At 62.7% G+C, this 44,731-nt stretch carries 40 protein-coding genes; 25 read left to right on the forward strand and 15 right to left on the reverse strand.

The features are described from left to right. Positions 1-307 precede the first annotated feature (307 nt). From RCI06_RS00465 to RCI06_RS00485, 5 genes are all read left to right on the forward strand, one after another. Positions 308-841 carry a DUF6323 family protein gene (locus RCI06_RS00465; protein ID WP_302822545.1) on the forward strand — a complete coding sequence of 178 codons (534 nt, stop codon included), beginning with the start codon at positions 308-310 and terminating at the stop codon, positions 839-841. After that, positions 820-2,160: a DUF6179 domain-containing protein gene (locus RCI06_RS00470; protein WP_302822543.1), complete on the forward strand. Its 1,341-nt coding sequence runs from the start codon at positions 820-822 to the stop codon at positions 2,158-2,160. The genes RCI06_RS00465 and RCI06_RS00470 overlap by 22 nt, the downstream gene beginning before the upstream one ends. 156 nt (positions 2,161-2,316) lie before the next feature. Continuing rightward, positions 2,317-2,496 (forward strand): hypothetical protein, encoded by a 180-nt coding sequence (locus RCI06_RS00475; RefSeq protein WP_101550481.1) that lies wholly within the window; start codon positions 2,317-2,319, stop codon positions 2,494-2,496. A gap of 207 nt (positions 2,497-2,703) precedes the next feature. Continuing rightward, a complete protein-coding gene (locus RCI06_RS00480; protein WP_256151951.1) occupies positions 2,704-3,894 on the forward strand; it encodes a coenzyme F420-0:L-glutamate ligase in 1,191 nt (396 codons plus the stop codon). 269 nt (positions 3,895-4,163) lie between these two features. Next, on the forward strand, positions 4,164-5,321 hold the full coding sequence (locus RCI06_RS00485; protein ID WP_302822540.1) for a ribose-phosphate pyrophosphokinase: 1,158 nt from the start codon (positions 4,164-4,166) through the stop codon (positions 5,319-5,321). 65 nt (positions 5,322-5,386) lie between these two features. Here the strand turns inward: RCI06_RS00485 and RCI06_RS00490 are convergent, their stop codons facing one another. Next, positions 5,387-6,493 (reverse strand): DUF362 domain-containing protein, encoded by a 1,107-nt coding sequence (locus tag RCI06_RS00490; RefSeq protein WP_101550475.1) that lies wholly within the window; start codon positions 6,491-6,493, stop codon positions 5,387-5,389. A gap of 226 nt (positions 6,494-6,719) precedes the next feature. Between RCI06_RS00490 and RCI06_RS00495 the strand changes: the two genes are divergently transcribed. Then, positions 6,720-8,030, forward strand: coding sequence for a cation:proton antiporter (locus RCI06_RS00495; RefSeq protein ID WP_306573584.1), 1,311 nt, complete (start codon positions 6,720-6,722; stop codon positions 8,028-8,030). 104 nt (positions 8,031-8,134) lie between these two features. Beyond that, positions 8,135-8,308: a hypothetical protein gene (locus RCI06_RS00500; RefSeq protein WP_172439204.1), complete on the forward strand. Its 174-nt coding sequence runs from the start codon at positions 8,135-8,137 to the stop codon at positions 8,306-8,308. A 56-nt stretch (positions 8,309-8,364) separates the two neighbouring features. Here RCI06_RS00500 and RCI06_RS00505 read toward each other — a convergent pair whose 3' ends face one another. The 6 genes from RCI06_RS00505 to RCI06_RS00530 all read right to left on the reverse strand — a co-directional run bounded on the left by RCI06_RS00505 (position 8,365) and on the right by RCI06_RS00530 (position 15,422). Next, positions 8,365-8,544: a hypothetical protein gene (locus RCI06_RS00505; RefSeq protein WP_101550471.1), complete on the reverse strand. Its 180-nt coding sequence runs from the start codon at positions 8,542-8,544 to the stop codon at positions 8,365-8,367. A gap of 98 nt (positions 8,545-8,642) precedes the next feature. Then, positions 8,643-9,581: a class II fructose-1,6-bisphosphate aldolase gene (gene fba / locus RCI06_RS00510; RefSeq protein ID WP_101550469.1), complete on the reverse strand. Its 939-nt coding sequence runs from the start codon at positions 9,579-9,581 to the stop codon at positions 8,643-8,645. A gap of 115 nt (positions 9,582-9,696) precedes the next feature. Continuing rightward, positions 9,697-10,980: an ABC transporter permease gene (locus RCI06_RS00515; RefSeq protein ID WP_306573585.1), complete on the reverse strand. Its 1,284-nt coding sequence runs from the start codon at positions 10,978-10,980 to the stop codon at positions 9,697-9,699. Then, positions 10,967-11,716 (reverse strand): ABC transporter ATP-binding protein, encoded by a 750-nt coding sequence (locus RCI06_RS00520; RefSeq protein WP_276870264.1) that lies wholly within the window; start codon positions 11,714-11,716, stop codon positions 10,967-10,969. Before RCI06_RS00520 ends, RCI06_RS00515 begins: the two co-directional genes overlap by 14 nt. A 2-nt stretch (positions 11,717-11,718) precedes the next feature. Beyond that, entirely contained in the window at positions 11,719-13,401 is a 1,683-nt protein-coding gene (locus RCI06_RS00525; RefSeq protein ID WP_276870267.1) for an efflux RND transporter periplasmic adaptor subunit, read from the reverse strand. Positions 13,402-13,802: 401 nt separating this feature from the next. Next, complete coding sequence (locus RCI06_RS00530) at positions 13,803-15,422, reverse strand: hypothetical protein (protein ID WP_276870269.1); 1,620 nt, start codon at positions 15,420-15,422, stop codon at positions 13,803-13,805. A gap of 515 nt (positions 15,423-15,937) precedes the next feature. On the opposite strand from RCI06_RS00530, the gene RCI06_RS00535 reads away from it, so the two are divergent. The 9 genes from RCI06_RS00535 (at position 15,938) to RCI06_RS00575 (ending at position 24,642) form a co-directional block, all read left to right on the forward strand. Next, positions 15,938-16,246: a hypothetical protein gene (locus RCI06_RS00535; RefSeq protein ID WP_172439202.1), complete on the forward strand. Its 309-nt coding sequence runs from the start codon at positions 15,938-15,940 to the stop codon at positions 16,244-16,246. 40 nt (positions 16,247-16,286) lie between these two features. Further along, the gene (locus RCI06_RS00540; RefSeq protein WP_277138515.1) at positions 16,287-18,299 is read left to right on the forward strand and encodes a V-type ATP synthase subunit I; all 2,013 of its coding nucleotides are present in this window, start codon (positions 16,287-16,289) and stop codon (positions 18,297-18,299) included. A gap of 1 nt (position 18,300) precedes the next feature. Continuing rightward, positions 18,301-18,783 (forward strand): V-type ATP synthase subunit K, encoded by a 483-nt coding sequence (locus RCI06_RS00545; RefSeq protein WP_101550457.1) that lies wholly within the window; start codon positions 18,301-18,303, stop codon positions 18,781-18,783. Between the two features lie 46 nt (positions 18,784-18,829). Continuing rightward, positions 18,830-19,414 carry a V-type ATP synthase subunit E gene (locus RCI06_RS00550; protein WP_276870273.1) on the forward strand — a complete coding sequence of 195 codons (585 nt, stop codon included), beginning with the start codon at positions 18,830-18,832 and terminating at the stop codon, positions 19,412-19,414. Between the two features lie 22 nt (positions 19,415-19,436). Then, positions 19,437-20,408: a V-type ATPase subunit gene (locus RCI06_RS00555; RefSeq protein ID WP_101550453.1), complete on the forward strand. Its 972-nt coding sequence runs from the start codon at positions 19,437-19,439 to the stop codon at positions 20,406-20,408. Then, positions 20,401-20,721 carry a V-type ATP synthase subunit F gene (locus RCI06_RS00560; protein ID WP_101550451.1) on the forward strand — a complete coding sequence of 107 codons (321 nt, stop codon included), beginning with the start codon at positions 20,401-20,403 and terminating at the stop codon, positions 20,719-20,721. The genes RCI06_RS00555 and RCI06_RS00560 overlap by 8 nt, the downstream gene beginning before the upstream one ends. A gap of 79 nt (positions 20,722-20,800) precedes the next feature. Continuing rightward, entirely contained in the window at positions 20,801-22,576 is a 1,776-nt protein-coding gene (locus RCI06_RS00565) for a V-type ATP synthase subunit A (protein ID WP_306573586.1), read from the forward strand. After that, on the forward strand, positions 22,576-23,955 hold the full coding sequence (locus RCI06_RS00570; RefSeq protein ID WP_101550447.1) for a V-type ATP synthase subunit B: 1,380 nt from the start codon (positions 22,576-22,578) through the stop codon (positions 23,953-23,955). Before RCI06_RS00565 ends, RCI06_RS00570 begins: the two co-directional genes overlap by 1 nt. Before the next feature lie 6 nt (positions 23,956-23,961). After that, complete coding sequence (locus RCI06_RS00575; RefSeq protein WP_101550445.1) at positions 23,962-24,642, forward strand: V-type ATP synthase subunit D; 681 nt, start codon at positions 23,962-23,964, stop codon at positions 24,640-24,642. 108 nt (positions 24,643-24,750) lie between these two features. Here RCI06_RS00575 and RCI06_RS00580 read toward each other — a convergent pair whose 3' ends face one another. Next, positions 24,751-25,083: a hypothetical protein gene (locus RCI06_RS00580; protein ID WP_306573587.1), complete on the reverse strand. Its 333-nt coding sequence runs from the start codon at positions 25,081-25,083 to the stop codon at positions 24,751-24,753. A gap of 184 nt (positions 25,084-25,267) precedes the next feature. Here RCI06_RS00580 and htpG point away from each other — a divergent pair, with 184 nt between their 5' ends. The 3 genes from htpG to RCI06_RS00595 all read left to right on the forward strand — a co-directional run bounded on the left by htpG (position 25,268) and on the right by RCI06_RS00595 (position 29,633). After that, on the forward strand, positions 25,268-27,172 hold the full coding sequence (htpG, locus tag RCI06_RS00585; protein ID WP_306573588.1) for a molecular chaperone HtpG: 1,905 nt from the start codon (positions 25,268-25,270) through the stop codon (positions 27,170-27,172). A 133-nt stretch (positions 27,173-27,305) separates the two neighbouring features. Beyond that, complete coding sequence (locus tag RCI06_RS00590; protein WP_101550439.1) at positions 27,306-28,646, forward strand: MATE family efflux transporter; 1,341 nt, start codon at positions 27,306-27,308, stop codon at positions 28,644-28,646. A gap of 42 nt (positions 28,647-28,688) precedes the next feature. Continuing rightward, on the forward strand, positions 28,689-29,633 hold the full coding sequence (locus tag RCI06_RS00595) for an L-lactate dehydrogenase (RefSeq protein WP_302822535.1): 945 nt from the start codon (positions 28,689-28,691) through the stop codon (positions 29,631-29,633). 35 nt (positions 29,634-29,668) lie between these two features. On the opposite strand, the gene feoB is transcribed toward RCI06_RS00595, so the two are convergent. Together feoB and RCI06_RS00605 are read right to left on the reverse strand one after the other, a co-directional pair. Beyond that, complete coding sequence (gene feoB / locus RCI06_RS00600; RefSeq protein WP_302822534.1) at positions 29,669-31,813, reverse strand: ferrous iron transport protein B; 2,145 nt, start codon at positions 31,811-31,813, stop codon at positions 29,669-29,671. A gap of 25 nt (positions 31,814-31,838) precedes the next feature. Next, positions 31,839-32,078: a FeoA family protein gene (locus tag RCI06_RS00605; protein WP_101550434.1), complete on the reverse strand. Its 240-nt coding sequence runs from the start codon at positions 32,076-32,078 to the stop codon at positions 31,839-31,841. A 177-nt stretch (positions 32,079-32,255) separates the two neighbouring features. Here RCI06_RS00605 and RCI06_RS00610 point away from each other — a divergent pair, with 177 nt between their 5' ends. Continuing rightward, entirely contained in the window at positions 32,256-33,434 is a 1,179-nt protein-coding gene (locus tag RCI06_RS00610; RefSeq protein ID WP_306573590.1) for a PstS family phosphate ABC transporter substrate-binding protein, read from the forward strand. Positions 33,435-33,477: 43 nt separating this feature from the next. Here RCI06_RS00610 and RCI06_RS00615 read toward each other — a convergent pair whose 3' ends face one another. From RCI06_RS00615 to RCI06_RS00625, 3 genes are all read right to left on the reverse strand, one after another. Then, complete coding sequence (locus RCI06_RS00615; protein WP_306573591.1) at positions 33,478-34,290, reverse strand: TIGR03915 family putative DNA repair protein; 813 nt, start codon at positions 34,288-34,290, stop codon at positions 33,478-33,480. Continuing rightward, complete coding sequence (locus RCI06_RS00620) at positions 34,269-35,579, reverse strand: putative DNA modification/repair radical SAM protein (RefSeq protein WP_306573593.1); 1,311 nt, start codon at positions 35,577-35,579, stop codon at positions 34,269-34,271. The genes RCI06_RS00615 and RCI06_RS00620 overlap by 22 nt, the downstream gene beginning before the upstream one ends. Positions 35,580-35,654: 75 nt before the next feature. Continuing rightward, positions 35,655-36,155, reverse strand: a complete 501-nt coding sequence (locus tag RCI06_RS00625) for an N-acetyltransferase (RefSeq protein WP_306573595.1) — start codon at positions 36,153-36,155, stop codon at positions 35,655-35,657. 142 nt (positions 36,156-36,297) lie between these two features. On the opposite strand from RCI06_RS00625, the gene RCI06_RS00630 reads away from it, so the two are divergent. From RCI06_RS00630 to RCI06_RS00640, 3 genes are all read left to right on the forward strand, one after another. Then, entirely contained in the window at positions 36,298-37,563 is a 1,266-nt protein-coding gene (locus tag RCI06_RS00630) for a Sapep family Mn(2+)-dependent dipeptidase (RefSeq protein ID WP_306573597.1), read from the forward strand. A 97-nt stretch (positions 37,564-37,660) separates the two neighbouring features. Continuing rightward, positions 37,661-39,595, forward strand: a complete 1,935-nt coding sequence (locus RCI06_RS00635; RefSeq protein WP_276870297.1) for an OPT family oligopeptide transporter — start codon at positions 37,661-37,663, stop codon at positions 39,593-39,595. Next, positions 39,582-39,935 (forward strand): PqqD family protein, encoded by a 354-nt coding sequence (locus RCI06_RS00640; protein ID WP_306573599.1) that lies wholly within the window; start codon positions 39,582-39,584, stop codon positions 39,933-39,935. Before RCI06_RS00635 ends, RCI06_RS00640 begins: the two co-directional genes overlap by 14 nt. A 78-nt stretch (positions 39,936-40,013) precedes the next feature. Here the strand turns inward: RCI06_RS00640 and RCI06_RS00645 are convergent, their stop codons facing one another. Both RCI06_RS00645 and RCI06_RS00650 read right to left on the reverse strand, forming a co-directional pair. Continuing rightward, positions 40,014-40,469: a threonine/serine exporter family protein gene (locus RCI06_RS00645; protein WP_101550418.1), complete on the reverse strand. Its 456-nt coding sequence runs from the start codon at positions 40,467-40,469 to the stop codon at positions 40,014-40,016. A gap of 12 nt (positions 40,470-40,481) precedes the next feature. Next, positions 40,482-41,237, reverse strand: coding sequence for a threonine/serine exporter family protein (locus tag RCI06_RS00650; RefSeq protein ID WP_172439201.1), 756 nt, complete (start codon positions 41,235-41,237; stop codon positions 40,482-40,484). A gap of 350 nt (positions 41,238-41,587) precedes the next feature. Here RCI06_RS00650 and RCI06_RS00655 point away from each other — a divergent pair, with 350 nt between their 5' ends. Both RCI06_RS00655 and RCI06_RS00660 read left to right on the forward strand, forming a co-directional pair. Next, positions 41,588-41,851, forward strand: a complete 264-nt coding sequence (locus RCI06_RS00655; protein ID WP_306573602.1) for a hypothetical protein — start codon at positions 41,588-41,590, stop codon at positions 41,849-41,851. Further along, positions 41,844-44,582, forward strand: a complete 2,739-nt coding sequence (locus RCI06_RS00660; RefSeq protein ID WP_306573604.1) for an InlB B-repeat-containing protein — start codon at positions 41,844-41,846, stop codon at positions 44,580-44,582. The genes RCI06_RS00655 and RCI06_RS00660 overlap by 8 nt, the downstream gene beginning before the upstream one ends. Positions 44,583-44,731 lie beyond the last annotated feature (149 nt).

The raw sequence follows: 44,731 nt of genomic DNA on the forward strand, positions 1-44,731 counted from the left end.
GGTTTTCTAATTTATCCTCACAAACTACACCCCCCCCCCCCGGACCAACCACTAATGATCCCCCCCCCAACCACGACGCGCCGCCTCGGGGGGAGGCGCCGCTTCTTCAGTTTGCGGCCCTTCCGCCCGGCAGATATCCGGCCCAAAAGGCGATAAAAACAGCCGGACGGCTGCTTGACATCCCGCCCGGCTTGTGTTATGATAATTTTTGTTGGATTTTTCTGAAAAATTATAAATTTTTCCTTCTACACTATAGCACATTTCCCGGGTTTTGTCAAGTACCAATCTGTAAAAGGAGCTGAATGGCATGAGCGGACTTCTCTCCCTACTCAGCCGGCAGGACGACGCGCTGATCCGCCGCGACGCCGACGAACTGCTTCGACTCAACGACCTCACCCGCCCCTACGGCCTGTCGCTGACCCACGAAGATGCCGTCGCGCTGCTCAAGGTACGGACCGACGCGCTTAAAAACAGCCGCCGCATCGAGGTGGGCCCCGGCGTGCTCGAAAAGCTCGCCGAAGCGTTCTGCGATTCCGCCTACGTCGACGGGCAGAACTATGCCGACACCCTCTGCGCGCTGACCGAGCTCTTCTACTACCTCAAAAACGACACGCTCGATTCCCTGCCCGACGACGAGCTGATCGCCGTGATGAAGCAGTGCTTTGACGGCGACTGCGAGGGTTCGCTCGAACTGCTCGCGGGACGCGACATGGAAACGATGGCGCGCAACGTACGCGCCTACGGCAGCGTCGAGGCGCCCCTTGAAACGGACAAGCCCGTCGGGGAGGCCGGCGATTACGCGGTGGAGGAGGACGAACAGTGGAGAACCGTTCGCTTTTAAGCGGAACCCCGCTCGACGGGATCGATTACGGCGTCTACACCGCCTCGCTCATGCGGCGGGCGGCGGACGCGGGCCTGCTGGACGAACGCGCGCTGGCTGCGATGCAGGAGGGGCTGCTGGGGCTCCTCCGGTCGCAGATCGAGGAGATTACGCGCGGCGAGAGCAGCTCCGTCCCCGCGGAGACCGCCGACCAGCTGATGGACGATATCGGCTACTGCATCGACGTGGCGCTCAAACACGCTCCGACCCCGCAGGAGAGCCTCGCGCTGCTCCGGGAACACTCGATGGACGCGCTCTACCGGATGGGGACCGGGCTTCTGGACCGGGAGGAGCGCGCCTGCGAAGGCCTGCTCTCCCGGGTGCGCGCGACCCGCACCCCCACCGTCAACGAGGGCTACCGGATTTTGCTCGACGTCACCTTCCCCCGGTACCTGCGGGACTGGAAGGTTCGCAGGCACCCGGGCGACTTCGTCGTGCTCACCGAGTACCCGCTCGCGCGGGAGGTCTCCGAGAGCGGGATCTTCGGCGTGCGCGAGCGGCTCGAGTCGCTCGCGCTGGAGAACCGCTTCTGCGGCCGGTTCGCGCCGGTGCTGGACGGCCTGCTGCGCGGCTGGGCGCGCCAAAACCGCACCTCCCCCGCCGAGGCCTATGTGAACCTCTTTACGATCACGCTCCAAAACCTGCTGCTCGCCCGCCTGCTCGGCCGGGAGGACGCGGCGCTCGGCGCCGGGGAACGCGCCGGGCTGGAGGAGCGGCTGCGCCCCCTCGCCCCCGAACAGCGCGCGGCGCTGCTGCTGCGGACCGCGGAAGGCCTGATCGATTCCTGCGCCTTTGAAAACGCCCGCCTCAACGATTATATCCGCGAGGGGGCCGCGCGCTTCGCCGGGGAAGTCAACCGCGCGGGCGGCGCGCTCACCCCCTTCGCTGTCGTCGCGGAGGAGGACGCGCCGCTCCTCTTCATCGACGGGGAACGCCTCGACAACGACGCGTTCAGCGCCGTCGCCGACGAGGTGCTCCTCTGCGACGATGCCGCGCGCAAGGCGCGGATCATCCGGGAGGAGCTGCGCAGCCTCGACGACCTCTGCGACCTGCTCGGCGCGGGGTGCGTCTTCGACGACGAATACGCGGAAATTTTTTCCTTTTTTGACGAGGCGACCGCCGCCCTGCTGCTCGGCCGGATCCGGGCGGTGTGGGAGGAGGGGGCGCTGCGCCCGCTCGACGAAATCGAATGGCAGGAGGCGTTCGCCGATTGGTTCAACCGGCTCGGCGCTGATTGCCGGGAACGCATCCGCGCCCTGTCCAAAACGCTCGCCGGTTGAACCGGCGGGCGTTTTTGTCTTTTTTGCGACAATCGGACTTCCGAATTTTACATAATACGCTGAAATTTCCCTGATATTACTTGTTCTGGAATCCAAAGCGTGCTATACTGACACTCCTGCTCTGCGCACAAAATGGAGGAAAGGAAGTGTCAGGCGATGCATTACGTCATCCGGATCCAACGGCAGGGCGACAGCCGCTATCTCTTCAACACGCGGATTCTTCTGAACGATATCGCGCTTGCCAAGCCCTTCTCCACCACCAATATGGCCAGGCGTTACTTCAGAAAGTCGGATTTTTGCGGCGAAGAATTCAGCGTGGTGCAGGTGGAGCCCTGACGGGCCGCTGAAAAGGACGGTTGATTCCGTCCTTTTTGTTTTTTTGGCGGGAGGCGCAAATTTTTTTCCGCTTTTTTGCAGAATCATTGTATCTTACGGCGAATTCCTGTATAATGGGGATTAAGGTACGGCCTTCCCGCAGGGAGGGCCGCCGCGCCGTTCCGGCGTGCAAACCGGCGGATCAGCCGCCATCGGAGGGATTCACTCATGTCAAGAATGATCGGTACCACTGTCCGGGGCGTGCGCGCCCCGATTATCCGGCCGGGGGACGACCTCGCGCAGATCGTCACCGATTCCGTGCTCGAAGCCGCCGCAAGCGAGGGCTTTTCCTTCCACGACCGCGACGTCGTGGGCGTGACCGAGGCGGTCGTCGCCAAGGCGCAGGGCAACTACGCCTCCACCGACGACATCGCGGAGGACGTCCGCTCCAAATTCGGCGACCACCCCATCGGCGTGATCTTCCCCATCCTCAGCCGCAACCGGTTCGCCATCTGCCTGCGCGGCATCGCACGCGGCGCGAAAAAGATCGTGCTGATGTTCAGCTATCCGAGCGACGAGGTGGGCAACACCCTCGTTTCGGAGGAAAAGCTCGAAGCCGCCGGGGTCAACCCGTGGGCCGACGTGCTCGATGAGAAGCGCTACCGCGCGCTCTTCGGGGAGAATAAGCACCTGTTCACCGGCGTGGACTACGTCGAATACTACGCCTCCCTCATCCGCGAGGAGGGGGCCGACGTGGAAATCCTCTTTGCAAACCGTCCCACCGCCGTCCTCGACCATACGAAGCACGTCCTCTGCTGCGACATCCACACCCGCGAGCGCACCAAGCGCCTTCTGCGCGCGGCGGGCGCCGAGACGGTCTACGGCCTCGACGACATTCTCTCCGCCCCCGTCAACGGAAGCGGCTTCAACGCCGATTACGGCCTGCTCGGCAGCAACAAGTCGACCGAGAGCCGCGTCAAGCTCTTCCCGCGTGACTGCGCCGCCTTCGCGCACGACCTGCAGCGCAAGCTGAGCGAGGCGACCGGCAGGCAGATCGAGGCGCTCGTCTACGGCGACGGCGCCTTCCGCGACCCGGTGGGCAAGATCTGGGAGCTCGCGGACCCGGTCGTCAGCCCCGGATTCACCGAGGGGCTCAGCGGCCTGCCCAACGAGGTCAAGCTCAAATACCTCGCGGACAACCAGTTCCGCGACCTCTCGGGCAGCGAGCTCAAGCAGGCCGTCTCCGAGTACATCCGCAACAAAAAGGCCGACCTCAAGGGCACGATGGAGACGCAGGGCACCACCCCCCGCCGCCTGACCGACCTGATCGGCAGCCTGTGCGACCTGACGAGCGGCAGCGGAGACAAGGGCACGCCCATCGTCCTCATCCAGGGATATTTCGACAATTTCGCCGACTAGAAAAAACCGGCCGGGACCGCGCGTGCGGTCCCGGCCTTTTTCTTCCTTTAAAGCGGCGCATGACGGCAACGGACAAATCTCTCCCGAGCAGAGATCGAAATTTGTAGATATTACCCATTTTTTAGATTCGGGGATGAAAAGCGTATACAATCCTGAAACGATCATGTATAATCAAATTGTATTTTTTCGACCCGATTTTGCATAATCCGGGCCGCAGATAAGGATCGGCGGTCCCTTTGGGGACCGCGGAACGAAAAGGAGCGTTATGAATGGCAGGGCAGATTGATGCGGAAGACATCTTCCGGTCGGGTGACCGGGTGGCGGAACTTGGGCTGATCAGCCTGACCGGCGCGCGCGAGCTGACCGAGAAGATCGACGCGCACCTCGTGAAATGGGCGGAGGGCAGCCCCCTTTACAAGGAAAGCTACATCGTCGAAAGCGAATGTCCCCGTTTTTCCTCCGGCGACGGCAAGGGCCTTATCAAGTCGACCATCCGCGGGGACGACCTCTTCTTCATCGTGGACGTCGGCAACTACAGCTGCAGCTATAACATCTTCGGACACCAGAACTCCATGTCCCCCGACGACCATTTTCAGGACCTGAAGCGGCTGATCCAGGCCGCCAGCGGCAAGGCGCACCGCATCACGGTCATCATGCCGATGCTCTACGGCAGCCGCCAGCACCGCCGCAACTACCGGGAGTCGCTCGACTGCGCCGTGGCGCTCCAGGAGCTCCAGAACATGGGCGTCTCCAACATCGTCACCTTCGACGCGCACGACCCGCGCGTGCAGAACGCGGTCCCCCTCATGGGCTTCGACAACGTCTCCCCCTCCTACCAGGTCCTCAAATGCCTGCTGCGCAGCATCCCGGACATCCGGCTCGACCGTGAGCACCTGATGGTCGTCAGCCCCGATGAGGGCGCGATGAGCCGCAACATGTACTACGCCTCCGTGCTCGGCATCGACCTGGGCATGTTCTACAAGCGCCGCGACTACGCCCGCGTCGTCAACGGCCGCAACCCCATCGTGGCGCACGAGTATCTCGGCAACTCCCTCGAGGGCAAGGACGTCTTCATTGCGGACGACATCATCTCGTCGGGCGAGTCGATGCTCGAGGTCGCGCGCGAGCTGAAAAAGCGCAACGCTTCCCGCATCTTCGCCTACGCCACCTACGCGATCTTTACCAACGGCCTCGACGAGTTCGACCGGGCCTACGAGGAGGGGCTCCTCTCCGGCGTGTTCGGCACCAACCTCACCTACCGTTCCCCCGAGCTGCTCTCGCGCGAGTGGTTCCACGAGGTCGACGTCTCCAAGTATATCGCCTACTTCATCGCCGCGATCAACCACGACATGTCGGTCAGCGCAATCATCGACCCGCACGAGAAAATCCGCCAGCTGCTTCTCAAGCGCGGCTACCGCGCCCAGTGACGGCGGCCTCCCCGGCTTCACGAAACAATAAAAGCCTCCCGCAGTATGCGGGAGGCTTTTTCCTGTTATTCGATCTCGACCAGCTCGTATTCCGCGCTTCCCATCCCCATTTTGACGGCCTGCTCGATGCCGACCCGCCAGTTGGTGTCGGGGTGCAGCGCATGGAAGTGGTCCTTTTCTTCCGCGCCCCGCCTGGCAAGCAGGCTGTCGGGAAGGACCGGCTGCCCGTTGACCGCGTCGGCGCAGGCGGTGTCGAGCGCCACCGGGTCGAAGGAGGCGAAGATGCCCACATCGGGCACGATCGGCACGTCGTTTTCAGGGTGGCAGTCGCAGAAGGGGGACACGTCGAGCACCAGGCTGACGTGGAAGCCCGGACGGTCCTTGACGACCGCCCAAGCGTACTCGGACATCTTCCTGTTGAGGATGTCGAACGCCTCGTCCTGCGCGGCCTGCACCGCGTCGGCCGGGCAGACGCCGATGCAGCGCCCGCAGCCGACGCACTTGTCGTGGTCGATCTGCGCCTTTTTTCCGGGGAAGGAGATCGCGCCGTGCGCGCAGTTCTTAAAGCACATGCCGCAGCTGACGCAGAGGCTCCGGTCGACGAACGGCTTGCCCGCCGAGTGCATTTCCATCTTGCCCGCGCGGGAACCGCAGCCCATGCCGAGGTTTTTGATCGCGCCGCCGATTCCGGTGCACTCGTGCGCCTTGAAGTGGGTGAGGCTGATGACGATGTCCGCGTCCATCACCGCGCGGCCGATCTTCGCCTCCTTCACATATTCCCCGTCGATCGGGACGATCTGCTCGTCGGTGCCCTTGAGCCCGTCCCCGATCAAAATCTGGCAACCGGTCGAAAAGGGGGTGTAGCCGTTTTCATAGGCCGCCTCGATGTGGTCGAGCGCGTTCTTGCGCCGCCCGACATATAGGGTGTTGCAGTCGGTCAAAAACGGCTTGCCGCCGTTTTCCCTGACGATGTCCGCGATCACCTTGGAGAAGTTCGGGCGCAGGAACGCGAGGTTGCCCGGCTCCCCGAAGTGGATCTTGATCGCCGTGTATTTGTTCTTGAAATCGATCGAATCGATCCCCGCGGCCTTGACGAGCCTGCGGAGCTTTTGCAGCAGGTTCTCCTCAAGCGTGGTGTGCAGATTGGTATAATAGACCTTTGAGGGTTTCATTCAGCCTTTTCTTCCCTTCCATATTTTTCTTATCACACTATAACATATCCGGCGCGCGATGAAAAGAGGGCTTCCGCAATTCATCGACAAATTAGCCAAATTCATCCGCGATGTTATACATTTCTTGACCAGATTTCATGTTGCAAATTGCCTCCGCAAGGACTATACTGGGTGATGTTTTTTAAAAATCGCCCGGGAGGGCTCTTGTGGAAGGGAGGGGATTCCCGTGGAATCCTACAATTTTTTATTCAGCGTGGCAATCATCCTGCTGAGCACCAAGCTGCTCGGCATCCTGACCAAGCGGATCGCCATGCCGCAGGTGGTCGGCGCCCTGCTCGCGGGGCTGGTGCTCGGCCCCGCCATGCTCGGCGTCCTGCATGAAACCGCCTTCCTGGACCAGTGCGCCGAGATCGGCGTCATCGTCCTGATGTTCACCGCCGGGCTTGAAACCGACATCGCCGAGCTCAAGCGGTCGGGGCGCGCCTCCTTCGTCATCGCGCTGTGCGGCGTGCTCGTCCCGCTCGCCGGCGGATTCCTGCTTTCCTGGTTCTTCAACCGCGGCGGCGAAAATTTTTTGCAGAACCTCTTCATCGGCGTCATCCTGACGGCGACCTCCGTGAGCATCACCGTGGAAACGCTCAAGGAGATGGGCAAGCTCTCCACCCGTTCCGGCAACGCGATCCTCGGCGCGGCTCTCATCGACGACATCCTCGGCATCATCGCGCTGACCCTTATCACGAGCGTCTCCGACCCGAGCGTCAACATCGTGGCCGTGCTCGTCAAGATCGTCGCGTTCTTCGCGCTGAGCCTCGCCGTCGGCGTCCTGCTGCACAAGCTGATCGAAAAATGGATGACCGGGCACGACGACAAGCGCCGCTACGCGGTGATCTCCTTCGCCTTCTGCCTGCTCTACGCCTTTGCGGCCGAACGGTTTTTCGGCGTGGCGGACATCACCGGCGCCTACATCGCCGGGCTCATCATCTCCAACACCACCAAGGTCACCTATGTCGCCACCCGCTTTGAGACGGTATCCTACATGCTGCTCTCCCCCATCTTCTTCGCAAGCATCGGCACCAAGGTGGTCCTGCCGCAGATGAGCACGGCGATCGTTTTCTTCTCCGTCCTGCTCGTGCTCTGGTCGATCGTCTCCAAGGTGGTCGGCTGCGGGCTCGGCGCGAAGCTCTGCCGCTATTCCAATGAGGAGTGCAGGCGCATCGGCGTGGGCATGATCTCCCGCGGAGAGGTCGCGCTCATCGTCGCGAACAAGGGGATCTCCTCCGGACTGATGAAGCAGGACTTCTTCGGCCCGGTCGTGATCATGGTGGTCGTGACGACCATCGTCACGCCGGTCCTGCTCAAGCTGGTCTACCGCGAAAAGGAGAAAACCTACAGCGATCTCGCCACCAGCCCGCTCGTCGAGCAGTACGAGGAGATCAAGGACTTCGATCTCGCGGTGCAGCGGATGATCGACATCAACGACAACCTCCGCGAAAAGGGCAAGCGGCGCGAAGAGCGCGAAACCGCCTCAAAAAAATAACAGCTGACAAAAAAGGCCGGGCATGCGCCCGGCCTTTTTCCTATCCAGAAATTGCTCACATGGAATCGCAAATTCCGCGCAAGCTATCTGCGGAGGTGATTTTCATGCAGGATTATCCGAACTTCTTTTCGTTCGGGTTCGGCGCGGACGTGACGATGGCCGGCTATTTCGACGCGCTCCCGCTGGAGGTGAAGCTCGCGATCAACGAGCATGCCGGCGAGATCCACTCGATCGAGGACATGCGCCGGTTCGCCCAGCGGATGATGGCCGAAGGGTAGCGCCGGCTTTCCATAGATCAAAGCGGCGGGGCGGGCGCCCCGCCGCTTCCTTTCCCTCAGCGGGGCAGCGGGCGGCCGTATGGATCGGTGCGGAAATACTCCTGCTCCTCAAAGATGCTCCGCGGCCCCCTCTGAAAGGCGTGCACGCCGGGGGTATTGATATTGGTCGGCCAGTTGCGCCCGTGGTGCCGCATCGGGGTCTGGACCGGGCGCGGACCGTAATAGTACGAAGCCATGCGCTCACCTCCTGCCCCATCCTATGCGCGCCGGGCGCGCCCTGACGCAAAAAAGCCCGGCGGACGCCGTCCGCCGGGCTTTTCCGGGTGAAAACCGCTTACGCCTTTCCGGCGCAGCCGAGCACTTCGGTGATCTTGTGGGAGACCATCTCCTTGACCGCGGTGCGCGCCGGGGTCAGGTACTGGCGCGGGTCGAAGTGGCTGGGGTTCTCCGCCATGTACTTGCGGATGGCGGCGGTCATCGCCACGCGCACGTCCGAATCGATGTTGATCTTGCAGACCGCCATCGTGGCCGCCTGGCGCAGCATCTCCTCGGGGATGCCGATCGCGTCGGGCATCGCGCCGCCGAACTGGTTGATGACCTTTACGAGGTCCTGCGGAACGGAGGAAGCGCCGTGCAGGACGATCGGGAAGCCGGGCAGGCGGCGGCTGACCTCTTCGAGGATGTCGAAGCGCAGCTGCGGCTTCTGGCCGGGTTTAAACTTGAAAGCGCCGTGGCTGGTGCCGATGGCGATGGCCAGCGAGTCGACGCCCGTCTTGCTGACGAACTCCTCGACCTCGGCGGGGTTGGTGAACTGCGCGTCGTCCGCCGCGACGTTGACGGCGTCCTCGATGCCGGCGAGCTTGCCCAGCTCGGCCTCGACCACGACGCCGCGCGCGTGGGCGTATTCGACGACCTTGCGGGTCTCGGCGATGTTGTCCTCGAAGGCGCGGGAGCTGCCGTCGATCATGACCGAGGTGAACCCGCCGTCGATGCAGGATTTGCAGATCTCAAAATCCGCGCCGTGATCGAGGTGCAGCGCGATGGGGATTTCGGGGCAGTCGACCACGGCGGCCTCGACCAGCTTGACCAGGTAGGCGTGCTTGGCGTATTTGCGCGCACCCGCTGAAACCTGAAGGATGACCGGCGCTTTCAGCTCGGAAGCGGCCTCGGTGATCCCCTGGACGATCTCCATGTTGTTGACGTTGAACGCGCCGACCGCGTATCCGCCCTCATAGGCTTTCTTGAACATTTCGGTGGTAGTGACCAACGGCATAAAAAAACAGCTCCTTCCAAAATATCGGGTTGCCTGAACATCTCTATTATACCATGTTGTCCGACCGGCGCAATTCCAAAAAGGACGGGCTTTTGCCCGTCCTTTTTGGTAAGTTTTATTCGTAGCGCAGCGCCTCGATCGGGTCGAGCTTCGCCGCCTTGTTCGCGGGATAATATCCGAAGAAGACGCCGATCGCCATCGAGAAGGTGACGGCCACCAGCACGACGACCGGCGAGGGCCAGCTCGGCGCGCCGAGCACCACCGAACCGAGCCGTCCGAGCGTGGTTCCGAGCAAAACGCCGATGACGCCGCCGATCAGGCAGATGATCATCGATTCGACGATGAACTGCACGCGGATGGCGCTGTTCTTGGCGCCGAGCGCCTTGCGGGTGCCGATCTCGCGGGTCCGCTCGGTCACCGACACGAGCATGATGTTCATGACGCCGATGCCGCCCACCAGCAGGGAGATTGCCGCGATGACCGAAACCGCCATCTTCATCGTGCCCAGGGTGGCCGTCATCTGGCCGATCATGCTGTCCATGTTCTGGGACTCGATTTTCACATATTTGTTGTCCCGGTAGAAGGAGCGGTTGATATACTCCGTGGAACGGTCCGCGAAGTCCTGCACGTCCACGCCCGCTTTCGCCTTGACCTGCACGACATAGTAGCCGTCGACGTTCTTGGCCTCCGCGCCGCCGTCCTTGGCGATCTGCTTGGCCACCCCCACGGGGATAAACATCTGCCGGCTGGTGTCCCCCGCCATGCTCGCCATCATGCCGGAGATCTGGTAGTCATAGACCCCCACGACGTTGAAGGTATAGAGCCCCGCGGTGAGCCGCACTTTAATTTCCTGCCCAAGCGCCTGCTGCGGGGAGACGCCGGGCATCAGCTTCTCAAGCATGCCCTTGGAGACCACCGCCACGTACTTTTCCCCGCTGACCTCCCGGTCGTTGAGGTCGTGCCCGGCGATCGGGGTGATGTTCTGGATGCCCAGGGCATCGGCGTTGACGCCGTAAACCCATGCGTCGGTCTGGCGGCGGCCCACCTGCGCCCGGCCGTTGCCCGCGTTGACGGTGACGGCCCAGTTTTCGATCTCGTCGGCAAACCGTTCTGTGTAGAGGCTGAGGATGTCGTCATTCAAATAGTCTTCCGCTTCATAGCTGCGGTTATAATTTAAAGCCCCGTTTTCATCCGGTTTGTCGGACAGGAAGAGCTGAAAGGAATTCGCGCCCATGTCGTTGAAGACGGCGGTGACCGAATTGGTCATCGCGTCGCCGACGGTAACGATCGTGATGACCGAACCGATGCCGATGATGATGCCGAGCATTGTGAGTAGCGCGCGCATCTTGTTGGCGCGCAGGCCCGCGACCGCCAGGGAAATGTTTTCAAACAGCTGCACGCGGCATCCCCCCTTTCTCGGTACGGATGATCCGCCCGTCGCTGATCGTAACGATCCGTTCGGTTTCGGCGGCAAGCTCGGGGTTGTGGGTGATCAGCACGATCGTTTTCCCCTCCTCCCGGTGCAGGCGGTGAAAGAGGTCCATGACCATATGGCCCGTCTGGGTGTCGAGCGCGCCGGTCGGCTCGTCCGCGAGGATGATCGCCGGATCGTTGGCCATCGCGCGCGCGATGGCCACGCGCTGTTTCTGTCCGCCCGACAGCTCGCTGGGCTGGTGCTTCATCCGGTCCGCCATGCCGACGATGTCGAGCAGTTCCTTCGCGCGGCGGCTGCGGGCCGAAGCGCCCATGCCCGAATAGAGCATCGGAAGCTCGACGTTGCGCAGCGCCGAGGTGCGCGGGATGAGGTTGAAGGTCTGGAAGACGAACCCGATCTTGCAGTTGCGGATCTCCGAAAGCATGTTGTCGGGCACGTCGCGCATCGGCACCCCGTCGAGGGTGTAGCTTCCTTCGGTCGGCCGGTCGAGCGCGCCGATGATGTTCATCAGCGTCGACTTGCCGGAACCGGAAGCGCCGACGATCGAAACGAATTCCCCGCGGCCGACCTGCAGGTCGATGCCCTTGAGGATTTCCAGCTCATTGGGCTGGCCGATGTAAAAGCGCTTGTAGATCCCCTGCATGTCAATGATCAGGCTGCCGTCCGGCATGGGGCTCCAGGCAAGTTTTTCGTCGCTCATGCTCAGCCCTCCATCACGGCGCCCGCGGGAGCCGCGCCGCCCATGCCGGCCGCCAGCGTGACGGGCATGCCGGGAATGACCGTGCTCGCATCGGAGAGCACCTGGTCGCCGTCCGCAAGGCCGTCGGAAGAAATTTCGAGGTAGAAGTCGGTCTCCATGCCGGTGGTCACGGGAACGGCGGTCGCGATCATCGCGCCCTCCTCGTTCGGTTTGGCGACATAGACCACGCTCTGGCCCTGCGCATCGGTGCCCACCGCCTCAAACGGGACAGCCCAGACGTTCTCCTTCTTCTGCGTGACGATGTTGAGGCGGACGTTCATGCCGACGCGCAGCCCGGTGGAAGCCGGATCGTTGATCGAGACCTCCGTCTCAAACTCAACGCCGCCGTCCGTCCTGGTGGAGCCGTCCGACGCCTTGACCGCCGTCGGGTAGATGCGCCCGACCGTCCCCTCGAAGACCTCCTCGCCGGTCGCGTCCGACTTGATCTCGGTGGGCATCCCCTCCTGGACCGTCGCGACGTCGTACTCCTTGAGTGCGGTCTTGATGACCAGGTCGTCGGTGTTCTCGACCACGAAGAGCAGCCCCGCCGCCGGGACCCCCTCCTTGGCGTAGACCGCCGTCACCGTGCCGGAGATCGGAGCGGTAACCGTCGACTCGCTGAGATCCTTTTGCAGCTTTTTGAGCGAGATCTGCTGGGAGGTGAGGTCGCCGTCGATCTCCTGCCCCTTGATGCTGGTTTCGAGGTTGTCGAGATTGCGGTTGACGCTGTTTTCAATCGCGTTTTTGTTGGCGAGCGCGTTCTCATAAGCGATACGCGCGGAGCGGTACTCCTTGCTGTAGCTGCTCAAAGAACCGCCGTACTCGGTATCGTTCTTATTCCATTCCGAGAGCAGGTCCTCGTACTCTTTTTCTTTGGTGTCAAGGATGTCATGCAATTTCTTGATTTCTTCTTCCGTCTTTCCGCTGTCAGGACGGACTGCAATGTTATATTCCTTTTCAGCGTCCTGATAAGCGTCCCGTGCGCGGTTGAGCTTCTTTTCGAGGTTGTTCATCACCTCGTCTGCATAATCGAGGTCATCCTTGTGCTCGTTGAGGTCGCGGCGCGCATCGTTCAGGTTCTGCTGCGCACTGCGCAGGGCGTTCTCCGCCGCGATCAGCTCCGCGTCCACGTTGTTGGAGATGTCGCTCTTGGCATCCTCGAGCTTCTTCTGCGCGTTTTCCATCGCGTACTGGTTCTGGCGGGAAATCTTGCTGATGACCGCCTGCTGTTCCGCGATCGACAGCTCGAGATCGGAGGTGTCGAGCTGGGCGAGCAGGTCGCCCGCCTCCACGTGGTCCCCGACCTTTACCGCAACGGTGTTCACCGTGCTGTTGAGGGTCGTATGTACATAGGAAGCCTCCGCGCTTTCCACTGTGCCGGTCAGGCTGATGCTGTTGACCAGCTCGGTCTTCTGCAAGGCGGTGGACATGACCGGAGCCATCACCGGCGCGCTCGCGAACAGAAACTTCCATCCGATCGCGCCGACCACCACGACCGCCACCACTGCGATGGCAATCCGCTTCTTATGGGATTTGCGCTTGGTGAAGCGTGCGATGTCCTGATTCACCCCGGCGGTCGAATTCGGCGCCTCCTGTTCCGCGCCCGCCGCGGCAGATTCCGGATTTTTCTTTTTTATCCCAAGCATTCCTCATAACTCCTTCGTTCAAGAATCTTTTTCCGCCGGACGCCCGCCCGGCTACCATGAAACTCCGTTGATACAAACGACATTCCCCGCCGTTTGGATTCAGACATGTGAAATTATTTCCGCCTATTGTATTAACATAACGGTACAATAATACAGTATTGCTAAAAAAATGTCAACATCTATTTCACACAAAAAGAGCATACCGGACGGTTCTTACTGATTTTGCAACAGTTTTCTTACAATTCTCTTACTTTTTCACACAAAAAGCGGAGCGGCCCGCGCAGATGCGCGGACCGCTCCATGCTATAGGGGGTGAGGGTGTGAAGATGTCATTCTAAATTCCGGACCCCGGACTCTGTCTTCAATATAGCACAAACTTGCGGAAAGTCAACTGTTTTCGCCTATCTTCCCCTCCTGCGCCGCGCTCCCCAGATGGCGAGCGTCAGCACGCAGGAGAGCAGGGCCGCCGCCGCCACCGCGGCCGCCGCGAATAACGCCAGCCCGAAGGGGTTCTCCTCGCCGCCGGTCGGCTCCTGCGGCTTGGCGGGTTCCTCCTCGGAGGATGCGGGCGGGTCGTCCTCCTCCGCCGCGACCTCCACGTCCGGAAGCGGCTCCTCCTCAGGGGGCTCGGGCACGCTCACGGCAGATCCCGCCGGGGCGGAAGACGCGGCCGGAGGCGCGTAGACGGGCGCGGCCGGGACGTAAGCCGCCGGCGGCCGGGCCACGGGGGGCGCCGCCGGAACGGCGGGAGCCGCCTCACCGGAGGCGGGCGGATCGTCGAAGCGGTCCCCCCGCTCATAGAGGGAAAGCAGGTTGTTCATCGTGTAGTAGTCGCGCGAAACGGGGATGGAGACGACCTCCTCCCCCCGGATCGTAACGCTGTCCCCGCGCGAGGGGCTCAGCACCAGCATGACACGGCGGCCTTTCAGTTCCCGCAGCAGGTCGGCGGGGATCTCGGTGCGGGCGCCGATGTTGACGCGCAGGCGGTCGCCCTCCTTCGCGTCGTGGACCGCGTCGATCACCGACTCCCAAAAGGAGGTGACGACGTAATCCCGGCCGGTGTTCCGGGATCGATAGCGGTAGCGGTCGTCGTCATCATCGTCATCGTCGTCCCGGCCGGAGGAGCGCTCCCGGTAGAGGCGGAACCGGCCGAGGGTGCTGGTCGCAAAGGCGAGATAATCGCGCGAAACGCTCGCGGAGATCTCCCCGTCCGTGCTTTTCAGGTAATAATCGCGGGAACCGCTGATATTGCCGGGAAGCGCGACGTATACGACGATCGGCGCGGGCAGCGAGGCGGAGCCGCCGTCCACCTCCAGTTCAAACTGGAGCACCGAGCTGCCCGACGGCTTCTGCTGGTAGAGCTTCACCGTGCGGTTCCCCCCGGTGGCGGCCGCCACGCCGTAGGCGTGGGAACCGCGCGGGATGCGGTTGCTTGAAACGCCGTCGTCGCGCACGTCGACCGTCGTCTCATGGATGTACCCGAAGCGCTTGCAGTACTCCGCGTCGAGCTTTTCGAGCGTCGACCGGGAGAGCCTGTCCTGCTCGCGGCGGCTGAGCGCGCGCATCGCCTCGGCGATGCGGCGGACCTCGTCGTCCGACCGATCGGCGATGCCGCGGACCGCGTCGGTAATCGCGGACGCGGTGTCGTAGGCGGGGTCGGGTGATTCCTTCGGCATAACGGTGACGGCGACCGCCTGCCGCGCTTCTGAATAAACCTTCCCGTTTTGCTCGGCAGGCTCCGGCGTAAAGATGACCGTATAAGATCCGGAATCCGCTTGCGTAAGAGATTGATCATAGGAGACTTCGGGCGCCCAGGCAAAACGACCCCGCACGGTATCATTCCCGTCCCTCGCAGTGAACGCGATATCCGCGAGCTTGTTCCCCTCCTCCAGCGTCTTTTCCGTCGGAGAAACGGCCGGTTCAACCGCATCCTCCGCGAACGCGGGCGGCCCCGCGCACACGAACAGCAGGGCCAGCACGGCGGCCAGCCACCGGTACCCTATGCGTCGGCCTCTGATCATCCCGTCTCCCCCGATCTGTCCATACAGATTGCGAAAACCGTCTCGTTTTCCGACAATCCGGTAAATCTGTCTAATTACGGCCCCGGCGCGGCATGCTATGATTGACGCGGGCCGCCTTCTACCGCCATTTTACTACGGATTCCCTTCCCGTTCAACCCCAAACGGTTTTTTCTTCCATTGTGTTTCCGCAAAATAATAAATTATTATTTTTCACAAAATTACTTCCGATAACACCTTGATTCTGTTGCCTTTATATAGTACAATATTAGTATGTTTTTTCCTTTTTTATTGTAATAATGTGGCCAACGGGCTGGGAAATGCCCGATCGCGTGCCAGCGGCCCAATTTGTGGAAAGATAATAAAAAATTATCGTATTTTTTCTCCAGCAGGCCGCGCTTTGTTGATTCTTCCTAAAAAAGGCGGTATACTATACAGGATATCCCAACGACGTTTACCCGGCCATGGGGCCTTCCATACACGGATCAAGTAAAATCAGATAAGTGGGTGGTGATACTATGGAACAGGAGACCATTCGGGCTGTCCGCGAAGCGGAGCTTGCAGCCGAACAGATCGAACAGGAGGCGGCACGCCAACGGGAGGAGATTCTCTCGCGCGCGAAAGCCGATGCCGCCGAAGCGGTCGGCCAGGCGGTCGCCGGGGCGAAAGCCGCGGCGGACGCGGCGCTTGCCGAAGCAAAGCAACAGGGCGAAGCCATGCAGAGCGAGGCGCTCGAATCCGTCAAGAAGGAAATCGCTTCGCTGCGCGCCAGCGCGGATGCAAAGGGGGCCGAGGTCCGTCGCCTGATTCTCTCCGAGCTGATCTGATCCCCCTGCCCAATTTCATGAAAAAGGAGGCATCCGTTTCATGGCGGTGCTGCAGATGCAGCGCATCAGCATATGCGCGCTGAAAAAAGACCGCAAATCCATTCTTGAAACCCTGCAGCGGCGCGGCGTCGTCGAAATCTCCGACCTGGCCCTGCAGGACAGCGTCTTTGAAAAAGCCGACACCTCCGCCGTCCGGTCTCAGTTCGAGAAGGACCTTTCCGCCGTCAATCAGGCTCTGGAGGTGCTCGACGCCTATTCCCCCGTCAAGTCCTCCCTGCTTTCCTCGCTCGAGGGGCGCGGGCCGCTGACCGCCGATGAGTACGCCGCGTTCGGCGAACGCGCCGACGACGTGCTCGCACAGGCGCTGCGCCTGAACGCGCTCTCGAAAAAGATCGCGGAGAACCGCGCGGAGATCCTCAAGCTCGAGACCCAGCTCGACGCGCTCGTCCCCTGGCTCGGGCTCGACGTCCCGCTTCGGTTCACCGGGACGCGCTCCACGGCGGCGTTTATCGGCTCCTTCCCCGAGGACCTCTCCCTCGACGAGGTTTATTCCCGGATCGCCGGACAGGCCCCCGACGCGACGGTCAACGTCGATCTCGTCAGCCATTCGCAGGACCAGACCTGCGTCTTCATCGTCGCCCCGCGCGCCGAGGCGGCCGCGGTCGACGAGGCGCTGCGCGCCATCGGCTTTACCCGGCCCGCCTCCCCGCCCGCCGAGAGCCCCGCCGAGCGCAAAAAGCTGCTCGAAGCGGAGATCGCGCGGGCAAACGAGGCGATCGAAGCCGCCCGGACGGAGATTGTCTCGCGCGGCGGCGACCGCCCGGACCTCAAGCTGCTGGCCGATTACCTGCGGCTGCGGGCGGAAAAATACGACGTTATCGGGCGGCTCATGCAGTCGCGGCGGGCGTTCATCCTCTCCGGCTACGTCACCGCGCGGAACGCCCGGCCGCTTTCCGAGGAGCTCTCCTCCAAATTCGACGTGGCCGTCGAGCTCACCGCTCCCGGCCCCGACGAGGACGTGCCGGTCGTGCTCAAGAACAACCCTTTCTCCACCCCGGTCGAATCGGTCGTCGAGAGCTACAGCCTCCCCGGCAGGCACGAGATCGACCCGACGACCATCATGTCCTTCTTCTATTACATCCTCTTCGGCATGATGCTTTCCGACGCGGGCTACGGCCTCGTCATGACGATCGCCTGCGCGGTCGTGATCCTCAAGTACAAGAACATGGAGCCCGGCATCGGCAAGATGGTCAAGATGTTCTTCTGGTGCGGGCTGTCCACCACCTTCTGGGGATTCATGTTCGGCAGCTTCTTCGGGGACGCGGTCGCGGTCATCTCGTCGACCTTCTTCCACAGCGACCTGGCGCTGCGGCCCATCTGGTTCGAGCCGGTCAGCGAGCCCATCCGCCTGCTGACCTTCTCCTTCCTCATCGGCATCATCCACCTCTTCGTCGGGCTGGGGCTCAAGTTCTACCAGTACGCGCGGGAGGGGAAATATTACGACGCGGTCTGCGACGTCGTGTTCTGGTACCTGCTGGTCGGCGGCGGCATCGTCTATCTGCTGACCATGCCGATGATCACCGAGATGCTCGGCATCCCCTTCCAGCTTCCGCCGATCGCCGCGACGGTTGCGGCGTGGTGCGCGCTCGCAGGGCTCGTCGGGATCATCCTGACGGGCGGGCGGGACTCCAAAAACCCGTTCGCGCGGCTGGCGCAGGGGCTTTACAGCGCCTATAACGTCACCGGCTACCTCAGCGACATCCTCTCCTACTCCCGCCTGCTGGCGCTCGGTCTCGCGACCGGCGTCATCGCGCAGGTCTTCAACAAGATGGGCAGCATGGCGGGCGGCGGCATCGTCGGCGCGATCATGTTCATCGTCGTATTCCTGATCGGGCACACGCTGAACATCGGCATCAACCTGCTGGGCGCCTACGTCCATACCAACCGCCTGCAGTTTGTCGAGTTCTTCGGCAAGTTCTATGAGGGGGGCGGCCGTGCGTTCACGCCGTTCGCCGCCCATACGAAATATTACAAATTTAAGGAGGAAATCTGAAATGAGTTCTTTGGGAATTGCTTTTGCGTTGCTTGGTGCGGCCCTCGCCGCTTTGATGGCTGGGATCGGTTCCGCGATCGGCGTCGGCATGGCCGGCGAGGCCGCGGCTGGCGCGGTCACCGAAGACCCCAACCGCTTTGGTAAAGTCCTGATCCTTCAGCTTCTCCCCGGTACGCAGGGCATCTACGGCCTGCTGATCGCCTTCATCACCCTCACCCAGATCGGCATCCTCGGCGGCGACCCCAACATCTCCCTCGTCAAGGGCCTGCTCTATTTCGCCGCCTGCATGCCGATGGCGTTCGTCGGCCTCTGGTCCGCGATCCGTCAGGCGCGCGCCTCCGTCGCCTCGATCAGCATGATCTGCAAACGCCCCGAGACGTTCGGTAAGTCCATGATCTTCCCGGCGATGGTCGAGACCTACGCGATCCTCGCCCTGCTCGTTTCGATCCTCTCGATCTTCGGCGTCGGCGGCCTGAGCCTGTAATCCCCGGCGGAATGTTCCGCACTTTCAAAGTAAGGAGAATTCTGCTATGACCGGACTAGAAAAAATTGTACAGCAGATTCGGGACGAGGCGCAGCAGGCCGCGGACGCGGTCACCGCACAGGCGAAGGAGGAGGCCGGGCAGCTCGCCGCGAAGGCGGCGGAGGACGCGCGGACGCAGTCCGGCGCGATCCTGGCCAAATCGAAAACCGACGTGCAGAACCATCTGGCCGCCGCGAGATCCGCCGCCGAACTGGCGCAGCGCCGCGCGGTGCTCGCCGCCAAGCAGGAGATCATCGGCGAAGCGATCGAAAGCGCCCGCCAGTCGATCTACAAGCTCCCCGATTCCGATTATTTCGCGCTGATCCTCAAGATGATCAGCAAGTTTTCCCTCCCGCAGGAGGGCGAGCTGCTCTTCTCCCCCGCCGACCTCGGGCGGCTGCCCGCCAGCTTCGAGACCTCGCTCGCGAAATCCGCGAACGGGAAGCTCACCGTCTCGCGGGAGACCCGCGACATCGACGGCGGCTTCGTGCTCAGCTACGGCGGCATCGAGGAGAACTGCTCGATCGAGGCGCTCTTTTACGCGGCGCGCGAGCGTTTGCAGGACCGGGTCCAGGAGCTGCTCTTCTCTTAATTCGCGCAAAGGAGGTTAGGCAATGTCCGATTCGTTATATACCTATGCCGTTGCGCGTATCCGCTCCAAGGAGCTCTCCCTCCTCAACTCACAGGCGATCGAACAGCTGCTCGCGGCCAAAAGCTACGACGAGTGCATGCGCCTGCTGGCCGACCGCGGCTGGGGGGACGGCGAGCCCGGAATCGGCGCTGAGCGCATGCTCGCGGCCGAGCGGGAGAAGACCTGGAGCCTGATCGGGGAGCTGGTGGAGGACATGTCGGTCTTCGACGTCTTCCTCTACGCCAACGACTACCACAATCTCAAGGCCGCGGTCAAGCTGGTCTGCACCGGCGAAGAGGACTTCGGCATCTTCATTTCACATGGGACGGTCGACTATCGCGCGATCCTCGACGCCGTGCGCCAGAAGGAATTCGGCCTGCTGCCCGAGGCGATGCGCGCCCCGGCCGAGGAGGCGTATACCGCCCTCTCCCAGACCCGGGACGGCCAGCTCTGCGACATCGTCATCGACCGCGCCGCGCTCGAAGCGATCGAGCGCGCCGGGCGGGAGAGCGACAGTGAGCTGATCGCCAAATATGCCGAGCTCACCGTCGCGGCGGCGGACATCAAGACCGCCGTGCGCTGCCAGAAGACGGGCAAGTCCCTCGAATTCATCCGCCGCGCGCTGGCGCCCTGCCGGTCGCTCGACGTCTACCAGCTCGCGCGCGCGGCCGCCGACAGCCTCGAGGCGGTCAGCGACTACCTCTCCACGACCGACTACGCGGCCGCCGTCTCGGCGCTCGAGCAGTCGCCCTCCGCGTTCGAGCGGTGGTGCGACAACGTGATCATCGAGTCGATCCGCCCGCAGCAGTTCCAGGCGTTCGGCATCGGACCGCTCGCCGCCTATATCCTCGGGCGGGAAAACGAGATCAAGTGCGTGCGGATCATCCTCTCCGGCAAGCTCAACGATTTGCCGGAGGCGTCGATCCGGGAAAGGATCAGGGAGATGTATGTATAGGACAGCAGTCATGGGGGACCGGGACAGCATCTACGGTTTCGCGGCGCTCGGCCTGGACACCTTCCCGGTCACCGACCCGGTCGAGGCCGCAAAGCAGCTGCGCAGGCTCGCGGAGGGCGATTACGCGGTGGTCTACGTCACCGAGGCGCTCGCAGCCCAGCTCGAAACGGAGATCGACCGCTACCGCGCCCAGCGCCTCCCCGCCATCATCCCCATCCCCGGCGTCTCGGGGAACACCGGCATGGGCATCCGGAACGTGAAAAAATCGGTGGAGCAGGCAGTTGGCTCCGACATCATCTTCGGCGGCAACTGACCGCCGGCAAAATAGGGCTTTCGCGGACCCCGCCGCTGCGGGGCCTCCGAAACCGGAATAGAGCAGGTGAAAGCAAGCTATGAGCAAAGGTACGATCAAAAAGGTGGCCGGCCCGCTGGTCATCGCCGAGGGGATGCGCGACGCCAACATGTTCGACGTGGTGCGCGTTTCCGGGCAGCGCCTCATCGGCGAGATCATCGAGATCCACGGCGACGAGGCGTCGATCCAGGTCTATGAGGAGACCTCCGGCCTCGGCCCCGGCGAGCCGGTGGAATCGACCGGCGTGCCGATGAGCGTCGAGCTCGGCCCCGGCCTCATCTCGAATATCTACGACGGCATCCAGCGCCCGCTGGAGGAGATCCGCGCGAAGATCGGCAACTCGCTCGCGCGCGGCGTCGAAGTCCCCTCCCTCGACCGGGAGAAGAAATGGCACTTCACCCCCGTCGTCCGCCAGGGCGACGCGATCGTCGCGGGCGACGTGATCGGCACCGTGCAGGAGACGGAGATCGTCCTGCACAGGATCATGGTCCCCGTGGGGGTCGTCGGCACGATCAAATCGATAGAAGAGGGCGACTACAACATCACCGAGACGGTCGCCGTCATCGAGACGGCCAACGGGACCGAGCAGCCCCTGACGCTGATGCAGCGCTGGCCGGTCCGCCGCGGCCGCCCCTATAAGGAAAAACTCTCCCCCGACATGCCGCTGGTCACCGGCCAGCGCGTCATCGATGCCCTCTTCCCCATCGCCAAGGGCGGCGTGGCCGCCGTCCCCGGTCCGTTCGGCTCGGGCAAGACGGTCATCCAGCACCAGCTGGCGAAATGGGCAGAGGCGGACATCGTCGTCTACATCGGCTGCGGCGAGCGCGGCAACGAGATGACCGACGTGCTCAACGAGTTCCCCGAGCTGAAGGACCCGAAAACGGGCCGCAGCCTGATGGAGCGCACCGTGCTGATCGCGAACACGTCGGATATGCCCGTCGCGGCGCGCGAGGCGTCAATCTACACCGGCATCACGATCGCCGAATATTTCCGCGACATGGGCTACTCGGTCGCGCTGATGGCCGACTCGACCTCCCGCTGGGCGGAAGCCCTGCGCGAGATGTCCGGCCGACTCGAGGAGATGCCCGGCGAGGAGGGCTACCCCGCCTACCTCGGCAGCCGCCTCGCGCAGTTCTATGAGCGCGCCGGCCGCGTCATCACGCTCGGTTCCGAGGGCCGCGAGGGCTCCCTTTCGGCAATCGGCGCCGTTTCCCCTCCGGGCGGCGACATCTCCGAGCCGGTCTCGCAGGCGACGCTGCGCATCGTCAAGGTCTTCTGGAGCCTCGACGCCCAGTTGGCCTACCAGCGCCACTTCCCCGCCATCAACTGGCTGACAAGCTATTCCCTTTACACTGATACCACCGAGAAATGGTTCAACGAGAACGTCGCGGCCGAGTGGTCCTCCCTGCGCCAGCGGATGATGCTGCTGTTGCAGGAGGAATCGGAGCTGCAGGAGATCGTCCAGCTCGTCGGCATGGACGCGCTGTCCGCGCCCGACCGCATCAAGCTGGAGGCCGCGCGGTCGATCCGTGAGGACTTCCTGCACCAGAACTCCTTCCACGACGTCGACACCTACACCCCGCTGCCCAAGCAATTCACGATGATGAAGCTCGTGCTCGACTATTACGACGCGGCGGTCGAGGGCCTCTCCAAGGGCATCCCGGTCGATTCCCTCGTCAACCTGCCGGTGCGCGAGCAGATCGGCCGCTTCAAGTACATCCTGCCCGACCAGATCGGACCGGAGTACGAGTCGATCCAGCGGGAGCTCGCCAGTGAGATCGCCGAGCTCGCGGCCAAACAGAAGGAGGAGTTCTAATGCCGAAGGAATATCGTACCATACAGGAGGTCGCAGGCCCCCTGATGCTGGTCCGCGGCGTGGAGGGCGTCACCTTCAACGAGCTGGGCGAGATCGAGCTTGCCAGCGGCGAAAAGCGCCGCTGCAAGGTGCTGGAGATCAACGGCAGCGACGCGCTGGTCCAGCTCTTCGAGTCCTCGACCGGCATCAACCTCTCCAACTCCCGCGTCCGCTTCCTCGGGCGCAGCATGGAGCTGGGCGTCTCGGAGGATATGCTCTCCCGCGTCTTCGACGGCCTCGGCCGTCCGATCGACGGCGGTCCGGAGATCCTGCCCGAGAAGCGCATGGACATCAACGGCCTGCCGATGAACCCGGCGGCCCGCAGCTACCCGCAGGAGTTTATCCAGACGGGCATCTCCGCGATCGACGGGCTCAACACCCTCGTCCGCGGCCAGAAGCTGCCCATCTTCTCGGCGTCCGGCCTGCCCCACGCCCAACTGGCCGCCCAGATCGCGCGCCAGGCGAAGGTGCGCGGCACCGACGAGCAGTTCGCGGTCGTCTTCGCCGCGATGGGCATCACCTTCGAGGAGTCCAACTTCTTCATCGAGTCCTTCCGCGAGACGGGCGCGCTCGACCGCGCCGTGCTCTTCATCAACCTCGCGAACGACCCCGCCGTCGAGCGCATCGCGACCCCGCGCATGGCGCTGACCGCGGCCGAGTACCTCGCGTTCGAGAAGAACATGCACGTGCTGGTCATCCTCACCGACATCACCAACTACGCCGACGCACTGCGCGAGGTTTCGGCCGCCCGCAAGGAGGTCCCCGGACGCCGCGGCTATCCCGGCTACATGTACACCGACCTCGCCTCCCTCTACGAGCGCGCCGGACGCCAGAAGGGCAAGACCGGCTCGATCACGATGATCCCCATCCTGACGATGCCCGAGGACGACAAGACCCACCCGATCCCCGACCTCACCGGCTACATCACCGAGGGACAGATCATCCTGTCGCGCGAGCTCTACCGCAAGGGCGTCACCCCGCCGATCGACGTGCTGCCCTCCCTCTCCCGACTGAAGGACAAGGGCATCGGCGTCGGCAAGACCCGCGCCGACCACGCGAACACGATGAACCAGCTCTTCGCCGCTTATTCCCGCGGCAAGGACGCGAAGGAGCTGATGGTCATCCTCGGCGAGGCCGCGCTGACCGACATCGACAAGCTCTACGCCAAGTTCGCGGAGGCGTTCGAGCAGGAGTACGTCTCGCAGGGCTACGACGCCAACCGCGACATCGAGGAGACCCTCGACATCGGCTGGAAGCTGCTGCGCATCCTGCCGCGCAGCGAGCTGAAACGTATCGACGACAAGTTCCTCGATCAGTATTACGGCCAGCAGGAGGGGTGATGCACCGTGGCAAAAACACAGGTGAACCCGACCCGCATGGAGCTGACCAGACTCAAGAAAAAACTGGTCACCGCCACGCGCGGCCACAAGCTCCTCAAGGATAAGCGCGACGAGCTGATGCGTCAGTTCCTCGAGCTGGTGCGGGAAAACAAGGCCCTGCGCGAAACCGTGGAGGCGGGCATCGCCGCCGCCAACAAGAATTTCGTGCTGGCGCGCGCGGGCATGGACGACGAGGTGCTCAACGTGGCGATGATGGCCCCGATGCAGGAGGTTTACCTCGAGGCGTCGGAGCGCAACGTCATGAGCGTCGAGATTCCCGTCTTCGAGTACAAGACCCGCTCGGGCGACGAAAACAACATCTATTCCTACGGCTTCGCCTTCACCTCCTCCGACCTCGACGGCGCGATCAAGTCCCTCTCGGACATCCTGCCCGACCTGCTGCGGCTGGCCGAGGTGGAGAAGTCCTGCCAGCTGATGGCGGCCGAGATCGAGAAGACCCGCCGCCGCGTCAACGCGCTCGAACACGTCGTGATCCCCGAACTGCGGGAAAACATCAAGTACATCACGATGAAGCTCGACGAGAACGAACGCAGCACCCAGATCCGCCTGATGAAGGTCAAGGACATGATGCTCGAGGAAGCGCACCACTACAAGGAGCACACGGGCCAGGCCTATACCCAATCCTAAACCACAAAAAGGACCGCCGTAAGGCGGTCCTTTTTTATCCTCATTCGATCAGCCGGGCTCCCGGGCGGCGGACGGTCAGCGCTGCCGCGGCCAATGCCGGCCGGCGTTTCACACGGCTTCCCCGTCAAACGGGCAGGCGCAGGGAACCGGCGTTTCCCGCACCGGCATCTGCGCGATGTCGACCGGCTCCGCCGTGTCGTAGACGGGCGTCAGCTCCGCGTCAAAGCCGTGGGAGGGCAGCTGCCCGGCGGCGGGAGCGCGCAGTTCGAGAACCCGGCCGTCGCCCGTCACGCGGATCGGGCGGTCGTCGGGCAGCAGGCGCATCTCGACCGTCTCAGCCAGCGGCTCGGGCGGCCGGGCGGTCAGCGCCGGGGAAGCGGCAAGCAGTGTCAGCGCCGCCGCGATGCAGGCAAACTTCAGCAGATGATTGATCCGGCCCATGCCGGTCCCCCCTTTTTGTCCTTCTATAAGATGAGTGGCGGAAAGAGCGCGTTTTACTGCCGAAAATGTTCACAATTTAGACTTGATTTTTCCTGCGACTTATATTATAGTATAGTTAGCACTCAAATAGATTGAGTGCTAACTTTTCGTTTTTAATGAAATTCTGATAGAAAGGTCTGGTTTCATGCGCACCAAGCAGTTCAAGGCCGAGAGCAAACGGCTGCTCGAATTGATGATCAACTCGATCTACACCCACCGGGAGATCTTTTTACGCGAACTGATCTCCAACGCCTCCGACGCGATCGACAAGCTCTACTACCACTCCCTTTCGGAGAATCTCACCGGGCTTTCGAGGGACGACTTCTCGATCGAGTTGGCCCTCGACAAGGACGCCCGCACCCTTACGATCACGGACAACGGCTGCGGCATGACGAAGGACGAGCTCGAAAGCAACCTCGGCACGATCGCCAAGTCGGGCTCCCTCGCCTTCAAGCAGGAGGAGGACGGCGAGCACAAGGAGGACATTGACATCATCGGCCAGTTCGGCGTCGGGTTCTATTCGGCGTTCATGGTCGCCTCCCGCGTCACCGTCTACAGCCGTCCCTATGGCTCGGACGAGGCGTGGAAATGGGAGAGCCGCGGCGTCGAGGGCTACACGATCGAGCCCTGCGAAATGGACGGCCACGGCACAAAGATCGTGCTGACCCTCAAGGAGAACGAGGGGGAGGAGAACTACGACGAATTTCTCGACCCGCACCGCGTCTCCGCGCTTGTGAAACGGTACTCCGATTACATCCGCTACCCCATCCGCATGGACATGCCCGCCCGCCGTCTCAAGGAGGGCTGCCCCGAGGACAAGCCCGAATACGAGGACTACACCGAGCACGAGACCCTCAACAGCATGGTGCCCATCTGGAAGAAGAACAAGTCGGAGCTGAAGGATGAGGACTACAACAATTTCTATAAGGAGAAATACTTCGACTTCGAGGACCCGGCGCTCGTCATCCACAGCTCCACCGAGGGCGCGGCGACCTACAACGCCCTGCTCTTCATCCCCGCCCGCGCCCCCTTCAACTACTACTCCCGCGACTACGAGAAGGGGCTCCAGCTCTACGCCTCGGGCGTGCTCATCATGGACAGGTGCGCCGACCTGCTGCCCGACTGCTTCAGCTTTGTAAAGGGCCTCGTCGACTCGCAGGACCTCTCCCTCAACATCTCCCGTGAGATGCTCCAGCACGACCGCCAGCTCAAGGTGATCGCCGGGCGGCTCGAAAAGAAGATCCATTCCGAGCTGCTCTCGATGCTCAAAAACGACCGGGAAAAATACGAGAAATTCTGGAAGAACTTCGGCCTCCAGCTCAAGTTCGGCGTCTACAACGATTACGGCGCCAAGAAGGACCTCTTGCAGGATTTGCTGCTCTTCCATTCGTCGAGCGAAGAAAAGCTCGTCACCCTGTCGGAGTACGTCGGCCGCATGAAGGAGTCGCAGAAATACATCTACTACGCCTGCGGCGAAACGGTGGAAAAGATCGGCCTGCTGCCCCAGACCGAGCTGCTCCGCGATCAGGGCTACGAAATCCTCTACCTCACCGACGACGTCGACGAGTTCGCGCTCCGGATGCTTTTCAAGTACGAGGACAAGGAATTCAAGTCGGTCGCCGACAAGGACCTCGGTTTGGAGACCGAGGAGGAAAAGGAAGAGATCAAAAAGCAGAACGAGGAGAACAAGGACCTGCTCGGTTTTCTGCGGGACGCCCTTGACGGGAAGGTCAAGGAGGTGCGCCTCTCCAGCCGGCTCAAATCCCACCCCGTCTGCCTCTCGAGCGACGGCATGGTTTCGCTCGAGATGGAGAAGGTGCTCAGCGCGATGCCCGGCGAGCAGAAGCCCAAGGCGGAGCGGGTGCTGGAAGTCAACGCCTCCCACCCCGTCTTCGCGGCAATGCGGAAGCTCTACGCGGACGAGGGCGGCCGCGACCGGCTGAAACAGTACGCCTCCCTGCTCTATTCGCAGGCGCTGCTCATCGAGGGGATGTCGATCGACGACCCCGTCGCCTTCTCCAACGCCATCTGTGACCTCATGTCAAAATAACGAACCACGGGCTTACAGCGGACAGCATTTTTGTGCTGTCCGCTTTATTTGTGCGATGTGCTGAAAATCCATTGACTTTTTTCGTGCAGGTACTATAATGACTCCGTTATTATGATGTGAACAGGGGACGCTTATGGATCAAAATGTCAATTCGCGCGGGTACCTCTTCCAACTTACCTGGCCGATCTTCGTCGAACTGGTCCTCCAGATGCTCGTCAGCAACGTCGACCAGATGATGGTGGCCCGCACCTCCCCCACCGCCGTCGCAGCGATCGGCAACGCCAACGTCATCACCAATCTGCTCCTCATCTCCTTTTCGGTCATCTGCATGGCGGCGACCATCCTGATCACCCAGTACATCGGCGCGGGCAGCACCGAGCGGGTCGCCCAGACCTACACTGTTTCGCTCGTGGTCAACGTCACGCTCTCGCTTGTCATCTTCGTCGCCCTCACCTTTTTTTCCACGCAGATCTACGGGCTGATGGGGGTCCCGGCGGAACTGATGCCCGAGGCGGGCGCCTACCTGCGCATCATCGGCGTCGGCATGCCCCTGCAGGCCATCCACCTGACCTTCGTCGCCTTCTTCCGCGCGCACGGCCTCACCAAGCAGACGATGTTCATCTCGATCGTCATCAACCTTTTGAACATCGCCGGCAACTTTGTCCTCATCGGCGGTATGGGGCCGATCCCCATGCTCGGCGTCGCGGGCGCCGCCATCTCGAGCGACCTGTCCCGCCTGGTCGGCGTCGTCATCGTCATCTGGCTCTTTAAGCGCACGATCCGCACCCCCGTCGACTTCCGGAACCTGCGGCCCTTCCCCGTCGACCATCTGAAGCGCCTGCTCAAGATCGGCATCCCCTCGGGCGGCGAGTCAATCTCCTACAACCTGACCCAGATCGTCATCCAGACGATGTGCAACTCCCTGCCCATCTACGTCATCACGGCGCGCGCCTACTCCAACATGTTTGCGATGCTCTCCTACATCTACGGGTCCGCGATCGCGCAGGCCACCCAGATCATCGTCGGCTACCTGATGGGCGCGCGGAAAGTCGAGGAGACCGACCGCCGCGTCAACGCGACGCTGCGCGCCGCGATGCTCGTCTCCTTTGTAATCTCGCTGCTGCTCTTCCTGCTCTGCGAGCCGCTCTTCGGGCTCTTTACGAGCGACCCGCAGGTGCTCTCCATGTGCCGCACGATCATGGGCATCGAAATCCTGCTCGAGCTCGGCCGCGCGGCCAACATCGTCCTATTCCGCGCCCTTCAGACGGCGGGCGACATCCGCTTCCCCATCTGCCTCAACGTCACCACCGTCTGGACGGTCGCGGTCGGCGGCGGCTACCTGCTCGGCGTCGTCCTCGGGCTCGGGCTGCCCGGCATCTGGATCGCCATGACCTGCGACGAGTGCTTCCGCGGGCTCGTCTCCTTCCTGCGCTGGCGCAGCGGAAACTGGCGCTCCAAGCATCTGCTCGACTGATTGGGGCATACTAGGGAGAAATGATTCTCTCGAGGTGATCCCATGAAACAGCATATCAGCAAGGTCGCCATCATCGGGGCGGGACTCGTCGGCTCCTCCACCGCGTTCAGCCTTTTGACGCAGGGGCTCTGCGACGAAATCCTGCTCGTCGACCGCGACGCCGAACGCGCCCACGGGGAGATGATGGACCTGCGGGACGGCATCGACTACCTTGGCCGCAACATCCGGGTGACGGCCGGCGGGTACGCCGGCTGCGGCGACGCGGACATCGTCGTCATCACCGCCGGGCCGCCGCCCCGCGAGGGCCAGACCCGGCTCGACACCCTCGGCCTCTCGAAGGAGATCGTCCGCTCGATCGTCGGGCCGGTCATGGAGGCGGGCTTCTCAGGCATCTTCCTCATCGTCTCCAACCCGGTGGACCTCATCGCGCAGGACGTCTGGAAGCTCTCCGGCCTCCCCAAAAGCCAGGTGATCGGCACCGGCACCGCGCTCGACTCCGCCCGCCTCAAGGCGCTCCTCGGCGGGCTGGTCGGCGTCGACCCGCGCAGCGTCCACGCCTTCGCGCTCGGCGAGCACGGCGACAGCCAGATGGTCCCCTGGTCGCGCGTCACCGTGGGCGGCAAGACCTTTGCCGAGGTCCTGCGGGACAATCCCGACCGCTTCGAGGGGGTCGACCTCGACCGGCTCGTCCACGACACCGTCCAGGCGGGCTGGGAAATCCTCAAGCGCAAGGGTACGACCTACTACGGCATCGCCGCCACCGCCGCGGGCATCATCAAGTGCATCCTGCACGACGAAAACCGCATCATCCCCGTCTCCACCCTGCTCGAGGGGGAGTATGGGGAATACGGCGTCTTCTGCGGGGTGCCCGCGGTCATCGGGCGCGGCGGGGTCCAGGAAATCGTCCGCCTCCCCCTCACCGGCGCCGAGGAAGAAAAATTTCATGCCTCCTGCGAGGTCCTGCGCGGCTTCGTCAAGGACCTGTGAAAAAGCGTCCCGCTTGAATGCGGGACGCTTTTTTGTCATGCCAGCCCGAACAGCCGGGCCGCGCCCGCGACGAGGAAGCAGACGATCATGCCGATCACCGTCGGCACGAGGAAGGAGACCGCCGTCCACTTCCAGCTCTGCGTCTCCCTGCGGATGGTCAGGCAGGTCGTCGAGCAGGGCCAGTGCATCAGCGAAAAGAGCATTGTGCACACTGCCGTCAGCCAGGTCCAGCCGTTGTCGACGAGCAGCGTCTTGAGCTGTGCGAGATTGTCGAAATCGAGGATGCTCCCCGTCGCGAGATAGGCCATGATGATGATCGGCACGACGATCTCGTTGGCCGGGAACCCGAGGATGAACGCCATGAGGATCACACCGTCCAGCCCGAGCAGCCGCGCGAAGGGATCGAGGAAGCCCGCGCAGTGGGCCAGCAGGCTCATATCCCCGACGGTGACGTTGGCCATCACCCAGATGACGAGCCCCGCCGGCGCCGCGACGGCGATCGCGCGCCCGAGCACGAAGAGGGTCCGGTCGAAGATCGAGCGGACGATCACCTTGCCGATCTGCGGACGGCGGTAGGGCGGCAGCTCGAGGGTAAAGGAGGACGGCACCCCCTTGAGGATCGTGCGGGAGAGGAGCGCCGACACCGCAAAGGTCATCAGCACGCCGAGCACAATGACCGCGGTGAGGATCAGGGTCGAGACGACGGAGGAAAACGCGCCCATCGCGCCCCCGACGAAAAACATCGTGATGATTGCGATAAGGGTCGGGAACCGCCCGTTGCAGGGAACAAAATTATTCGTGATAATCGCGATCAGGCGTTCCCGCGGCGAATCGATGATGCGGCAGCCGGTGATCCCCGCCGCGTTGCATCCGAAACCCATGCACATGGTCAGGGCCTGCTTGCCGCACGCGTGGCAGCGTTTGAAGCCGCGGTCGAGGTTGAAGGCGATGCGCGGCAGGTAGCCGGAGTCCTCCAGGAGAGTAAAGAGCGGGAAGAAGATCGCCATCGGGGGCAGCATGACGGAAACGACCCATGCAAGCACCCTGTAAACCCCTTCGACCAGCAGGCTGTTCACCCAGAGGGGCGCGCCCATCCAGACGAAGAATTCCGTCAGGCGGTCCTGCACCCAGAAGAGGGCGTCCGCCAGCAGCTGGGAGGGATAGTTCGCGCCGGTGATCGTCAGCCAGAAGACGACGGCGAGCATCAGGAGCATCACCGGGATGCCGGTGGCACGGCTGGTGAGGATACGGTCAAGTCGGCGGTCGCGGTCGTTGTAGCCCTCCCTGCGGAATGTCACGACGTCCGAACAGGTCTCCTCGGCGTGGAGGACAATGGAGGAAACGATGATGTCCCGCAGCTTTTCAATGGAGAACCCCTGCCCCGCCAGCAGAGCGCGCGCCCGCTGAAGCGCGGACGCGACGCCGTCGTTGGCGAGGAGGTTGCATCTCTGATAGCTTCCCAGCGCTTCGATCAGCTGGGTATCGTCCGCGAGCAGCTTGAGGGAGATCCAGCGGGCGGGGATCCCGCCCGTGCAGAGCGGTTCCACAGCGGGCGCGAGCAGCGCGAGCGCGTCCTCCACCGCCTGCGGATACCGCAAGCGGACCGGCTCGTAGCGGTCGCTCTCCACCACACGTCCCACGGCGTCCATCAGCTCGTCGAGTCCCTCCCGGCTGCGCGCGCTCGCGCCCACAACCGGTACGCCGAGGTTCTCCGAGAGCTTTCCAAAGTCGATTTCGATGTGTTTTTTCCGCGCCTCGTCCATCAGGTTCACGCAGACGACGACGCGGTCGGTGATCTCCAGCGTCTGGAGGACGAGGTTCATGTTGCGTTCGAGGCAGGTCGCGTCACACACGACCACCACCGCGTCGGGGTCCCCGAAGCAGATGAAGTCCCGCGCGACCTCCTCCTCCACCGAATGCGCCATCAGCGAATAAGTACCCGGGATGTCCACCATGATGTACTCGCGGCCTTTGTGGGTATAGCGCCCCTGCGCGTTCGTGACCGTTTTGCCCGGCCAGTTGCCGGTATGCTGGTTGAGCCCGGTCAGCTCGTTAAAAACCGTGCTTTTTCCGACATTCGGGTTGCCCGCCAGCGCGATGACCCGTTCGCCCGCGCCCCTTTCGATGACAAAGCCGCTGTCGACCGCACGTTTTCCCGTGGAACCGGATGTTAAGCCCACTGAAATCTCCCCCTATGTCGTCGTTTTAGTTACAGCGCACCAGTATGTTTTGGGAATCCTCCGAGCGCAGCGCGATGACCGCCCCGCGAATGTAATAGGCGACCGGGTCCCCGGCGGGGCTCTTTTGCAGGCACTCGACGTCGGTCCCCTCAATCAGTCCGATGTCCTGCAGCCTCCGCCGCATATTTCCGGTGGTAAACAGGTCGATGACCCGTGCGACGCGCCCTTCCGGCACGCGGTTTAAAGGGATCATATCTTGGTTCATGGTTTCTTCTCCAAATCTATCTGAATTTCGGGGGCTTTGTGGATTGCCCCCTATTAGCCTATTCTCCTCGATGTGGGAGCGTTCCTGATTTTTCACCCGCGTCTCCCGGCTTGCCGCCCGTCCGTTTTTCTGGTAATATGGAGTCGTTCCAAGAAACCTGTGAATGGGGGCCCTCCTGTGAACGATTCCGGTCGAAAACCATCCGCCGTCTTGCAGACGGCGGCCATCCTGCTGCTCGTGTTCGCGGCCCCGATCGCCGCGCTCTATCTTTTCCTGCTGACCCTGGCCACCGGTTATTCCGTCCTCTTCGCCCTGCTGCCGATCGCCGCGGCCGTATTCTGCATCCTGCTGATTCTGCTGCGTCCGGGCAGGGCCCGGCGGAATGTGGGGATCGTTTTCGCGGGGGTCGTCCTGCTTTCCGCCGTCTGCCTGGGCGTCCAATTCGCACACAACGCCTACGACCGCTACCTGACGGTCGAAGACGGCGCGCCCTTCGACACGGCCGATTACCTGCCCTTCGCGCAGGATTCCAAGGTCGCGCGGCTGGACGGCCCGGCAAGCCTGCGGCTCGGCGAGCCGCTCCCGGTGGTGGACGGCGCGACCGCCCTGTTCCCGGTCTATTCCGCCTTTGTGGGCGCGGTCTATCCGCCCGACATTCTCCCGCTCGGCTCGGCGGACGGCCCCTTCCAGTTCCACAACACGATCGGCGGCTACGCTCTGCTCGCCAAAGGCGAGGTGGACGTGATGTTCGGCGCGTACCCGTCGGAGGAACAGATCGGGGAGGCCCGCGCGGAAGGCCGGGAACTGCGCTTCACGCCGATCGGCCGGGAGGGGTTCGTCTTTTTCGTCAACCGCAATAACCCCGTCGAAAGCCTCACCTCGGAGGAGATCAGGGGCATCTATTCCGGCGGGATCACCAACTGGAAGGAGGTCGGCGGACGCGACGAGCCGATCCTCGCTTTCCAGCGCAACCAGGGCAGCGGAAGCCAGAGCGCGCTCGTCCGCTTCATGGGGGACGCGCCCCTGATGACGCCGCCCACCGAGCAGGTCGAGGACCTCATGTCCGGGATCATCGAGCGGACCTCCGACTACCGCAACCACAAGAACGCGATCGGCTTCTCCTTCCGCTACTATGCCGACCAGCTGGTCGGCAACAAGGGCATCAAGCTGCTCGCGGTGGACGGCGTCGCGCCCACGGTGGAGAACATCCGGGCGGGCCGCTACCCGCTGACGAGCGAATTCTACGCCGCCACCACCCAGAGCACCGAGCAGATCGACGCGCTGCTCGAATGGATCCTCTCCCCCGAGGGGCAGGAGCTGATTGAACGGACCGGCTATGCCGGAATCAACCCATAGAGAAGAGGCCCCGCCGGGAACCCGGCGGGGCCTCTTCCATCACCTATTCAAGCCGCAGCGGTGGTCCGGACGGGCCGTCCAGCGGGGCGCGCTCGTCGGCGCGCAGGACGCCCGTCTCGCGGTCCATCTCGAGCATGTTCTTCCAGAACCGCTTGTACATGTGGGTCATCCGGCACTTGGGGTTGTAGCGCCCCTCGATGCCGATGCGGTCGTAATACCGCCGCCAGAGGGCGCGGAAGTTCCGCTCCTGTGCGTCCGCGACGGGCAGCGCCAGCTCGCTCACCGGGCGCACCACCCACTCGTAGGGGCGGTAGAAGAGAGCGAATCCGTGCGTCTTGTCGAAGATCATGAACTGCTCCTCGGGGAAGCGGCCGATGAAGTGGGGCGCGAGGCTCTCGAGGATGAGCGCCTTCGGCTCGATGACCGAGACGAGCGCGCCCCCGTAGTCGGCGAACCGCAAAAACTCCTTCATAAGGTGCGCCTCATTGCGCTGGAACCGAACGAGCTTGAAAAACTCCCCCACGTCGGGGTCCGCGAGATTGCCCATGATACGCGGGCCGTGGGCGTAGAGGGCGCGGATAAACCGGTAGGCGCGGTATTCCCGGCCCTCCAGGCAGGAGCACCAGCCGTCGCGCACCCAGGCGGCGGCCTCCGGGTCGAGCTTCAGAAGCGAACGCCACACCCGCGCCGCGTGGGCCTCGTCGGAGACGACCGGGCGCGACGGGTAGAGGGTGGGTGTGCCCTCCGGCAGGATGTCGAAAGGGACCTCCCGGCGGGTGTAGCTCTCGTAGACGCAGCAGAGCGTCCCTTCCAGGCTCTCCTCACAGAGGTAGACTAGATCTGTCCGGTCAGGCACTGCACCACGTCCTCCCTGCTTGGATTGCGGTCAAAGAGCGAAAGCTGCTCGGGCGCCTCCTCCGGCAGCCGCGCCCGCTCGTAGTCCCGCTCGGAGATGAGCGCGCGCAGCACCGCGTCGGGGGTGACGACGAGACCCTCCGCCATCTTCCCCGAGCAGAGCAGGAAATACTGCGCCCTTTTCAGCACCACGCCGATGCGCTTGAGCCCTTCGAAGGTGAGCGTGCTTGTCCGCCGCGCGGCCACGATCCGCTGGGCGCTCTTGACGCCGACGCCCGGCACCCGCAGCAGCATCTCATAGGGGGCGCGGTTCACCTCGACGGGGAACTGGTCCATGTGGTTGATCGCCCAGTTGCACTTGGGGTCGACGAGCGGGTTGAAGCTCTGGTGCCCCTCGTCGAGCAGCTCGGAGGCGTCGAAGCCGTAGAAGCGCAGCAGCCAGTCCGCCTGGTAAAGCCGGTGCTCCCGCAAAAGCGGCGGCCGGGTGTCGAGGGAGGGCAGCAGCGCGTCCTCCTGCACCGGCATGTACGCCGAGAAAAACACCCGCTTGAGCCCGTATTTCCTGTAGAGCCCCTGGGTCAGCCGCAGGATCTGGAAGTCGCTGTCGGGCGTCGCGCCGATGATCATCTGGGTGCTCTGGCCCGCGGGCGCGAATTTGGGCGCGTGGCGGTAGCGCACGAGGTCGGAGGAGTTCTCCGCGATGCCCGTCTGGATGAGCCCCATCGGGCGCAGAATGTCGGCCTTCGACTTGTCGGGCGCGAGCCGCCCCAGGCTCTGCTGGCTCGGCAGCTCGATGTTGACGCTCATACGGTCGGCCAGCAGCCCGAGCCGCGCGATCAGCCGGTCGTCCGCACCGGGGATTGCCTTGGCGTGGATGTAGCCGCCGAAGCGGTATTCGCCCCGCAGGATCTCCAGCGCCTGGATCATCCGCTCGCAGGTGTAATCGGGGTTTTTGAGGATGCCCGACGAGAGGAAGAGCCCCTCGATATAGTTGCGGCGGTAGAACTGGATCGTCAGTTCGGCCAGCTCGCGCGGAGTGAACGCCGTGCGGCGCACGTCGTTCGAGCGGCGGTTGACGCAGTATTTGCAGTCGTAGACGCAGGAGTTGGTCATCAGCACCTTTAAAAGTGAGATGCACCGGCCGTCGGAGGCGAAGCTGTGGCAGATGCCCGCCTTTACGCAGCTTCCGATGCCGCCCTTCTCCCCCTTGCGGTCGACGCCCGACGAGGTGCAGGCCGCGTCGTACTTGGCGGCGTCTGAAAGAATTTCCAGTTTTTCCATCAGGTCCATGTGGGTGATCCTCCATCGAACATACGTTCTCTTCCTATTTTACCCCACGCTGGTCCAAAAGTCAACACGCCAAATTTACCCGTTTTCTCCCGAAGCCCCGTTAAACTCATACGCGATCCGCGGGCTGCCGTCCTCCACATGGATGACGCCGCGCCGCGCGAAGCCGTGCTTTTCGATCAGATGCCGCATCGTGCCGTTCCTTTCATGGGTGTCGATCCGCAGGCACTCCATCCGCCCCCGGCAATACGCCACGCACTGGGCGAAGACGCCCTTTCCCGTGCCGTCGCCGGCGACCCGGTGGATCGTGCCGTAGGGCCCGTCATGCTCCCACGCCCCGTTTTCCATCTCCGCATAGGTCGGCTCCTCCCCGGTCGCCAGCACGAACGCGCCGTGGATCTTATCGCCCTCCGTGACGACGTAAAGCTGCCCGCGCCTGAGATCCTCCTCGAGCAGCTCCCGACGCGGATAGGAGCTCCCCCACTGCGCCGGGTTGCCGTTTTCCGCCATATACCGCCGGGCCGCCGCGTAAATCTCCAGAATCCTGCCGAGCTCGTCCGGTTTTGCAGGACGCACCATCGCGTTTCCCCCTCTATCCTTGCTACGGGTATTTTACCGCAAAAGGGCCTTTTGGCGCAAGCGGCTGGAAATGCGGAACGGTTTGTGATATTCTAGGAAAGTACGGCAACCCTAACAATATCCCAACAAAAGGAGCCTGGACATGAAACATTATCCTCTGAATGAAAAACAGTTCCTCGCCGATCTGCGGGGGCTCTTACAGATCAAGAGCGTCAACGGCGGCTGCGGCCCCGTCACCGACGAAGCGCCGCTCGGCAAGGGCGTATACGACGCGCTCGAATACATGCTGGCGCTCGGCCGGAAGTTCGGCTTCCGCACCAAAAACCTCGACGGCTACTGCGGCTGGATCGAGATGGGCGAGGGCAGCCGGCTCGTCGGCATCATCGCCCACGTGGACACCGTCCCCGTCGAGGAGGACGGCTGGCTCGCGCCCCCCTTCGACGGCACCGTGATCGACGGCCGCCTCTACGGGCGCGGCGCCTGCGACGACAAGGGCCCTGCCATGACCGCCCTCTACGCGATGAAGGCGGTCGCGGACAGCGGCCTCACGCCCGGCAAGCGGGTGCGCCTCATCCTCGGCGGCGACGAGGAGGCGGGCGACTGGCGGTGCATGGCCCGCTACCGCAAAACCGAGGAGGCCCCCGACTGCGCCTTCACCCCCGACTCCGAGTATCCCGTCACCTATGCGGAAAAGGGCATCCTGCATGTGCGCATTTACCGCGCGCTCGACGAGGGCGTTCAGCCCCTTTCGATCTCCTGTCCGAACGCCTACAACGTCGTGCCCGCCCACGCGGAAGCGGAGGCCGGCGGCGTCCGTTACGAGGCGGCGGGAAAGGCGTCCCACGCGATGGCCCCCCATCTCGGTGTCAACGCGCTTGTGAAGCTCTGCGACGAGCTGCGCGCCAAGGGGATCGACCATCCCTTCCTCCGTCTTATGGAAAACGCGGGGCCCGAAAAATTCGGCGTCGCATTTTCCGACGAGCCTTCGGGCAGACTAACGGTGAATCCCTCGATCGCCAAGGTGGACGCCCGCTCCGCCGAGCTCAAATGCGACATCCGCGTGCCGGTGACCTTCACCGACGCGCAGGTGGTGGAGGCGCTCGCAAAGGCCGTCGCGCCGTTCGGCTTCTCGGTGGAGAACGAGTTCTTCCAGCCTCCCCTCTACGTGGAAAAGGACTCCCCCCTCGTGGCCACCCTGCAGGCGGTTTACAAAGAGTGCACCGGCCGGGACGACCCGCCCGCCTCGACGGGCGGCGGCACCTACGCGCGCGCCTTCAAAAACGCGGTGGCGTTCGGCGCGCTCTTCCCCGGCGAGGAGGTCACCTACCACAAGACCAATGAAAACTGGGCGCTCGAGTCGATCTGGAAGAACTACCAGATCCTCGCCAACGCGATCGAGGCGCTGTAGGGCTGTCTCCCCTTCCTGACTGTATACGGCGGGGCGGACGGCCCCGTTCCCCCCTGCGTTTTCGCGGGGGCGTATCCAATCAGGAAGGGGTTTTTTCATGGAAGAAAAACCGGATTTCAAACCCTTTGTACCCGCCGACCGGGTCGCGCCCGAATTCACCGTCGTCTCGCTGCTGCTCGGCTGCCTGCTGGCGGTGCTCTTCGGCGGCGCGAACGCCTATCTCGGGCTGCGCGTCGGCATGACCGTGTCCGCCTCGATCCCCGCGGCGGTCATCTCGATGGGGATCATCCGCGTGCTGCTGCGGCGGGACTCCATCCTCGAAAATAACATGGTCCAGACGATCGGCTCGGCGGGCGAATCAGTCGCCGCCGGCGCGATTTTTACTCTGCCCGCCATGTTCATGTGGATGAAGGAGTGGGGCGGCAGCGCGCCCTCCCTCGTGGAAATTTCAATGATCGCGCTGTGCGGCGGCGTGCTAGGCGTGCTCTTCATGGTGCCGCTGCGCAAGGCGCTCATCGTCCGGGAACACGGCGTGCTCCCCTATCCCGAGGGCACCGCCTGCGCCGAGGTCCTGCTCGCGGGCGAACAGGGCGGCTCCAAGGCGGGCACCGTCTTCGCGGGGCTGGGCCTGGCCGCGCTCTACAAGTTCATCGCGGACGGGCTCAAGCTCTTCCCCAGCGAGGTGCACTATGAGATCGGCAGCTACCGCGGCGCGGGCGTCGGGGTCGACGTGCTGCCCGCGCTGCTCGGCGTCGGCTACATCTGCGGGCCGCGCATCGCCTCCTATATGATGGCGGGCGGCGTTGTGAGCTGGCTGGTGCTCATGCCCCTCATTGCCCTCTTCGGCGGGGACGTCCTGCTCTTCCCCGGCCTCAAGCCGATCTCCAAGATGGCGTCCACCGACATCTGGAACAGCTATATCAAATATATCGGCGCGGGAGCGGTCGCCGCGGGCGGCATCCTCAGCCTTGTCAAGTCCCTGCCTCTCATCGTGCGCACCTTCGGGCAGGCGGTCAAGGGCTACGGCGGCGAAAAGGGCACCGGCCTGCGCACCGACCGCGACCTGCCGATGGGGGTCATCGGCGCGCTCGTGCTCATCACCATCGTCTTTATCTGGCTCTTCCCGCCCATCCCCGTCACGCTGCTCGGCGCGGTGTGCATCGCGGTGTTCGGGTTCTTCTTCGCGACCGTCTCCTCCCGGCTGGTGGGGCTTGTCGGCTCGAGCAACAACCCCGTCTCCGGCATGGCGATCGCGACGCTGCTCTTCTGCACGATGCTCCTCAAATCCACCGGCAGCGCCGGGCAGGGCGGCATGATGGGCGCGATCGCCATCGGGTCGGTCATCTGCATCATCGCCGCGATCGCTGGCGACACCTCACAGGACCTCAAGACCGGCTATATTCTCGGCGCAACCCCGCGCAAGCAGCAGCTCGGCGAGTTGGTGGGCGTGGCCGCCGCCGCGCTCGCGATCGGCGGCGTGCTCTACCTGCTCGACATGGCCTGGGGCTACGGCTCCACCGAGCTGCCCGCCCCCCAGGCGATGCTCATGAAGATGGTCGTCGAAGGGGTCATGGAGGGCAACCTCCCCTGGACCCTCGTTTTCGCGGGCGCAGGCATCGGCGTCGCCGCCGAGATCCTGCGCATCCCCGTGCTCCCCTTCGCGGTGGGCATCTACCTGCCCATCCACCTCTCCGTCCCGATCATGACGGGCGGCCTCGTCCGCCTGTGGTTTGAAAAGCGCCGGTGCCGCTCCGAAGAGGCGCGCAAGGACACGGTTGAGCGCGGCGTCCTCTACACCTCCGGCATGATCGCGGGCGAGGGGCTCATCGGCATCCTGCTGGCCGTCTTCGCCATCATCCCGGTCGGCAAAGACGCCGCCGGCGAGGCGGTCAGCCTGGGCAGCGCCATCGACCTCTCCCGCCTGACCTCCGGGCTCGGCGGCTGGGCGGCCCTGCTCTCCCTCGCGGCCTTCGGCCTGCTCATCCTCTCCCTGCTGGGCGCGGCCCTCCGCAACCGCCATGACGCGGCGTGAGCGCCGGTCCCGCAACTACCTCGAATTCATTCCGCTGCGCGACCCCGGGCTTCCCTGGCGGGAGCGGGAGCCGGGACTCGTCACGCTGACGGCCGCGCACCGGGGATTTTTCAACCGTGTGGCGCAGCGGTGCTTCGGACGGCCCGCGGCAAGCAGGATCGACCTCGACCAGCAGGGCAGCTTCGTATGGCTCCAAATCGACGGCGCCCGCCCGGTCGGGGAGATCGGCGCGCTGCTGGAAGCGCGGTTCGGGGAGGAGGCCGCGCCGCTCTACCCGCGCCTCGTGCGGTTTATCGAGCTGCTGCGGGAATACCGGTTCATCCGGTGGAATACAGAATGATCCATTGAACTTTGCCCGGATATCCGCCGGACAAGCGGAAAAAGGAAGGACGCGGCCATGGCCGCGTCCTTCTTTTTATTATGCAGTCTCCCGGCGCTTCCGGCGCTGGATGTTGTTGAGGATCCGCACGCAGGCGGAAACGAGCAGGATGCCGATCGCCAGCGCGCCCGCGATGCCCAGCGTGTGGATGCCGGTGTTCATGAAGTTCATCATATCGCCGTTGATGCAGTATTCCATCGTGTAGTAGATGCCGCCGCCCGGCACCAGCGGGATGAGGCCCACGATGAGGTAGACGGTGGCGGGGGATTTCTGGAGGCGCGCCATGATCTCGGAATAGGCAGCGACCGCGAGGATTGCGGCGAACGACTGGGTGATGTCGTTCTGGAGCCAGCCGCAGAGCAGGTAGACGCACCAGCCAACCGCGCCGCCGAGCGACGCGAGCAGCAGCATCCGCTTGCGCATGCGGATGTTGAAGACCAGGCAGTAGCCGACGCACCCCATAAAGGAGTAGAGGCAGGGCAATAACAGTTCCATCAGATCCCCTCCCTACAGCATCCGCGCGACGGCGAGCGCGGCGCCCGCGCCGAGCGCCATTGCCGCGGCAGTGAGCAGCGCCTCGGTGAGGCGGGCCTGTCCGGCAAGGTAATCCCCCGCCATGATGTCCCGCATCGCGTTGGTGATCGCGACGCCCGGGACGAGGTTCATGAGCGCGCCGATGACCATCTTGTCGATGTTCTGTCCCAGTCCCAGCCCCACGGCGGCCACCGCGAGCATCATTGTGACGCCGCTTGCGATGATGTTGACGAAGACGGCGTTGGCCTTCCAGCGTTCCAGCGCGAATACGACAAAGAACATCGCCAGCCCAATGACGGCCGCGCAGCCCGCGTCCGCGAGCGTCCCCCCGAAAAAGAGGGCGAAGGAAAACGCGATCAGCACATACCCTGCGCACCGCCGCGCGGGCGGGGAGCCGCCCAGGCGGCGGATTGCCTCCAGCTCGCCGTACGCCTCCTCCAGCGGGACCTCCCCTCGGCAGATGCGCCGGCAGAGGGCGTTCAAAAGGTCGATGCGGTCGAGGTTGGTGCCGCGCGCGTAGATACGGCGGGTCTTGCTGACCGTGCTGCCGTCCCCAAGCGTGATCGACACGATGATGCAGGTCGGCACCGCGAAGACGTTCGCCTCCCGCGCACCGTAGGCGCTCACCAGCCGGTAGACCGATTCCTCCACGCGGTAGGTCTCCGCGCCGCTCTCGAGCAGCTCGCTGCCCACGTCCGCCGAGACGTGCAATAGCTCGTTGTAGTCCAAGGCCCTTCCCCTTCCGTACCGAACTGCAAAATCCCGTAACAGTATACCATAGTTCCCCCGCGCAGACAATGGCGCGGCGGAAAAGAGATCCCGTTACACAAAGGTCAATTTCCCAATTAATTGGATATATTGTGTGACTGATCCACATTTTTCGTTCCCGCCAAAAAGCTAAAAATCATTGATTTTCTTGGGAAAAATATAAAATTTCTGTCACAAACTAGATAAAATATTGTTTTGTGACTGGCGTGTGATTACCAAATGCTATATTTTGGTTGTTACCAATGGCAAATGCTGGGGTTCTGTTAAAAAAGCCGAACTCCACGGAAATAACAGGAAGGGTGTGGACAAAGATGAGCGATCCGGCGGGAAAACCGATGGACCCCGCTTCGTTCCTCATCCAGGTGCAGTTCCGTCAGAACGCCACCTGGCAGGGCAGTATCCAGTGGCTCGACAAGAAAAAGACCCAGCGGTTTAGAAGCACGCTGGAACTCATTCAGCTCATGGACAGCGCGCTGGATTCGCGGGGCCCGGACGAGAAAGCGGTCGCGGCTTGGAATGATTCGGACGCCGGTACAGTCCCGGCGCAGAAGCAGGAGGAAAAGGAAGATGAGTAACACGAAGAAGCTCTTGGCGGCCCTCATCGCGGCTCTGCTCGTACTGACGCTCGTTCCGGTGAGCGCTCTGGCGGCGTCCTGCACAGTAAATATTGTATTTGCAGTGCATGACCCCAATTTAACTACTGGTTATACGTACGGAGATAGTGCCAGGTATGCAACCAGCAACGGCATCGTCCGTACCTCTGAAACAGTCTCGTCAAGTACTACGATGAATTGGACTTGGACTATCAAAAGCTATTCTCAACTAGGTTTTCAACCTGCATCCGGTTGGAAATTTAAGGGTGTAAATAAATACTCAATGGATAAGAATCTTGATGTACCCGCCTCTGTATGGAGGCCTGGGAAAACTACGAATATCACGTTCAGTGGAGAAACCCTATATTATGTTTTTGAGAGGACTACAACATCGTATACTATTACCTATAATCAGAACTGCAATGATACGGTTTCCAACATGCCTTCTCCCAACCCCCAGTCCGGAAGCACGACGGCGTCCTCCATTACGCTCAGCGGTAACCGCCCCACCCGTAGCGGGTATGAGTTTCAGGGCTGGTCGACTTCCTCGGGGAGCACGACCGCTCAATATCAGCCCGGTGGCTCCTACTCCCTGAGCAACGGAACGTCCCGGACGCTTTACGCAGTATGGAAACAGGCCCAGAAGTATCAACTGACCGTCGAAACACTCGTCGACAACGTAAAAGTTGGCGAGGGTACGGGCAGCGATGCTTATGCCGTCGGGACCACCGTTCAAATTGCCCCGGATAAAACCAAATTCAATACCGACGAGTACACATATACCTTCCAGGGATGGAGCATAAAAATCGGAAACGGCACCTTTACCAACGCCGGCAGCGAGAGTACCTCTTTCAAGACCGGAAACGCCGCTACCGCCATCCGCGCAAACTATCATGCGGAACGAAAGCCCGTCACCCCCGCAACGGTCAGTTTAACAGTCAACACCTATGTGAACGAAGAAATTGAAAAAACTGACACAAAAGACTATACAGATCGGGCAGTCTTTAATCTCAGCGCCAATAAGACAGCCTTCGACACAGAAAACTTCGATTATCAATTCATCATTTGGACCCAAACGAAGGGCTCGGGTCATTTCCAACAGAATGGCGAAAAGATGGAATCCCCGCGTTATCAAATCGTCGGCGATACTGTTTTAAACGCCTATTACACCGCCACCCCGAAAGCCGCCACGACCTTCACCGTCGCCTTTGACAGCAACGGCGGCTCCGATGTGGCTTCCATCACCGGCATCGTCCCGGGCAGCACGATCGACAGGCCCGCCGACCCGTCCAAAGAAAACTGCGACTTCTCCGGTTGGTACAAGGATGACGGCACTTTCGCCGAAGCATGGAACTTTGGCTCCGATACCGTCACCGAAAATCTCACGCTCCACGCCAAGTGGACTGAAAAGAGCGTTGACCCGCCCAAACCCGAAGTCGACCGGATCACACTCCTCTACGCCTCCGCCGACGGGCAGATCAACGAAACCCACTATATGGACGCCCCGTCAGTCGCCGGCCCGGTGGATCTGTCCGACGCGATCAAGAGCTTCGGCGGCTACCGCTTTGACAGCTTCTCCGTCTCCTCCGAGCCCAAGGAAGCCGCCGACACGGTCAGCCTGATGTCCGCGGAGGCCATTTCGGAGGAAGCTCCCGCCGCCTCCCTCCAGCAGGAGGTCGACGCGCTCAAGGCCGCGCTGGTCAAGGACGGCGTTTACGCCAGCATCGACGAGATCGACGCCGATCTGGACGACTACCGCGATCTCGCCGGACAGATCGACGAACTCAACGCCAAGCTGAAAAAGCTGGCGCATCAGGAAGAAGACAAGGACGACGCGTCCGATGAAAACCAACAGGGTTCCGATGCTCAGCAGGGCTCCGACGATCAGCAGGGCTCCGACGATCAGCAGGGCTCTGACGATCAGCAGGGCTCCGATGACCAGCAGGGTTCCGACGATCAGCAGGGCTCCGATGACCAGCAGGGTTCCGATGACCAGCAGGGTTCCGATGACCAGCAGGGTTCCGACGATCAGCAGGGTTCCGACGATCAGCAGGGTTCCGACGCCCAGCAGGGCTCCGATGATCAGCAGGGCTCCGACGCCCAGCAGGGCTCCAATGATCAGCAGGGCTCCGACGATCAGCAGGGTTCCGATACTCAGCAGGGTTCCGATGACCATCGTGACAGCGACAGCAAGGGCAACGAAAAACCGGCCCTTGAGGAGCAGATCGAATCGCTCGAATCGAATATCCAGTCCTACCGCGACGCGCGTTCCGAGCTCAAGCACAAGCTCGGCAGCGAGCTGATCGAGAAGGACGCGGCGCTCCGCTCCGCGGCGTTCCCGGCGCTTCTGTCGGACAATGCGATTGCCGTATCCGCAAACGACGTGGAAGTCAGCGGCAACACCTTCCAGTACGACCCGAGCAACGTCTATACCGTCATCTTCCACTATGTGAAGACCGGCGGAAGCAGCAATCCCGGCGGCGGCGGAAGCAGCGGCAGCGACCGCCCCGATACCCCCTCCACCCCGATCCTCAAGCCTAAGGACGAAACCGTCCCCGAAGGCCTCCTGACGATTGAAGATGAGGAAGTGCCTCTGTCCGCGCTCCCCACCAAGCAGGGCCCCAATACCGGCCGCGGCGGCGAACGCCATGCGAATCTCGCCGCGCTCACCCTCCTGCTCAGCGCCTTTGTCGGGCTGCTCAAGAAGAAATAACGGACTTATGAAAGTCGGGGGCCCGACGATAGGGCCCCCCACGTTTTGCAAGTTTTTTCAAAAATTAAAAAAACCAACCCATTACACAGAGGTATAAAAAAAAAAAAAAAGAATAAATATAATATATAAAACGACCACAAAAAAAAATA

This window comes from Anaerotruncus massiliensis (ex Togo et al. 2026), from assembly GCF_030825285.1.
Taxonomy (GTDB): domain Bacteria; phylum Bacillota; class Clostridia; order Oscillospirales; family Ruminococcaceae; genus Anaerotruncus; species Anaerotruncus massiliensis.

What these genes read in the sequence shown, in the direction of transcription:
- RCI06_RS00465 (WP_302822545.1), top strand. Translation starts at nt 308, where the DNA reads ATGAGCGGACTTCTCTCCCTACTCAGCCGGCAGGACGACGCGCTGATC.
- RCI06_RS00475 (WP_101550481.1), top strand. Translation starts at nt 2,317, where the DNA reads ATGCATTACGTCATCCGGATCCAACGGCAGGGCGACAGCCGCTATCTC.
- RCI06_RS00480 (WP_256151951.1), top strand. Translation starts at nt 2,704, where the DNA reads ATGTCAAGAATGATCGGTACCACTGTCCGGGGCGTGCGCGCCCCGATT.
- RCI06_RS00485 (WP_302822540.1), top strand. Translation starts at nt 4,164, where the DNA reads ATGGCAGGGCAGATTGATGCGGAAGACATCTTCCGGTCGGGTGACCGG.
- RCI06_RS00490 (WP_101550475.1), bottom strand. Translation starts at nt 6,493, where the DNA reads ATGAAACCCTCAAAGGTCTATTATACCAATCTGCACACCACGCTTGAG.
- RCI06_RS00500 (WP_172439204.1), top strand. Translation starts at nt 8,135, where the DNA reads ATGCAGGATTATCCGAACTTCTTTTCGTTCGGGTTCGGCGCGGACGTG.
- RCI06_RS00505 (WP_101550471.1), bottom strand. Translation starts at nt 8,544, where the DNA reads ATGGCTTCGTACTATTACGGTCCGCGCCCGGTCCAGACCCCGATGCGG.
- fba (WP_101550469.1), bottom strand. Translation starts at nt 9,581, where the DNA reads ATGCCGTTGGTCACTACCACCGAAATGTTCAAGAAAGCCTATGAGGGC.
- RCI06_RS00520 (WP_276870264.1), bottom strand. Translation starts at nt 11,716, where the DNA reads ATGAGCGACGAAAAACTTGCCTGGAGCCCCATGCCGGACGGCAGCCTG.
- RCI06_RS00525 (WP_276870267.1), bottom strand. Translation starts at nt 13,401, where the DNA reads ATGCTTGGGATAAAAAAGAAAAATCCGGAATCTGCCGCGGCGGGCGCG.
- RCI06_RS00530 (WP_276870269.1), bottom strand. Translation starts at nt 15,422, where the DNA reads ATGATCAGAGGCCGACGCATAGGGTACCGGTGGCTGGCCGCCGTGCTG.
- RCI06_RS00535 (WP_172439202.1), top strand. Translation starts at nt 15,938, where the DNA reads ATGGAACAGGAGACCATTCGGGCTGTCCGCGAAGCGGAGCTTGCAGCC.
- RCI06_RS00540 (WP_277138515.1), top strand. Translation starts at nt 16,287, where the DNA reads ATGGCGGTGCTGCAGATGCAGCGCATCAGCATATGCGCGCTGAAAAAA.
- RCI06_RS00545 (WP_101550457.1), top strand. Translation starts at nt 18,301, where the DNA reads ATGAGTTCTTTGGGAATTGCTTTTGCGTTGCTTGGTGCGGCCCTCGCC.
- RCI06_RS00550 (WP_276870273.1), top strand. Translation starts at nt 18,830, where the DNA reads ATGACCGGACTAGAAAAAATTGTACAGCAGATTCGGGACGAGGCGCAG.
- RCI06_RS00555 (WP_101550453.1), top strand. Translation starts at nt 19,437, where the DNA reads ATGTCCGATTCGTTATATACCTATGCCGTTGCGCGTATCCGCTCCAAG.
- RCI06_RS00560 (WP_101550451.1), top strand. Translation starts at nt 20,401, where the DNA reads ATGTATAGGACAGCAGTCATGGGGGACCGGGACAGCATCTACGGTTTC.
- RCI06_RS00565 (WP_306573586.1), top strand. Translation starts at nt 20,801, where the DNA reads ATGAGCAAAGGTACGATCAAAAAGGTGGCCGGCCCGCTGGTCATCGCC.
- RCI06_RS00570 (WP_101550447.1), top strand. Translation starts at nt 22,576, where the DNA reads ATGCCGAAGGAATATCGTACCATACAGGAGGTCGCAGGCCCCCTGATG.
- RCI06_RS00580 (WP_306573587.1), bottom strand. Translation starts at nt 25,083, where the DNA reads ATGGGCCGGATCAATCATCTGCTGAAGTTTGCCTGCATCGCGGCGGCG.
- htpG (WP_306573588.1), top strand. Translation starts at nt 25,268, where the DNA reads ATGCGCACCAAGCAGTTCAAGGCCGAGAGCAAACGGCTGCTCGAATTG.
- RCI06_RS00590 (WP_101550439.1), top strand. Translation starts at nt 27,306, where the DNA reads ATGGATCAAAATGTCAATTCGCGCGGGTACCTCTTCCAACTTACCTGG.
- RCI06_RS00595 (WP_302822535.1), top strand. Translation starts at nt 28,689, where the DNA reads ATGAAACAGCATATCAGCAAGGTCGCCATCATCGGGGCGGGACTCGTC.
- RCI06_RS00605 (WP_101550434.1), bottom strand. Translation starts at nt 32,078, where the DNA reads ATGAACCAAGATATGATCCCTTTAAACCGCGTGCCGGAAGGGCGCGTC.
- RCI06_RS00620 (WP_306573593.1), bottom strand. Translation starts at nt 35,579, where the DNA reads ATGGACCTGATGGAAAAACTGGAAATTCTTTCAGACGCCGCCAAGTAC.
- RCI06_RS00625 (WP_306573595.1), bottom strand. Translation starts at nt 36,155, where the DNA reads ATGGTGCGTCCTGCAAAACCGGACGAGCTCGGCAGGATTCTGGAGATT.
- RCI06_RS00630 (WP_306573597.1), top strand. Translation starts at nt 36,298, where the DNA reads ATGAAACATTATCCTCTGAATGAAAAACAGTTCCTCGCCGATCTGCGG.
- RCI06_RS00635 (WP_276870297.1), top strand. Translation starts at nt 37,661, where the DNA reads ATGGAAGAAAAACCGGATTTCAAACCCTTTGTACCCGCCGACCGGGTC.
- RCI06_RS00640 (WP_306573599.1), top strand. Translation starts at nt 39,582, where the DNA reads ATGACGCGGCGTGAGCGCCGGTCCCGCAACTACCTCGAATTCATTCCG.
- RCI06_RS00645 (WP_101550418.1), bottom strand. Translation starts at nt 40,469, where the DNA reads ATGGAACTGTTATTGCCCTGCCTCTACTCCTTTATGGGGTGCGTCGGC.
- RCI06_RS00655 (WP_306573602.1), top strand. Translation starts at nt 41,588, where the DNA reads ATGAGCGATCCGGCGGGAAAACCGATGGACCCCGCTTCGTTCCTCATC.
- RCI06_RS00660 (WP_306573604.1), top strand. Translation starts at nt 41,844, where the DNA reads ATGAGTAACACGAAGAAGCTCTTGGCGGCCCTCATCGCGGCTCTGCTC.